Here is a 57,170-nt window from a genome sequence, read left to right as displayed (position 1 = left end):
ATCAATAGAGGAAAAATTGATGTTTTTATAACTCAAAATGTATATTCTAATGATGATATGGAAGTAAAATTCAATGAACAATTGGCAGATAGTTACGTTAATTGTTTAAAAGAAATTAAAGAAAGATATGAAACTAAAGATGATATTTCAGTATCGCTTATTTCTAAATTTCCAGATGTTATATCTGTAGAAAAAAAAGAAGAAGATTCAGATGAAATCTGGAGTTACATGAGAGAACCTCTAAATGAAGCTATAGAATCATTAGTTAGCATGAGAGAAAAAGAGGGTAAGAAATTAAAAGATGATGTTACAAATAAATGTAACATTATACAAGAATTATTAAAGGATATTGAAAAAAGAGCTCCTTTAGTAGTAAAAGATTATAAAGAAAGATTAAACGATAAGATTAATGAACTTTTAGAAAATAGTGATATAGATGAATCTAGAATAGCAATGGAAGTAGCTATATTTGCAGATAAGGCCGCTATAGATGAAGAGGTTGTAAGACTTAACAGTCATATAATTCAATTAAAAGATACATTAGAAAAAAGTGAACCAGTGGGAAGAAAACTTGATTTCATAATTCAAGAAATGAATAGGGAAACCAATACTATTTCTTCAAAAGCTAATGATTTACAAATTGTAAATTTAACTATAAATATGAAGAATTACATAGAAAAAATCAGGGAACAAATACAAAATATAGAATAAATTTTGGGAGGACTAATATGAGTATTAAGTTAATTAACATTGGATTTGGAAACATAGTTTCTGCTAATAGACTTGTGGCTATTGTAAGCCCTGAATCAGCTCCTATTAAAAGAATTATACAGGAAGCAAGAGACAGAGGTATGCTTATAGATGCTACATATGGTAGAAGAACTAGAGCTGTTATAATAACAGATAGTGATCATGTAATATTATCAGCTGTTCAGCCGGAAACAGTTGCACACAGACTATCTTCTAAAGATGAAGTTAATATTGATGAGGTAGATGAATAATGAATCAATCGGAAAAAGACAATCAGGGGCTTTTACTAGTAATATCAGGACCATCAGGGGCAGGTAAAGGTACCATTTGTAAAGAACTAATGAAGAATGGAGATTTTTGGTTATCAGTTTCAGCAACAACTAGATCTCCAAGAAAAGGTGAAGTAGATGGTCAAAATTACTATTTTTTAACTAAAGAAAATTTTGTAGATAGAATAGAACAAAAAGATTTTCTTGAATATGCAGAAGTATACGGAAACTATTATGGTACTCCAAAATCAAATGTATTAGAAAAACTTAAAAATGGGAAAGATGTTATATTAGAGATAGATATTCAAGGTGCTTTAAAAGTAAAAGAAAACTATCCTAAAGGAATTTTTATTTTTATATTACCTCCTTCTATGGAAGAACTAAAAAATAGAATAATAAAAAGAGGTAGTGAAACAGAGGAATCATTAATGACTAGATTCAAATCTGCCTATAAGGAAATTAATTATGTTTCAAAGTATAATTATGCTGTTATTAATGATGAAGTAGATAAAGCGGTTGAAAAAATAAAAAGCATAATAATAGCCGAAAAGTGTAGTGTAGATAGAATAGAACAAAATATTTTTTCTAAGGAGGGTTTAATCCATGAACAATTATATGATTAATCCATCAATTGTAGATTTATTAACTAAAGTTGACAACAGATACTCACTAGTTACTGTAACATCTAGAAGAGCAAGACAAATAATAGATGGAGATGAAGCTTTAGTAAATGTAGAAGATGCATATAAACCACTTACAACAGCAATACATGAAGTAAATGCTGGAAAAGTTTCTTATGAGTCTTTAGTGGAGGGAATAAAATAGAATGGATAAAAAGAAAACTGTAGTAGTTGGGGTAACTGGCGGCATTGCAGTTTACAAAGCTTTAGACGTAATCAGTAGATTAAGAAAAGCTGATGTAAATGTACATGTTATAATGACAGAGCATGCTACAAAATTCGTAAATCCACTATCATTTCAATCCTTAAGTCAAAATATGGTTACTGTAGATATGTTTGCAGAACCTAAAGCATGGGAAATACAACATATATCATTAGCTAAAAAAGCAGATTTAATGTTAATAGTACCTGCTACAGTAAATATACTAGGAAAAGTTGCAAATGGTATAGCAGATGATATGTTATCAACTACTATTATGGCAACAAAAGCTCCTGTTGTATTTGCTCCAGCAGCTAATACAAATATGTTTTTAAACCCTATAGTACAAGGAAACATAAGAAAATTAAAAGAATATGGATATAAATTTATAGAACCTGCATCAGGTAGACTTGCTTGCGGAGATGTAGGCGCAGGAAAACTTGAGGATACAGAAATAATAAGTGAAATAACACTAAGTATGCTTTATGATAAAAAAGATTTAGAAGGCAAAAAAGTATTAGTAACAGCAGGACCTACTATAGCTCCTATAGATCCAGTTAGATATATAACAAATAGATCTAGTGGTAAAATGGGATATGCTATAGCAGAAGAAGCAAGAGATAGGGGTGCTGAGGTTATTTTAGTTTCAGGACCTACAAGTATAAAGAAGCCTTTTGGAATTAAAGTTATAGATGTAAAAACTAATGCTGAAATGTTAAAAGCTGTAGAGAATAACTTTGAAAATTCTGATATAGTTATTAAATCAGCAGCAGTAGCTGATTACAAACCTAAGACTTATTCTGAAAAGAAAATAAAAAAAGGTGACGAAGAATTGTCACTTGAGTTACAAAAGGATACTGATATATTAAAGAAATTAGGATCTATAAAGAAAAATCAAGTATTAGTAGGCTTTGCAGCTGAAAGTAATGATTTAATTGAAAATGCTACATCAAAGCTACATAAGAAAAATTTAGATTATATAGTAGCAAATAATATAGTTTCTAATGATACTGGATTTGCATCAGAAGATAACAAAGTAACTATATTATGTTCAGATGGTAGAAAAATACCTCTACCTAAAATGAGCAAAAAACAAGTTGCTAGAGAATTGTTTGATTTAATTAATGAAAAGCGCTAATGCGCTTTTTTCTTGTAATTATAGAATTTAATTGTAGGTAAGGGTGAATTAAGTGTATCAATATGCTGGAATAGTAGTAAACAATGAATCGGTTCAAGTTGATAAAATTTTTACTTATAAAATACCAGAAGAGTTAATAGGAAAACTAAAGGTTGGTCATAGAGTTAAAGTGCCTTTTGGAAAGGGAAATAAAAATATAGATGGATTTGTTATAGAATTATATGAAGAATTTCATAATAAATATAAAATAAAGTCCATTACAAATATCTGTGATGAATTCACTGTTTTAAGAGAAAAAGATATAGAACTTATTAAGAAAATGAAAGAAAAGTACCTCTGTACATATTTAGAGTGTATAAAAGTAATAATTCCTACAGGAATAATAAAAGGAGTTAGAAATAAAATAAAAGAGGTAATATATATAGGAAATAATCTTTCGGAAAAATTTAATAAAGAACCTTATACTAGTATATATAATGTAGTAAAATCAAATAATGGAGTATATTCTAAAACAGAAATAAGTAAAAATTTCAAATTATCCTTATCATCTATTAATACTATGATTAAACATGGATTTTTAACTAAAAATGAAACTATAGTAAATAGGTTTAATAATAATGTCTATAGTAACTATGAAGAAAAGACTTTGAATGAGGAACAAAAGGTAGTTACAGATTTTATATTAAATTCAAATAATAAATTATTTTTAATTCATGGCATAACAGGTAGTGGAAAAACCGAGATCTATATGAACATGGTAAAAAACATGATAAGTCAAAATAAAGAATGTGTAATACTAGTTCCTGAAATATCTCTAACACCTCAGATGGTAGAAAGATTTAAAGGTCGATTTGGAAAAGACATTGCTGTATTTCATAGTAAACTTTCTGATGGAGAAAGATATGATGAATGGCTTAGAATAAAAAACAAACAAGTTAAAGTAGCTATAGGTGCAAGATCAGCTATATTTTTGCCCTTTGATAATTTAGGTATGATAATTATAGATGAGGAGCATGAAGGAAGTTATAAGTCTGATAGTAATCCTAAATACAATGCTAGGGAAATTGGAGAACTAAAGTGCAATATTGAAAATTGTAAACTTGTACTAGGTTCTGCTACACCCTCTGTTGACACTTACTATAGATGTATGAAAGGCGAAATAGAATTACTTACTCTAAAAAATAGAGCTGATGGAGCCACTTTGCCAGATGTATACACAGTAGACATGAGGGAAGAACTTAGAAGTGGAAATAGGTCTATTTTTAGTAATGCTTTATATGATGGAATAGAAAAAGCACTAAACAATAAGGAACAAATAATTTTATTTTTAAATAGAAGAGGATTTTCTACCTTTGTATCATGTAGAGAGTGTGGATATGTGTTTAAATGTAAACATTGCGATATATCTCTTACTTATCATAGCAAAGGAGATTATTTAAGTTGTCATTATTGTGGAGAAAAATATAAAGTTCCTAAAATATGTCCTAAATGTGGAAGTAAATATGTAAAATATTTTGGTGTTGGAACTGAAAGAATTGAAAGAGAAGTTAAAAAGTATTTTCCGGATGCTAGAACACTGAGAATGGATTTTGATACCACAAGAAAAAAGAATTCTTATGATTACATATATAATACTTTTAAAAATGGAGAAGCGGATATATTAATAGGTACTCAAATGGTAACAAAGGGACTAGACTTTAAAAACGTTACATTGGTTGGGGTAATAGCAGCAGATGTGTCCTTAAATCTTCCGGATTTTAGATCAGGAGAGAGAACTTTTCAACTTATAACTCAAGTTGGAGGAAGAGCTGGAAGAGGTTCAAAAAAAGGAAGTGTTGTAGTACAGACATATAGCCCTGAAAATTATAGTATAAGATATTCTGCAACTAGTGATTACGAGAATTTTTATAAAGAAGAAATAGGACTTAGATATGATATGGATTATCCACCTTTTTCTAAAATACTAGCTATAAACATTAGCAGTAAAAATGAAAATTTATTAATAAAAAATATACAAAAAATTGGTGTAATATTAAAAAATTCACTTGAAAAAAATAATAAAATAGATATGTTAGGACCATGTCCTTGTTCAATTTCAAAAGTAAAGGAATTTTACAGGTGGCAGATATTAATAAAAGGCCAATTTGATAACAAATTAGCATTAAATATCAAAAAAATTATTTATAAAAACTTACAAGATGTTTATAATGATGTAAGGATAAGTATTGATATTAATCCAAGTACACTATTATAAGCATAAAAATTAAATTACTAGGAGGAATTAAAATGGCATTAAGAAATATAAGAGTAGAAGAAGATTCTATATTAAGAAAGAAGTGTAGAGAAGTAGAAGAAATAAATGATAGAATATTAACACTTATAGAAGATATGAAAGAAACAATGTATGAAGCAGATGGAGTAGGACTTGCAGCACCACAAGTTGGAATATTAAAAAGATTAGTAGTTATAGATGTTGGAGAAGGTCCAATAACTTTAATTAATCCTGAAATTATAGAAAGTGAAGGAAGTCAAACAGATTATGAAGGATGCCTAAGCTTACCAGGAAAACAAGGAAAAGTTACAAGACCATACAAAGTTACAGCTAAAGCTTTAAATGAAAAAGGAGAACCAGTAGAAATAAAGGGAGAAGGACTTCTTGCAAGAGCTATTTGTCATGAACTTGATCATTTAGATGGAACATTATTTATTGATAAAGTAATAGAAGAAAGAGGAGAATAGTAATATGAAGATAGTTTTTATGGGAACTCCCGAATTTGCAGTACCATCACTTAAAGCTATGGTGGAAAACTTTAATGTAGAAGGTGTATTTACTCAACCAGATAGACCAAAGGGTAGAGGAAAAAAATTAGCTATGTCACCTGTTAAAGAAGTGGCACTTGAAAACAATATAGATGTTTATCAACCAGTTAGTTTAAGAAAAGAACCTGAATTTATTGAAAAATTAAAGAATATACAACCGGATTTCATTATTGTTGTGGCGTATGGACAAATATTGCCTAAGGAAGTTTTAGAGATACCAAAATATGCTTGTATAAATTTACATGCTTCATTATTACCTAAATATAGAGGAGCAGCTCCACTAAATTGGGCAATTATAAATGGAGAAAAGAAAAGTGGAAATACCACTATGCTTATGGATGTAGGACTTGATACCGGTGATATGTTAATGACTCAAGAAGTTGATATAAATGATTCCATGACAGCAGGAGAACTACATGATATTTTAATGATACAGGGAGGAGATTTACTAGTAGATACTATAAATAAAATGGTATCAGGTGAAATTACTCCTATAAAACAAGATGATAGTAAAACTTGTTATGCATCTATGCTTGATAAAAAAATGGCTTGTATTGATTGGAGTAAATCAGCAAGTGAAATACACAACCTTATAAGAGGATTAAATCCATGGCCAGTAGCATATACACATTATGATGATAAAGTTATGAAAATATACAAATCTCATGTTTTAAATGAAAATAGTAAAAAGGAACCTGGAACAGTAATTAATGTTTCAAATAAAGGTATAAAAGTTGCTTGTGGTGAGGGAATACTAGTAGTAGAAGAAATTCAATTCCCAGGTAAAAAACCTCTTAAAGTTGAACAATACATAAGAGGAAATTCTATTGAAATTGAAAGTGTTTTAAAATAAACTTATTATATAATTTAGGAGGGATATGAATGTTTTGGTTTTATGATAAGACAATGCTAATTCTTATTCCGGCATTATTAATTTCAGCGTGGGCACAGATGAAAGTGAGTTCTGCTTTTAATAAATATTCAAAAGTTAGAAGTATAAATGGATATACAGGGGCTCAAGTTGCTAGAATGTTACTAGATGCAGAGGGTCTTTATGATGTTCCTGTTGAAGAAATAGCAGGAAGACTTACAGACCATTATGATCCAAGAAACAGAGTAATGCGATTATCTACAGATGTTTATTATGGAAGTTCTGTAGCTTCAATAGGAGTTGCTGCTCATGAAACAGGTCATGCAATTCAACATAAAAAGCATTATGCACCACTAGAAATAAGAAATTCTATAGTTCCAGTGGTTAACTTTAGTTCTAATGCATCATGGATAATATTTTTAATTGGACTTTTTATGGGAAGCCGTGGTTTAACTCAGTTAGGAGTAATACTATTTAGTGCTGTAGTTATATTTCAGCTAATTACATTGCCTGTAGAATTTAATGCATCTAATAGAGCGCTAATGATATTAGAAGATAAGGCTATATTATATGGTGATGAAGTTAAAGGTGCTAGAGCAGTTTTATCAGCTGCTGCAATGACTTATGTTGCCGCTGCATTAACTGCTATATTACAACTTGTAAGACTTATCGCATTAAGTAGAGATGAATAGATTTTAAATAAAGGAATGGAGCTAATTAATGGAAAAAGCTAGAAAGATATGTGTAGATATACTTGAGGTAGTTTTTAATAAAAATGCCTATTCAAATATAGTTTTAAGACAAACACTTAATAAAAATAAAATAGATGATAAAGACAAGGGATTAATAACAGAGATAGTATACGGTACAATAAAATATAAATACACAATTGATACTATTCTAAATAACTTTTTAAAAAAAGGAATAAAAAGTTTAGATTCTTATGTACTTAATATACTTAGAATTACAGTTTATCAAATAAAATTCTTAGACAAAATTCCTAATTTTGCTGCAGTGAATGAGGCTGTAGAAATAGCTAAAAAGGAAAAATCAGTTGGAGCATCAAAACTTGTAAATGGTGTACTTAGAAACTATCTAAGAAATTTAGATAAAAAGTATTATAATGATAAGAATTTAGTAGAAACACTGTGTTTTAAGTATTCTTACGATAAGTGGTTAGTTAACATGCTTATTAAACAGTATGGAAATGAAATTGCAGAAGATATACTTAAGGGATTAAATGAAAGACCTGCAGTTACAGTTAGAGTTAATAATCTAAAGACAGATCATGATGAGGCCTTTAGTAATCTTGAGGAATATGGATATGATGTAGAAGAAGGATACATATGTCCAGAAGCTATTGTAATAAATAAAGGAAAGAGTATAGAAAAAAATCCTTTATTTAAAGAAGGAAAAATAACTGTTCAAGATGAAAGTGCTATGCTTGTAGCACCTTCTATAGATGCTAAAGAAGGAGCTACAGTTCTTGATTTATGTAGTGCCCCAGGAGGTAAAACAACTCATATATCAGAAATTATGAACAATACTGGAATTGTAAAAGCCTTTGATATACATGAGAATAAGCTAAGTTTAGTAAAAGAAAATGCTAAAAGACTTGGAATAGACAATATATCGTGTGCTGAAATGGATGCATCTAAATTCAATAAAGAACTTGAAAATTCAGCAGATATGGTATTAATAGATGTTCCATGTTCTGGTCTTGGAATAATAAGAAAAAAACCAGAAATAAAATATACAAAAGACATAAAGTCAACAAAAGATATAGTAGCTATACAGAAAAAAATAATGGAAAACGCTGCAAAGTATGTGAAAAAAGAAGGAACTTTATTGTATTCAACTTGTACAATAAACAAAGAAGAAAACGAAAAAAATATTAATTGGTTTATAAAAAAGTTTCCGGAATATAAAGTTGAACCATTATTTTATGGTAACATGAGTAATATCATATATAATGAAAATGGTACAGTTACAATTTTACCTAATAAGTATATGGATGGATTTTTTATTGCTAAACTTAAGAAAACTAGGTAGGTGTATAAATGAAAAATATTTTGAATTTTACTTTAGATGAATTAAAAGACTGGATGGACAAAAATAGTGAAAGTAAATTTAGAGCAAAACAAATTTTCCAGTGGATATATAAAAAAGCTGTTTTTAACTTTGATGATATGAGCAATATATCTAAAAGTACTAAGGAAAAGTTAAAAGAAAATTTTTATATACAAATACCGAATGTTGTAAAAAAATATGTATCTAATATTGATGGTACAGAAAAATTTCTTTTTGAATATGAAGATGGAAATATAATAGAATCTGTTGTTATGAAATATAAGCATGGAAATTCAATATGTGTATCTACTCAAATTGGATGTAGAATGGGTTGTAAATTTTGTGCATCTACTGTAGATGGTGTTGTTAGAAATTTAACTTCAGGTGAAATAATAGCACAAGTTCTAAAGGCTCAAAAGGAGATATGTGATAGAATATCTAATGTAGTTCTTATGGGAAGTGGAGAGCCACTAGATAACTATGATAATGTAATAAAATTTTTAAAACTTATAAATGATGAAGATGCTTTAAATATAGGTCAAAGACATATTACCTTATCAACTTGTGGTATAGTACCTAAGATAAAAGAACTTGCAGATCAAAAAATGCAAATAACTTTAGCGATTTCACTTCATGCACCAAATAACGAAATAAGAAAGAGTATGATGCCTATAGCAAATAAATATACTTTAGAAGAATTATTAGATGCTTGTAGGTATTATTATAGAACTACAAATAGAAGAATAACTTTTGAATATGCCTTAGTAAAAGGAGTTAATGACAGCAGAGAAAATGCAGAAGAACTAATAAAAATATCAAAAGGTATGTTGTGTCATATAAATTTAATTCCTGTTAATGAGATTAAAGAAAATAATTATGAAAGATCAAAATCAAAAGATATAGAAGAATTTAAAGAGACTTTAATAAAACATGGAATTGAAACCACAATACGAAGAGAAATGGGATCAGATATAAATGGAGCTTGTGGGCAGTTAAGAAGAAATTATATTAGAAATAACTAAATTATTCGTGTGTGATGGAGGATATATTTATATGAATAGTAGTAGGATTTTTACCGAAAAGCTATGCGTAGGACTTTTGTCAGATATAGGAAACGTCAGAGAGATAAATGAAGATTCTATAGGAAAATACGAAAATGATGAATTTGCTGTGTATATAGTAGCTGATGGCATGGGAGGACATAATGCAGGAGATGTAGCAAGTAAAATTGCCGTAGAATCTTGCATAGAATATATAAAAAGAAACAGATATCTTGATGATATGGAAAGATTGTTAAAAGAATCAATTAAATATGCTAACAATAATATATATATAAAAGCAGAAAATAGTGAAATGTTATATGGTATGGGGACAACTATTACAGCGTGTATTGTAAAACAAGGAAAAGTTGTTATTGCAAACGTAGGGGATAGTAGTTGCTATATTGTAACAGAAGAAAATATAGAAAAAATTACAAAAGATCATTCATTAGTACAAGAGTTAGTTGATGATGGAAGTATAACAGAAGAAGAGGCTATAAATCATCCTAATAAAAATATAATAACTAGAGCATTAGGAACTAAAAAAACTGTAAAGATAGATACATTTAGTGTAGATATAAGTTATAATGAAAAATTTGTATTGTGCACAGATGGTTTATCAAACGAAGTTTCCAAAGAAGAAATGTATAGTATAATATCACAAAATACAAATCAAGAGGCCTGTAGATTACTAGTAGACTTGTGCAAAAATAAGAGTGGAAGAGATAATATTTCAGTGATTATATTTGGAGGAATGCAAAAATGACTGGGACTATTCTAGGAAATAGATATGAATTATTGCAAAAAATTGGTGAAGGAGGTATGGCTGAAGTATATAAGGCTAAATGTCATTTATTAAATAGATTTGTAGCTGTAAAAGTTTTAAAAAGTCAGTATTCAGATGATATTGAGTTTGTCAACAAGTTTAAACAAGAAGCATCTTCCGCAGCTAGTTTATCGCATAATAATATAGTTGGAATTTATGATATTGGATCAGAAAATAATATAAATTATATTGTAATGGAGTACATAGATGGTAAAACATTAAAACAAATCATAAATGAAAATGGAAGTTTAGGATTTAATGCATCAATTGATATTGCAATTCAAATTGCTAAAGCTTTAGAATGTGCTCATAATAACAATATTATTCACAGAGATGTTAAGCCTCATAATATTTTAGTAACAAGAGATAGAAATATAAAAGTAACTGATTTTGGAATAGCTAAAGCAACATCATCTGTTACTATAACAAATTCAGATAAAATTATAGGATCAGCACATTACATTTCTCCTGAACAAGCAAAAGGAAGATTTGTTGATTGTAAAACGGATATTTATTCTTTAGGAATAATTTTATATGAAATGGTTACAGGAAAAGTACCTTATGATGGAGAAAGTCCTGTATCAGTAGCTTTAAAACATGTTCAAGAGGAACTTATACCTCCTATAAAGGTGAATCCTAATATACCGGAAAGCTTAAATAAACTCATATTAAAAGCTGTAGAAAAGGAACCATATAAAAGATATCAAAGTGCCCATGATATGATTATAGATTTAAATAAGGTAAAACAAAATCCAAATGTTAATATAGCTGCTAATGTTGACGAAAATGAATATACAAAAATAATGAAGCCTATAGCAGATGTTGATGAAAAAGAGCCTGATTTATATGATGATATTGAAGATGAAGATAATGAAGAAGTAGAAGAATTAAAAGGTAGAGAATTTGAAGATAAAAGAGAGAAAAAAGAGAAAAAGCCTAAAGGTTCTAGTAAAAGTAAGAAAAAAATACTAGGTGGAATTATAGGGCTTGCTGTTTTAATAATATGTGTTGTAGGAATATTTATGGTTGCAGGTGGTAGCAAAAAAACTGGAAAAGTTAATGTTCCTAATATAATAGGATTAACATCAGATAAAGCTGAAAAACTTGTAAAAGATGCTGGACTTAAATTTGTAGTAAAGGAAGAACCAAGTGATAAGCCAAAAGGAGTTGTAATAAAGTGTTACCCATCTCCAGGTACTACTATGGACTTAAGTGAAAATAATGAAGTAAGAGTTATAATAAGTTCTGGAAGTGAAAACACAGGAGTACCCAATTTGGTAGATATTGATTTTGAAACAGCTAAAGAATATTTAAATATGTATAACTTAAAACTTGGGGAAGTTACTTATAAATATAGTAATAGTGTAGAAAAAGGAAAAGTATGTGATCAATCTCCAAAGGCTGGATCAGAAATAAAACCAGATACAACAGTAGATTTAGTTATAAGTAAGGGATCACAATTAAAAATGACAACAGTACCGAATTTAATTAATAAGAAATTAGATGAAGTTGAAGGAATAGTATCAAGTGCTGGATTAAGATTAGGTACAGTAAATAAAATACCTACTACAGATAAAGAAAAAGATGGATTAGTTACAGTTCAAAGCATAGAATCAGGTACAAGAGTAAAACAACAGACAATTATTAACATAAGTTGCTATTCTTTTGGAAATAAGGATATAGTAAAGGTACCAAACTTCGTAAATAAAACAGTAAAAGAGGCTAGAATACTTGCTGAACAAAATGATTTATCCATAAGTTTTAGAGGAAGAGATGATTTTATAATAGTATCTCAAGATAAAGCACCTGGTTCACAAGTTGCAGAGGGGACATCTATTAGTTTAAAAACTGAACCAAATCCATAAATTATTACTTAGGAGGAAATATGGAAGGCATAATTTTAAAAGGAATAGGCGGATTTTACTATGTTAAAACAGAAGAAAGAGTATATGAGTGTAAAGCTAGAGGAAAATTTAGAAATAAAAAATTAACGCCTATGGTAGGTGATAGAGTAATCATCACTCCAAATGATAATAACTATGGTGCAATAGAAGAAATATGCACTAGAGATAATTACTTAATACGTCCTCAAGTAGCTAATATTTCTCAAGCTTTTATAGTATTTGCTTTAAAAAATCCAGATGTAAATTTAGATCTTTTAAATAAATTTTTAATACAATGTGAACTTAAAAATATAAAATCTATAGTGTGCTTTAACAAAATAGATTTATATGGTGATTATGAGAATCATGAAGCTGTTAAAATGGTTTCTGATGCAGGATATGATTATATATTTTTAAAGGCTAAAGAAGAAACAAATTTAGATGAACTTAAATCAAAATTAAAAGGAAATATAAATGTTTTCTGTGGTCCATCAGGAGTTGGAAAATCTACTATACTTAATAAGTTAGTAGGAAAAGAAGTAATGGAAACAGGAATAATAAGTGAGAGATTAAAAAGAGGAAAACACACTACAAGACATAGTGAACTTGTGGAGGTCAACAATGGTTTCGTTGTTGACACTCCAGGTTTTTCTACTCTTGATTTAAAGTTTGATTCAAAAGAAGAACTAAAAGATTATTTTAGAGAATTTTATGAGTATAAAGATCAATGTAAATTTAATGGATGTTTACATCATAAAGAACCAAAATGTGGTGTAAAGGATGCAGTAAACAATGAAGAAATAAATAAAGATAGATATGAATTTTATGTAAAAACTTTAGAAGAAATAATTCAGGGAGGTAGAAACAAATGGTAAAATTAGCACCGTCTATATTATCAGCAGATTTTTCAAACTTAGGAGAAGACATTAAAAAAATAGATAAGTATGGGGCAGATGTTATACATATAGATGTAATGGATGGTATGTTTGTTCCTAATATATCTTTTGGAATGCCTATAATGAAAAGTATAAGAAACATTACAAAGCTTCCATTTGATGTACATTTAATGATAGAAGATCCAGCAAGATATGTTGAAGATTTTGCGAAAAATGGAGCAGATATAATAACTGTACACTATGAAGCTGATAAGCACTTGGATAGAACAATTAACTACATAAAAAGTTTTGGAGTTAAAGCGGGAATAGCTCTTAATCCAGCAACTCCAGTAGAAAGTATAAAACACTTAATTGGTATTGTAGACATGGTTTTAATTATGTCTGTAAATCCAGGCTTTGGTGGTCAAAAATATATAGAATATTGTTCAGATAAAATAAGAGAAGTTAAAAAACTTGCTGAAGAATTCAACAAAGACCTTCTAATTGAAGTTGATGGTGGAGTTGGAGCAAATAATATTAAAAAAGTAGTTGAATGTGGAGCAAATGTAATAGTAGCAGGTTCAGCAGTATTTAAAAATGGAGAGATAGAAAAAAATATAAAAGAATTAAAAGAAGGTTTCTAGTATGAAAGTAGTTATTATATCAGGGGGAAACTCTCCTAGTTATACTTTAATAAAAAAAGAATTAAGGGAAAGTGAATACTTAATAGCTGCAGATAGTGGAGCAAATACTTTATTTAAGTATGATGTATTTCCTGATTATATCATTGGAGATTTAGATTCAATTAAAACTGTTGCATTAAATTATTATAAAAATAGAAAGGTTAGTATACTACAGTATCCACCGGAAAAAGATTATACTGACACTGAAATAGCAGTAAATAAGGCTATAGACCTTGGAGCTACTGAAATAGTTTTACTTGGATGTACAGGGAGCAGAATAGATCATCTATTTGGAAATATAGGTATGCTTTTAAAGTGTTTAAAATTAGGAGTATCCTGTGTTATAAAAGATGATAATAATACTATTTTTTTAACAGAAACATCAATAAAAATAAGGGGTAGTTTAGGAAAAACTTTTTCTATTATACCGTATTCAGAAGAAATAAGTGATTTAACTATAATTGGCGCAAAGTATCCTTTAAATAATTATAAAATGAAAATAGGAAGTGCTATTGGAATTTCTAATGTATTTGAAGAAGAAGAAGTTAAAGTTCAATTTAATAGTGGAAAAATACTAATAGTTTACCCTACAGATTAAAAGGCATGCATTGCATGTCTTTTATATTTATATTTTTGTAGCAAAAGCTAACTATATACATATAATAAACATGGGATAACATATTCAAAATTAATATGTTTATAAATACTTAAGGAGGTTATTATGAAAATAATAGCTATCAAGGTGCCTAAATTTATATCTAAAATTATTCGTTTATTTAAAAAAGATAAATAAATAAAAAAATGCAATTGATAAATCAATTGCATTTTTTATGTATTTTTTTCTATATAGCACGTTGAACTTTACCAGAACGAAGACATCTAGTACAAACGCTAACTTTCTTAGGTACTCCGTTAACTACAGCTCTAACACTTTTTATGTTTGGAGCCCATCTTCTTTTTGATTGACGATGGGAGTGACTGTATTGTACACCAGATACAACGCCTTTTCCACATACTTCACATCTTTTTGCCATCTAAAAACACCTCCCAAAATTGAAGATAATAATTCCATACAATAGAACGATTTATATTGTAGCATAAAAAACATAATCATTGCAAGTAAAATATGAAGATATAAGTAAGAAATAGTATTAATATCATTTATTTTCTTGATTATATCATTTATATATTATAAAATAAATATTATGTATAGCTATTAAGGAGGAATAAATATGTTAGTGCTTGCCAATGAAAATGGTAATATAAATTACTCTGAGGAGGCTTTAGCCAACATAGTTGGGGTTTCAACTATGGAGTGTTATGGTGTGGTAGGTATGGCTTCTAAAAGTGGTAAAGATGGTTTATGGGAACTTATAAGAGGCGAAAGTTTAAGTAAAGGTGTTAAAATTCAAAGCAAAGATAATAAACTAACTATTGAATTATATATAATAGTTCAATACGGAACTAAAATTTCTGTTATAGCTAATAATGTAGTACAAAAAATAAAATATAATGTGGAAAACTATACAGGCTTGAAAGTATCAAGTATAACTGTAAATGTTCAGGGTATAAGAATTTAAGGAGGTACGTGAGTTGGAACGTTTTAAAATAGATGGGCTTAATCTACGTAATATGGTAATTAATGCATCAAATAACCTTCAGGAAAAGAAAGAATTTGTAAACTCTTTAAATGTATTTCCTGTTCCAGATGGTGATACAGGAACTAATATGTCAATGACATTTAAAAGTGCTGTATCAGAAGTAGAAAATTTAAAAACTAAATCTATTTCTGAGGTAGCAAAGCAAGTGTCAAGAGGAGCACTTATGGGTGCAAGAGGTAACTCAGGTGTTATATTATCACAAATATTTAGAGGAATAGCAAAGGGATTAGAAGGAAAAGATGAAGTAGATGCAGTAGGTTTTGCAAAAAGTCTTGAAGAAGGAGCTAAAGCTGCATATAAGGCAGTAATGCGTCCTACAGAAGGAACAATTCTTACAATAATAAGAGCGGCAGGAGAAAGCGCAACTGGTGCAAATGAAAGTGACATAGTAAAACTTCTTAATGTAGTATGCAAGCATACTGAAGATGTACTTAATAAAACACCAGATATGTTACCAGCTTTAAAAGAAGCAAAAGTAGTCGATGCTGGTGGTATGGGATTATTTATAATATTAAAAGGTATGTATAATGCCCTAAAAGATAATATTGAAGCAAATGTACAAGAAGATGTAGCTAGTAGTGCTAAAAAATCTTCTGCTACTAAATCAGCTCAATCTACAATTAATCCTGAAGATATAAAATATGGATACTGTACGGAATTTTTTGTAAATACAAATGATGCTTCTACTAAAGCTGAAGATTTAAAGAAAACATTAACTCCAGTTGGAGATTCTATGATAGTTGTGGGTGTTGAAGATATTATAAAAGTTCATATCCATACAAATGATCCAGGTTGGGTTTTATCAAATGCTTTAAAGCTAGGAGAATTATCTAAAATAAAAATAGATAATATGAGAGAAGAACATAGACAGATTTTAGAGCTTGAATATGCAACTACAGAAGAGGAAGAAGAATCTTCAAAAGAAACTGTAGAAGATATGAAAGAATATGGTTTTGTATCTGTTACTATGGGAAATGGATTAAAACGTATATTTGAAGATCTTGGAGTGGATTCAGTAATAGAAGGCGGTCAAACTATGAATCCTAGTACACAAGATATAATAGAGAGAATAAATAAGATAAATGCAAAAAATATATTTATACTACCTAATAACAAAAATATAATTATGGCAGCTGAACAAGCAGCAGAATTATCAGATAAAAATGTTATAGTTATAAAAACAAAAACAATTCCTCAAGGAATAACAGCTGTTACTGTATTTGATAGTAGTGAGAGTGCTGAGCATAATACTGAAGTTATGAATGAGGCAATAGAAAATGTAAGCACAGCTTCTGTAACTTATGCTGTTAGAGATACAGAAATTGATGGTAAACCTATAAAAGAGGGAAACATACTAGGATTAGTTGAAAATAAAATAAATGAAGTTGGAGAAGATGTTTACGATGTTTGTGAAACTTTAATATCAAACATGGTAGATGAAGATAGTGAGCTTATAACAGTATTTTATGGAAAAGACTGCGAAGAAGAAAAAGTACAAGAATTTGCAGAAAAAATAGAAGAAAAATATGATGATATAGATGTTCAATTTTATAGTGGAGAACAACCATTATATTATTTCATTGTATCAGTTGAATAAAATTGAAAAACATTTAAATTAAAAGCTAGATAACTTTTAAAAGTTATTTAGTATTAAAAAGCCATTTAGTCTTAAAAAAAGCCATTTAGGCTTTTTTTTTACCCAGAAGTTTACAAGGAGGGATTGAAGTGAATGTTTATGATGATATAGTTTCTTTGAAGGGGATTGGACCTAAAACTAAGGAGCTATTAAATCAGTGCAATATATATAACATATTGGATCTTTTGTTGTATTTTCCAAGGGATTATGAAAAGACTTATTATTGTGATGATATAAGCAAAATAACTAATGAAGATAAGGTTCTTATAAAAGCTAAAGTTAAGAGCATAAAAAAGGATGCTTATGTAAAAAGAAATATGGTAATATCAACTGTAGAATTTATTAAGGATAATGTTACCTTTAAGGGAAAGTGGTTTAATCAAAAGTACATTAAAAATAAGTTTATGGTTAATAAAGAGTATTTTATTTTTGGAAAGGTACAGTTAGAAAGAAATAATATTACTTTTACAAATCCTACTATAGTAGAAGATCCTGAAAGTTTTTTGAATGTAATACCTAAGTATTCTTTAAAGGGAAGTTTAACTAATAAATTTTTTGAAAAAACTATTAAACATGTATTAGATAATATAGAGATAGTAGAAAATTTGCCATCACAGATATTAAATAAGTACAATTTAATATCTTTAGATGAAGCTATTAGAAACATACATAAGCCTACGGGATTTAAGAGTTTAGAAGAGGCTCAAAATAGATTAAAGTTTCAAGAGCTTTTTACATATTCTTTAAAGCTTCTAATGTTAAAACAATATAAAAAATCAGAGGGAGTAGCTTTTAAAATATCTGATGAATTAAAAATATTAAAGGATAGTATACCAGTTACTCTTACTAATTCTCAAAATAAAGTTATAAGAGAAATATTAATTGATGAAAAAAGAGATGTACCAATGAACAGATTGGTTCAAGGTGATGTGGGAAGTGGAAAGACTATAGTTGCTTTAATTTCTATTTTTAATGTAATAAAGAATGGATATCAAGGATGTTTAATGGCACCTACAGAAATTTTAGCAAATCAACATTACACTCAGGCCATAGAGCTATTTAAAGATTTTAATATATCTATAGAACTTTTAACTGGAAGCACAAAACATAAGGATGAAGTTAAAAATAGATTGAAAAATGGAAGTATAGATTTAATTATAGGAACCCATGCATTATTAGAAGATGATGTGGAGTTTAGTAAATTGGGCATTGTAGTTACAGATGAACAGCATAGATTTGGAGTTAAGCAAAGAAGCAAACTCTATAACAAGAATAATAATATAGATATACTTGTTATGACTGCAACGCCAATTCCAAGAACACTTGCCCTATCAATATATGGGGATTTAGATGTATCTTCAATAGATGAACTTCCACCTGGTAGAAAGAAAATAGATACTTATGCTGTTAATGATAAATTTAGGAAGAGAGTTTATAATTTTGCCTTAAAGGAAATTCACAGTGGAGCACAGGTGTATATAGTGTGTCCATTAGTTGAAGAAAATGAAGATTTAAATATAAAGTCAGTAGAAAAATTGTATTTAGAGTTAAAAGAAAATTATTTTAAGGATACAGAAATTGAAATTTTACATGGCAAAATGCCTTCTAAAGAAAAAGATCATATAATGAATAAATTTAAAAATGGCCATATAAAAGTTCTTATTTCTACTACAGTTATAGAAGTTGGAGTTAATGTACCTAATGCAACTTTAATGATAATTGAAAATGCAGAAAGGTTTGGACTTTCGCAATTACATCAATTAAGAGGAAGAGTTGGAAGAGGAGATAAAAAATCTTATTGTATACTAATAACTAATTCAAACAGTGAAATAACTAAAAAGAGAATGAATGTTATAACTAAAAGTAATGATGGATTTTTCATTGCAGAGGAAGATTTAAAATTAAGGGGTAGTGGAGAGATATTTGGTTTTAATCAACACGGAGAAGATGGATTTATAATATCAAATATTGTAGATGATTATAAAATACTTAAAAGTGCAAATAAAGAAGCTAGAAGTTTAATTAATAGCAATAATAAAGAAGATATTAGACTGAAAAAGGATATAATAAAAGAAATTGATAGAACTTCAAAATACATTTGTTTCAATTAATAAATACAGTATATTAAAAATGGTTTTGTATAATTAGTATATGTATGTTAAAATATGAGATAAGATAATGCATTTTTGGACAGTTAAAAAGGAGGAAGACTATGAGAATTATTGCAGGAAGAGCAAAAGGAAAAAAGATTTTGCCGCCTGAAGATATGGTTACAAGACCTACTTTAGATAGAGTTAAGGAAAATATATTCAACATAATTCAAAATAGAGTTGTAGATGCGGTAGTTATAGATGTTTTTGCGGGAACAGGTAGTCTTGGATTGGAATCTGTAAGTAGAGGAGCTAAAGAATGTTATTTAGTTGACAGATATCCAGTTACTTTTAAAAGATTACAACAAAATGTAAAGAGTTTAAGATTTGAAAATGAATGTGTGTGTTTAAACATGGATTCATATAATGCTTTAAAGAATTTTGCAAAAAAGAAAAAAATTTTTGACTTAATTTTTATTGATCCACCTTATGCAAAGGAAATGATTCCACCAGCTATAGATATAGTAGGTAAAGAAAGATTATTAGAGGAAGATGGATTAATTGTGACTAAAATTGATTCAAGTGAAGAAATATTTGAAGGAAATGATGACATAGTATTGATTAATCATAGAAAATATGGAAACACAACAGTTTGTTTCTATGCATATAAGGAGGACTAAAATGAGAGTAGCAATATATCCTGGAAGCTTTGATCCAATTACTGAGGGACATTTAGATATAATAAAAAGAGCTTCTAAAGTGTTTGATGAAGTAATTGTTTCAGTTCTAGTAAACCCAGATAAAAAGGGGCTCTTTTCTATAGAAGAAAGAGTTAAACTAATAGAAAAGGTTACAGAGGATATAGATAATGTAAAGGCTGAAAGCTTTGAAGGACTTCTTGTTGACTATATGAAAGAGAAAGATGCTAAAGTAATAATAAAGGGATTAAGAGTTGTTTCAGACTTTGAATATGAACTGCAGATGGCACACATGAATAAAAAGTTAGATTCATCTATAGAAACGGTATTTATGATGACAAATGCTAAGTATTCATATTTAAGTTCTTCTTCAATAAAACAAGTAGTTATGTTTGGAGGATGTATAGAGGGTTTGGTTCCAAATAAAATTATAAAAGATATTATAAACAAAATTGGTAAAGTAAGGTGATGATATGAATGGAGATTATGAAATTATTAGAGTATCTTCAAGAGATAATAGAAACATCACATAATCTTCCAGTTGTTGGGAAAATTGTAGTTCAGAAAAAAGAAATATTAGATATAATTGAACAAATAATAGAATATCTTCCTGATGAATTAAAAAAAGCTCAATGGATATGTGAAGAAAAAGAAAGAATTCTAGGTAATGCACATATAGAAGCTGATAATATCAAAAGAGAAAGTTATGAAATACTAAAAAAAGAAATAGAGCGTCATAGTTTAACTAAAGAAGCTAAGGTAAAGGCTGAAACTATAATAGCCTCAGCCAAAAGAGATGCTAAAACAATTAAAATGGGTTCAAGAGAATATGCTGATGAAATTTTATGTCAATTAGAAAAAGAAATAAGCATAAAAAGCGAACAACTTATTTATAGTATTAAACAACAAACAGAAGAATATGTTAAAAATCTTCAATGTAATACATCAAATACTACTAAAATAATAAGAGAAAATATTAAGGAATTAAGAGACACAGGAAAATAGTTTTTTTAATTTGTATATTATTATAGGAGTTATAAGTAGGATCATTTCAAAAAGCAATAATATAATGAATGAGTTTTTATTATAAAATAATACTTGTTGTGAAAATGTTTCTTTCGCAATATTAAAAATATTTATTTTATATAAAATAACAGTTATTATACTACAAATAATTCCTTGAACAAATTTTAGTTTAATATATTTATTTAATGATAGCTTAGAGTTATGAATAATAGAATAAGTTTGTGAGATAATGGACAAACCACTAAAAGCTAAAAGAAAGCTTATTATCACTAATTTATACATAATATTCATATTAATAGGTGCTATTAAACTGCAACCATTAGTCATTTCTAATAGTCCGAAGAAGAAACCTTCTAAAGCGGATTTTTCTATATTAAAAATTAGGGATAGATTTTTTAAAACAATATCTGATAGGATATTGTTTTTTATTATTGAAGTCAAAACTGAAAATAATACTATAAAGCCACCAATAGAGAAAGCTGTTTTAAAAGCATTATCAGTACTGGACTTTAGTATTTCACCTAAAGTTTTATTTTCTTTTGGGGTATTTATTTTGTCCACTTTTTCTTTAAAATACATATTTTTCTTTCTAGGTAAAATTAATGCCATAATTACGCAAGATAAATAGGTAGAAAGAAGAAGAAGAACTCCAAGTGAAGAATTTTTAAGCATTGATGCACCTACTACTCCAAGAATAAAAATTGGACTAGGATTTGATGCTATATTAATAAGACGATGACAAGTATGTATATCTATAGCATTTTTTTTATACAAATCATAAGCGTATTTAGCTCCTAGTGGATAACCACAGAGCATACTTACAATTAAGACGACAGAACAATTTTTAGGTAATCTTAAAGGACGACATATAATATTACCTAAAATTTTTGAATATATGTTTATGCCATCAAAGCTTATCATTATGTTAATTAAAATTAAAAATGGGAAAATCGAAGGAAAAACTGATGTTATAAAGAGTTTGCCACCATATAAAGCTGATTTTAAAGACCTTTCAGGTGACAAAACAATATTTACTATGAATAATGTGCAAATTAAAGTCATAATTAAGTTTACATTTAACTTAAAGTTTTTAGACTTAAACAGTATAAATATAAAAATTGCTATTACTATGAATATTAATAGCAATGAAATAAGTATAACCATATAAAATATCTCCTTAAATTAATTTATTATCTATATAATTATACTTTTTAATCTAGTAACAATATTACTGTTATTTCAAATAAATAGGTGAAGTTTTAAAATCTGAGTCATAAGATACGGATTTATTTATCATGCTATATGCATAGGTGCTTTGTATATCTAATTTTAGCGTATCATTAAGTGTTTTAGGTAATTTCATATAAATAGGTATAGAACTTTTCTTTTTCATTTCTTTTAATATTTTTCTACCAGTATCATTAAATCCAAGTACTCTTCCGTAAGGAGATTTCTTAGTTCTTAAATATTCTAAATTAAAATTCTCCATTCCAATAAAATACTGACATAGTATTCTACTTATTCTAGTGTAGGCATATCTTTTACTTTTTATATTAGATACAAGTTCATAAAAAGAGTTAGAGTTTTTTAATTCACTATATATTTTATTATGAAGGCCCTCTTTAACATCTGGTAAATTTTCTAATTTATTTTTTAAAGTTAAGGATTTATACTTTATAAATGAAAACATGGAGTCTTCAAAAACTAAATTATTATTGTTAAATTTGTCATAAAGATAATTAAAAGTTTTACTAGGAAGTATGTCCTTTAAAATATTTATGTTTTTTGAATTTTTAACATGGGATCTTATGGCTGTTGCACTAGAAAATTTACTTTCTAATTTATCATCATTATAATTAGAACCCTTTCTTTGTATAGTATAAGGGATGATAGTGCTTTTTAATTTAAGTAGACTTTTGCAGTACTCTATTCCTAGTATGTTGTTAGAACTTTTTAAAATTTCTTGAGTTTCTAAGTTATCATTAAAATATTCTACTAAGGCTTTGCTTCTAGCAACGGGATAAGAAACACCTTTATCTAAATAATCTTTTAAATGATTTTTAAATTCAGAGGGCTCATTATTTAAAATTTTTGCAATTGATTTTATATCATCAATATTTCCGCTTTCACTTCCAAAACATATATTATTTATAATCCCAATAGAATTTAATAAGCTAATTGAACCATATGCGAAAAATTCAGCTGATGATAGACTGTATACACTTGGTAATTCTATAACTAAGTCTACTCCAGAATTTAAGGCAAGTTCACATCGTGTCCATTTATCCATAATAGCTGGAATACCTCTTTGAACAAAGTTTCCACTCATTATGCATACAATTCCATCACAACTTGTTAATTCTTTTGTTTTGTTTATATGATATATATGACCCTTATGTAGAGGGTTATACTCTGTTATAATTCCGGTTATGTTCATATGTTTTTCTCCTTTGTGCTATTATATTTATATAAAACACACATATTTATGTCATATAAAACTATAAAAGATATATTAATTCATTTAAACAAATAAGTGTAAATTTTGTTAAAATAATCACATTTGTCATGTAAAAAATGTTGAAATAATAATAAAAAATATATATTCTTATTGAAAATTATATGAGAATAAGTGTATATTATTATATAGGATATATTATAGCATATTAAACTTATATGTAGACTGAAAGGAGAAAGTTTATATGGGATTTATGGATGAAATGAAACAATTAGCTAAGAAGGATTTAAAAACTATCGTATTGCCAGAGGGAGAAGAAGAAAGAAACCTTATTGCGGCAGGAAAAATAAATGATAGTGCATTAGCAAATTTAGTATTAATAGGTAATGAAGAAAAAATTAGAGCTAAGGCTAAAGAATTAAATTCTAATATTGAAGGATTAAAAATAGTTGATCCTGAAACATATGAAAAAACAGCAGAATATGCTAAAGAGTTATATGAAATAAGAAAGAAAAAGGGTATGACTGAAGAAAAAGCTGCAGTTATTATAAAAGACCCTCTATATTTTGCAACAGTAATGCTTAAATTAGGACACGTAGATGGAATGGTATCAGGGGCTATACATACAACAGGAGACTTATTAAGACCGGGTCTTCAAATAGTAAAGACAAAGCCAGGAATAAAAGCTGTATCTGGAGTTGTTATGCTTGAAGTTCCAAACTGCGAATATGGAAAAAATGGATTAGTATTAGTTGCAGATGCTGCTGTTAATCCAAATCCTAATGCAGAAGAATTAGCATCAATTGCTATTGCAACTGCTGAAACAGCTAGAGATTTATGTGGAATGGATCCAAAGGTTGCTATGCTTTCATTCTCTACAAAGGGAAGTGCTGAACATGAACTTGTAGATAAAGTAAGAAGAGCAACTGAAATTGCACAAGAACAAAGACCAGATCTTGATATAGATGGTGAATTACAATTAGATGCTGCTTTAGTTCAAAGTGTTGCAGATTTAAAAGCACCAGGAAGTAAAGTTGCAGGAAAAGCAAATGTATTAGTATTACCTGACTTACAAAGTGGAAATATAGCATATAAATTAATACAAAGATTTGCAAAAGCAGAAGCTACAGGCCCTATATGTCAAGGTTTTGCAAAACCTATCAATGACTTATCAAGAGGATGTAGTGCAGATGATATTGTAAATGTTGTTACAATTACAGCAATACAAGCTCAAAATAATTAATTTATAAATATTACCATACGGTGAAAATAACATATTAGGAGGACTACACATGAAAATTTTAGTAATAAACTGCGGAAGTTCATCTTTAAAATATCAACTTATAGATATGACTTCTGAACAACCTATAGCTCAAGGATTAGTAGAAAGAATTGGAATCGAAGGATCAGTATTAACTCACAAAGTTAATGGAAAAAAATATAAAATCGAAGAAGAAATGAAAGATCATAAAAAGGCTATTGAATTAGTTTTAAATGCATTAGTTAATGAAGAATATGGTGTTATAAAGAACATGGAAGAAATATCTGCTGTTGGACATAGAGTTGTACATGGTGGAGAAAAATATGCAGAATCTGTATTAATCGATTCAGAAGTTATGGAAGCTTTAGAAGACTTCGTTAAACTTGCACCATTACACAACCCACCAAACATAATAGGAATAAATGCATGTAAAGAATTAATGTCAAGTACGCCTATGGTAGCTGTTTTTGATACAGCATTCCATCAAACATTACCAGATTATGCGTACATGTACTCACTTCCTTATGATTTATATGAAAAACACGGAATTAGAAAATACGGATTCCACGGAACTTCTCATAAGTATGTTTCAGCAATGGCTGCTAAAGTATTAGGCAAAAACATAGAAGATTTAAAATTAATTACTTGTCATTTAGGAAATGGATCTAGTTTAGCTGCAGTTAAAAATGGTAAATGTGTAGATACTAGTATGGGATTTACTCCTCTTGCAGGATTAACTATGGGAACAAGATGCGGAGATATAGATCCTGCTATAGTTACATTCTTAATTAAAGAATTAAACTACTCAGTAGATGAAGTAAATAAAATAATGAACAAAGAATCAGGTGTTCTTGGAATATCAGGAATAAGTAGTGACTTTAGAGATATATTAAAAGCAGCGTCTGAAGGAAATGAAAGAGCAGAACTTGCATTAAATATATTCAAAAATAAAGTTATCCAATATATTGGTGCATACACTGCTGTTATGGGTGGAGTAGATGCTATAATATTTACAGCAGGTGTTGGAGAAAATAGTGAACCAATTAGAAAGAGAATTATAAGTGACCTTGGATTCTTAGGAATTAAATTAGATGAAGAAAAAAATAAGGTTATGGGAGAAACAGAAACTATTAGTACAGAAGATTCAAAAGTAAAAGTTTTAGCTATCCCAACTAATGAAGAATTAATGATTGCAAGAGATACAAAAGAAATAGTTGAAAAAAACAACATAAAATAGTAGTGCTATAAGAAAATGCTTGACTTTTTATGAGCATATTTATATAATAGGTTTTGGCTAATAAGTTCTAGTTTTCTAGGGCTTTATTAGCCCATTTATGATAATAGAGGTGTATTTATGCATATTGATATTTCAGATTTGCTAGGAAAGAGAGTAACTGAAAAGAAAGTTGATGTATCTTTTGAAGGCAAGGATATCATATTTGAAGGAGAGGAAATTTCCTTTGCAGAGCCTGTTAATATTAAAGGAACATTTAAGTTAACAGATCGCATAGTAGATTTCCAAGGGACATTAAGCACTACTCTTAGTCTTACATGTTCAAGATGTCTTGAAAAGTTTAATTATCCTCTAGAAATCGAAGTTAATGAGGAATTTTCAAAACAAGGAAATGATAAAGATAATGATATTATCATTATAAATAGTGATAGGGTAGATTTCGAACCAATCATTGAAACTAATATCATTTTGTCACTACCAATGAAGAGACTTTGCAGCGAAGATTGCAAAGGATTATGCTTAGGTTGTGGCACTAATTTAAATCATTCAAAATGTGATTGCAAGGAAAATGATATTGATCCTAGACTTGCACAGTTAAGAGATTTTTTCTCAAATAACTAAGGAGGTGAAAATAAATGGCACATCCAAAAAGAAAAATGTCAAAATCTAAAAGAGATTCAAGAAGAGCTCAAACTTTTAAATTAAGCTTACCAGGAATAGTTGAATGTCCACAATGCCACGAAATGAAGCTTGCTCATAGAGTGTGCAAAGATTGCGGATACTATGATGGTAAAGAAATAGTTTCAAAAGAAAATTAAGAAAAAGAAAGTCATATGACTTTCTTTTTTTGAATTTAAATACATTTAAAAAGATTAAAAGGGAGAGAATACTATGAAGATAGTTGTAGATGGGATGGGCGGAGATTATTCACCACATATAGTTGTAAAAGGATGTATAGAAGCAATTAAAGAATACAATAATATAGATATAATAATAACAGGTCCAGAAAAGTTAATAAATGATGAACTTCAAAAGTATGAATATAATAAAGAAAAAATAACAGTACTTGATGCTAAAGATGTAATAACTAATAATGAACATCCTGTAATGGCAATAAGACGAAAAAAGGAATCTAGTATCTATAAAGCGCTACAAATGATGAAAAACAAAGAAGCTGATGCTGTAATATCGGCAGGAAGTACAGGAGCATTTTTAGCAGGTGCTACTCTTGTGGTAGGTAGAATTAAAGGTGTAAGTAGACCAGCTCTTGCCCCTATAATGCCAGGAAAAAATGGACCATTTATGATAATAGATTGTGGTGCTAATGCGGAATGTAAGCCTAGTAATTTAGTGCAATTTGCAAAAATGGGAGAAATATATTTTGAAAATATATTAAATGTAAAAAATCCTACTGTAGGATTAATCAATATAGGTTCAGAAGAAGAAAAAGGTAATGAACTTACAAAAGAAGCTCATAAACTTTTAAAAGATATGGATTTTAATTTTGTAGGAAATGTAGAGCCACGTGATATTCCAACAGGAAACACAAATGTGTTAGTGTGTGATGGTTTTGTTGGAAATACTGTACTAAAAATGTATGAGGGAGTTGCATCCACAATATTTGAAACATTAAAAGATGAAATCATGTCTTCTTTTAGAACAAAAATAGGAGGACTCCTTTTAAAACCTGTATTTAAAAAATTTAAAAAGGATTATGATTATAAAGAATATGGTGGAGCAGCGTTTCTTGGAGTAGATGGTATATGTATAAAAGCACATGGAAGTTCTGACGATAAAGCTTTTAAAAATGCTATAAAGCAAGCTATAAACTTCTATGAGAATGGTATAATAGATAAGATAAAAAGTCATATAGAACAAAAAATGATTTAATAACGAATATTTGTTATTGACGATGTATAAGTTATGTAATATTATCATATTGTAGAATTTTTATAGGAGGTGAAACAAATGGTTTTTGAAAAAGTTAAAAAGATAATAGCTGACCAACTTGGTCTTGATGAGAATATAATAGATATGGATTCATTATTTGTTGACGATTTAGGAGCGGATTCACTAGATGTAGTTGAACTTATAATGGCTTTAGAAGAAGAATTTGATATTGAGATACCAGATGAAGATGCTGAAAAGGTAACTAAAGTTGGAGATGTTGTAGAATATATAAATTCTCACGTTGAAGAATAGGAACCGTTAGAAGTCCCGTATGTTACGGGACTTTAATTTTATATAAAATATATAGGAGAGGTTTTAATGAAAAAGAATAGGAATATTATTCTGAATGAAGTTGAAAACAAACTTAAAGTTAAGTTTAATGATATAAATATTTTAGACACTGCACTTACACATAGTTCTTTTATAAATGAAAATAAAAATATAAATTCTAATGAAAGATTAGAATTTCTAGGAGACTCAATTCTTCAACTATGTATATCTGAATTGTTATATAACAAATATAACGATGAACCAGAAGGATTTTTAACTAAAAAAAGAGCTCTTATTGTTTGTGGAAATTCATTACATGAAGTAGCTAAAAAGTGGAATATAGGTAAGTATATAAATATGAGTAAAGGTGAAGAAATGACAGGAGGAAGAACAAGAATTTCTATTTTATCTGACTGTGTTGAAGCTATAATTGCCTCTATTTATTTAGATCAAGGGTATGAAGTTGCTAAAAACTTTATAATCGAAAACTTTAATGAAATAATACAAAAGGCTCATAGTAATGAGATAATATTAGATTATAAAACTAAACTTCAAGAAACTATACAAAAGTTTGGCGAATACAATATAGAATACACTCTTGTAAGTTTTGAAGGTCCTCCTCATAGAAGAAAATTTGTTACAGAAGTTTCAATAGATTCTTTAGTAAAAGGCGTAGGAGAAGGATACAGTAAAAAAGAATCAGAACAAAACGCAGCTAAAGAAGCTTTAAAGGGATTAGAAAATAAAGATGAAGAAAAATAGACATTATATTATCCCTATATTTGTTCCACATGAAGGATGTCCACATGATTGTGTTTTTTGCAATCAAAATACTATAACAGGAACTTCAAACAAAGTTAATGGCAAGTTTGTAGAGGAAACCATAGAACAATATTTAAAAACTATAAAAAGAGAGAATTCAATTGTAGAAGTTTCTTTTTTTGGAGGAACATTTACTGCCATAGATATAGAAAAGCAAAATGAATTATTAACAGTTGCAAAAAGATACAAAGATATGGGTAAAATAGATTATATCCATTTATCTACAAGACCAGATTATATAGATGATTTTATACTAGAGAATTTAAAAAAGTACTCAGCAGATGTAATAGAATTAGGAGTTCAATCACTAGATGATGAAGTTCTTATAAAATCCGGAAGAGGGCATACTGTAGAGGATGTTATAAAAGCATCAAAACTTATAAAAAAATATAATTTCGTACTAGGGCTTCAAATGATGCTAGGACTTCCAGGTGATACCTTTGAAAAAGATATAGAAACTGCTAAAAAAATAATAAAGATTAAACCAGAAATAGCTAGAATTTATCCTACATTAGTTGTAAAAAATACTCCCATGGAAAAAATGTACATAAATAATATTTATAAACCCTACACTTTAGATGAAGCTGTTAAAATTGGAAAAGTGGTTTATTCAATGTTAATAGCTAATGATATAAATGTTATTAGAGTTGGACTTCAACCTACAGAAGAAATAAATTATGGAAAAGAATTAGTTATTGGACCTTTTCATCCAGCCTTTAGAGAATTAATAGAAGGTAGCATATACAATGATATAATACACGAAGAAATAAATTGTGGACATAGTGATAAAGTCACAATAAAAATAAATAATAGAGATATTTCAAAGTTATATGCATATAAAAAGAAATTTTTTAATGACATGCTTTCTGAGAATAAGACAAAAAATATCAACGTATTGCAAGATTTATCTGTCGAAAAAGGAGTTTTAATAATAGAAAGCGACGAAAAAGATACAAAAATAACAATCACACAATTTCTACAAAAAAGGTATAAAGAAGGATATTGAGAAAATTTATAGAATATATTCTCTGTAAAGGTTGCAATAATATTCAATAATAAATTTTGTAGGGAGGATTTAAAATGGAAGTATTAAAGGTATCAGCTAAATCTCAACCAAAATCAGTAGCAGGTGCACTTGCAGCTGTACTTAGAGAGTCTGGAAGTGTAGAAGTTCAAGCGGTAGGAGCAGGAGCAGTCAATCAAGCAGTTAAGGCATTAGCAATTACAAGAGGCTTTGTAGCACCTAATGGAATAGACTTAGTAGTAATTCCAGCGTTTTCTCAAATATCAATAGATGGAGAAGAAAGAACAGCTATAAAATTTATCGTAGAGCCTAGATAAATAGGGAAAGCCGTGTAATCATACGGTTTTCTTATATTAAAGATATTTATTATTTGGGATTCACTTTTAATTGATATTTATATGGATATGATTTAAAATTAAAAAGTAACATTAATAATTCATAAAGGTTGTATATACAACCTTTATTTTTCTTAGCAAAAAAATAAGTACATTTAAATAATAGGAGAGATAAGTATGTTTTTGAAGTCACTTGAGATAAGAGGCTTTAAATCCTTTGCAGATAAAACGGAACTAGTTTTTAAAAAAGGAATTACAGCTATAGTGGGTCCCAATGGAAGCGGTAAAAGTAATATTTTAGATGCGGTAAAATGGGTTTTAGGAGAACAAAGTGTTAAAAATTTAAGAGGCGGTAAGATGCAGGATGTAATATTTTCAGGAACTGAATATAGAAAACCTGTTGGACTTTCGCAAGTAACTTTAGTTTTAGATAATAGTGATGAAGAATTACCTATAGATTATAGTGAAGTTACTATAATGAGAAGATTATTTAGATCTGGAGAAAGTGAATATTACATAAATGGTACAAAGTGTAGACTTAAAGATATACAAGAATTATTTATGGATACGGGAATAGGTAAAGAAGGATATTCTATAATTGGACAAGGTAAAATAGAAGCATTACTAAGCGGAAAACCAGAGGAAAGAAGAAGTCTTCTTGAGGAAGCTGCTGGTATTGTCAAGTTCAAAACAAGAAAGCAAGAAGCGGAAAAGAGATTAGAAAACACAGAAAATAATCTTCAAAGAATAGAAGATATATTTAGTACATATGAAGAGAGAATAGAACCTCTTAAATTAGAAAGTGATAAGGCAAAAGCTTTTTTAGAAATTTCTAAAAAGTTAAAGGAAAGAGAAGTAACTTTAATTTTAGACAATATTGATAAATGTAAAGAAAAGATAAATTCTGTAAAAGAAAAAATTGAGGAAACTAATATTAAATTAAAGGATGCTTTTAATAAAAAAAATATACATAAAGAAAACTTAGATAATCTTAATAAAAAATTAGAAGAGTTTGAACTTGAGAATAATGAAAAAACAAAAAAATACTATGAAAGTAAAACTAAAAAGCAAGATATAATAAATGAAAATAATCTTTTAGAAGAAAGAATAACCAATTTAAAGAAATCCATAGATAAGTACAATGAAAATTTATATTCACTTCAGGAAAAATTAAAAAAATTAACCCATAATAAATTAGAAGAAGAAAAAAGATTAAATGATTTTATAAAAAGACAACAATTACTAGAAAGTAATATAATAGAATTTGAAAAATCAATTGGAGAAAAAAATGATAGTATAAAACAGCAATTAAATTTTATAAATGAAACTAAAGCATATCAAGTAGAACTTTTAAGTAATATTTCAAAGCAGAAAAATGAAATTACTATACTTAAAAATGATATTAATAATCTAGAATTAAAAAAGGAAGATGCTAAAAGTTCTGTAGAGGCATATTCCAATTCTATTAAGATAAATAATTCTACTAAAGAAGTACTTAAAAAAGAAGTTGCAAAAATAGACAATAAAATTCAATCGTATAAAGATCAAATAAAACAATGCGCAAAAGAGATGTCACTAAAAAGAAGAGAACTTTCAATTGCAGAAAATAAATTCAAAGAAAATTCAACTATATATAGCAGAATGGAGGCTCATTGTAATGCATTAATAAATTTAGAAAATAAGCATGAAGGATTTAATAAATCAGTTAAGAATTTAATGAAGCATGTTGAAGAGGAAAAGATACAAAACGCTAAAGGTAATGTTCATATATTAGGAGAAATAATTGAAGTAGATAAAATATATGAAATTGCTATAGAAATAGCATTAGGTTCATCTATATCTAATGTAATAACCGAAAATGAGTTTATAGCTAAAAATCTTATAGGATATTTAAAAAATAATAATATGGGTAGAGCTACATTTCTTCCTCTTAATATAATTAAAGGTAAGACAATAAGTGTACCTAATAAAGTCAAAAGTATAGAAGGGTATATAGGAATTGCAAGTGAACTAATAAAATATGATGAAAAGTATTTAAATGCAATGAACTATACTTTAGGAAGAACTGTTATAGCAAAGGATATGGATTCTGCACTTAATATAGCTAAAGAATGGGGATACTCATATAAGATAGTTACATTAAATGGGGATGTTGTAAATCCAGGGGGAGCTTTAACGGGAGGAAGTTTATATAATAAAGGTTCCAATATTATAGGTAGAAAAAGAGAAATTGAAGAGTTAAAAGAAAAAATAAATAAATATAGTAAAGATATAAGTGTAATAAATGATAATATTAATAATTTAAAATCTAAAATAAAGATATTAGATGAAAATTCTATTAATTTAAAGGATGAAATACACTACGAAAATCTTGAAAAGACTAAAATCGCTGGAAAGATTAATGCCATTGATGGAGAGACAGAAAAGTTAAAGAGAGACTTAAAAATAGAAAGCAATGAACTTATTTTAATTGAAGAAAATTTAGAAAATAGTTTTAAGAATTTAAAATTAAAGAATAGTAAAATAGAAGAATTAAACAATCTACAAGAAGAAAATTCCTTAAAAATTATAAATTTTGAAAATCAATTAAAAACTAAGGAAAAAGAAATAGCTGATAAAAATCAAGGCATAGTAACTTTAAAAATAGATAAAGCAAAAGTTGATGAAAGCATAATAAATTTAAATAGAGAATTACAAAGATTACAGGAAGATATTAAAGCTATAGAAGAAGAAGTTAAAAATCTAAAAAATGATATTAATGAAGCAGATAAAGAAATAGGGGATTCATTACGAAAGATTAGTTGTAATAAAAATCAAATTTTAAATATAGAAGAAACTATTTTAAAATTTGAAGAAAAATTTAAGGATATTGAAATAAGAAGAATAAAAATCAAAGAAGAAATAAAAATTAATAACAGTGATTTAGAAACTATATCTATAATGTATAATAATATAGATAAAAATAAAAATTCTCTTGAAATAAATTTGGCAAGATACGAAACAGAAGAAAAATCTATATATACTAAATTAAATGATGAAATGGAATTAACATATGCAGAAGCTTTAGAGTTTAAGATACAGAATCAAAATATAGATGAATGTAGAGCTGATATACAAAAGTACAAAAATGAAATATCAAAACTAGGAGTAGTTAATCTAGGTGCTATAGAAGAGTATAGAGAAGTTATGGAAAAGTATACATTTATGAAAGAACAAAAGGAAGATTTAATAAAGGCAAAAGATGAGCTACTTTCTGTAGTTTCTGAAATGACTCATAAGATGAAAACAGTATTTCATGAAAACTTTAATAAACTTAGAGTAAACTTTAATGAAACCTTCAAAGAATTATTTAAAGGGGGAAAAGCAGATTTAATATTAGAATCAGATGATGAACTTACTTCTAATATAGAAATAAATGTTCAGCCACCAGGAAAAAAACTTCAAAATATAAATCTTATGTCTGGTGGAGAAAAAGGACTTTCAGCAATTGCACTATTATTTGCTATTTTAAAAATGAAGCCAACACCATTTTGTATATTAGATGAAATTGAAGCAGCCCTAGATGATTCTAATGTCCTAAGATATTCTGAGTTTTTAAAGAAGTTTTCTGATAATACCCAATTTATAATAATAACTCATAGAAAAGGAAGTATGGGAGCTTCTGATGTTCTTTATGGAGTTACTATGGAGGAAAAAGGAATATCTAAAGTTGTTTCAGTTGATTTAAGTGAATAGAATTATTTAACTATAAAAGGAGTAGATGATTATGCTAGGAAATTTATTTAATAAACTTAAAGATGGATTATCAAAAACCAAAAATAATTTTACAGAAAAGGTTTCAGAGGTTTTAAATCTAGCCGTAAAAATAGATGAGGATCTATTTGAGGAGTTAGAAGAAATATTAATTACTGCAGATATTGGAGTTGACACATCTTTAGATGTTATAGAAAGAGTTAGGGTAAAAGTTAAAGAAAGAAGGATAACAGATCCTAAAGAAGTATATACTTGTCTTAAAGAAGTATTAATGGAGATTTTAAATGAAGATAATAAAGAAGAAGAAAACATTACTCCAAAAACAGTGCTTGTAATAGGGGTAAATGGTGCAGGTAAAACTACATCAATAGGAAAGATGTCACATAGATTAAAGGAAGACGGTTATAAGGTTTTAATGGCAGCAGCAGATACATTTAGAGCAGCAGCTATTGATCAATTAGAAGTTTGGAGCAATAGAGCAGGAGTAGATATTATAAGACATCAAGAAGGATCAGACCCAGCTTCAGTTGTTTTTGATGCAATACAAGCAGCAAAAGCTAGAAAGACGGATGTATTAATATGTGATACTGCGGGAAGATTACATAACAAAAAGAATTTAATGAATGAGCTTGAAAAAATAAATAGAATAATAGATAGAGAATATGGAGAATCAAAAAAAGAAACTCTATTAGTACTTGATGGTACAACTGGTCAAAATGCTCTTCAACAAGCCAAGCAATTTGCAGAAGTATGTCCTATAGATGGAATAGTAATAACAAAACTTGATGGTACAGCAAAGGGGGGAGTTATAATAGCAATTAAACATCAATTAAATATTCCAGTTAAATTTATAGGAGTTGGAGAAGGAATAGATGATCTTCAAGAGTTTGATGCAGAAAGTTTTGTAGAGGCATTATTTTAATTTTTAAGGTGTTAAGTAAAAGTACTTGACAGGGGTTAATTTTTTTGATATTATCTCTTTTGTGAGTTGGTGATTAATTATGGAGGATAGAATAAAGATATCTATTTTGATGGATTATTATAGAGAGCTTTTAACAGAAAAACAAAAATACGTTATGGAACTTTATTTTAATCAAGATTTATCGTTAGCAGAAATATCCGAACTTACTAATACTAGCAGGCAAGCAATATATGACATAATTAAAAGATGTAATAAATTATTAGTAGATTATGAAAAAAAATTAAATCTTGCTAGGAAAAATAAAGAATTAATAAAAGCAAAACAGATAATAATAGAAAAAATTAATGATTTAGAATATAGTAATAATAAAAATGATTTTAAAAATTCTTTGGAAGATATAAAAAATACTATAGTTCAGTATATTTAGGAGGAGTAATATGGCATTTGAAGGATTAGCAGAAAAACTTCAAGATACTCTAAAAAAGTTAAGAGGAAAAGGAAAGCTATCCGAAAAAGACATAAAACAGGCTATGAGAGAAGTAAAATTAGCCTTACTTGAAGCCGATGTTAATTATAAGATTGTAAGACAATTTGTAAAAACTACAGGTGAAAAGTGTCTTGGTGAAGAAGTTATGAAAAGCCTGACTCCAGGACAACAAGTTGTCAAGATAGTTAATGATGAATTAAAAGAACTAATGGGTAGCACAGAAAGTAAAATAGAATTTTCAAATAAAGGGCTAACCGTTATAATGTTAGTTGGACTTCAAGGTGCTGGTAAAACAACTATGGCTGGAAAGCTTGCTCTTCAGCTTAGAAAGAACAATAAGAAACCATTACTAGTTGCCTGTGATATATATAGACCTGCAGCAATAAAACAACTTCAAGTTGTAGGAAAGCAAATAGATGTTCCTGTATTTTCTATGGGGGATAAAGTAAGTCCTGTGGACATTGCTAAAGCATCTATAGAACATGCTAAAAATAACAATAATAATGTTGTTATTATAGATACTGCAGGAAGACTTCATATAGATGAAGCTCTTATGGAAGAATTAGAAAATATTAAAGGTTCTGTAGAACCAAATGAGATTTTACTTGTTGTTGATTCTATGACAGGTCAAGATGCAGTTAATGTTTCTGAAACATTCAATAATAAATTAGATATAACTGGAGTTATTCTTACAAAACTAGATGGTGATACAAGAGGAGGAGCTGCATTATCTATAAAAGCAGTTACTGGAAAACCTATAAAATATGTAGGCTTAGGAGAAAAAATGAATGACCTTGAAGTATTCCACCCAGACAGAATGGCTTCTAGAATACTTGGCATGGGAGACGTACTATCTTTAATTGAAAAAGCTCAAGAAGCTATAGATGAAGAAAAAGCTAAAGAGCTTGGAGATAAGATGTTAAATTTAGAATTTAACCTAGAAGATTTTAAAGATTCCATGGCTCAAATGAAGAAGATGGGACCTCTAACTAAGATTATTGAAATGATACCAGGAGTTAATTCAAAACAACTTCAAGGATTAGATTTAAGTAGAGGGGAAAAAGAAATTAAGAAAATAGAAGCAATGATTGATTCTATGACTTTAAAAGAAAGAAGAGATCCAAATCTTGTTGCAAGTTCCCCATCAAGAAAAAGAAGAATTGCAAATGGATCAGGCTGTAATGTTCAGCAAGTTAATAAGTTATTAAAAGATTTTCAAATGATGAAAAAGATGATGAAACAAATGAAAAATCAGCAGAAATCTTTTAAAAAAGGTATGTTTGGAAATTTTCCATTCATGAAATAGATACAATATTAAAAGGAGGTGAAATACATGGCAGTTAAAATTAGATTAAGAAGAATGGGTGCTAAAAAAGCTCCGTTTTATAGAGTAGTTGTTGCTGATTCAAGATCTCCAAGAGATGGAAGATTCGTTGAAGAAATAGGATATTACAATCCAATATCTGAACCAAAAGCAATTAAAATAGATGAAGAAAAAGCTATAAAATGGGTAAAAAATGGTGCACAACCAACAGATGTTGTTAAGAGACTTTTCAAAGAAGCAGGAATAGATGAAAAGCTTTCTAAGTAGTAACCAGGGGGTGTAGTAGATGAAAAATTTACTAGAAATAATTGCTAAAGCATTAGTTGATGACCCAGATATGGTTAGTGTTAATGAGATTATTGGTGAACAATCAATAATTCTTGAGTTGAAAGTTGCCCAAGAAGATATGGGAAAGGTGATTGGAAAGCAGGGAAGAATAGCTAAAGCTATTAGAACTGTTATAAAGGCAGCAGCTGTAAAAGAAGATAAAAGAGTTGTTGTTGAAATTATCTAATTACATATACATTTACAAAAAAGAGTTAGGGGAATATCCTAACTCTTTTTTAGAATACTAAAAAAAGGGGTATAGATATATTATGGAACAGTTTTTAGCTGTAGGCAAAATAATAAATACTCATGGTATTAAAGGTGAAATAAAAGTAATGCCATCAACTGATAATGTTGAAAGATTTAAAGAACTAAATGAAGCTTATATAGATGGTAATATTGTAGAAATAGAAGGCTGTAAGTTTCAACCGGGTAAAGTTATTTTAAAAATAAAAGGTATAGACTCTATAGAAGATGCTCAAAGATTAAAAAATAAGTATATAAAAGTAAGTAGAGAAAATGCTGCAACGCTAGATGAAGATTGTTACTATGAAGCTGATATTGTAGGATGTACAGTATATGATGAAAATGAAAAACAATTAGGTAATATAGATGAAATAATACACACAGGAAGTAATGATGTTTACTGGATTAAGGGACCAAATGAACTTTTAATACCAGCAATAAAAAGTGTTATAGTAGATATAGATGTAAACAATAAAAAAATCATAATAAAACCATTGGAAGTATGGCAATGAAGATAGACATCTTAACATTATTTCCTGAAATGTTTGATATTTTTAATCATAGTATTATAGGTAGAGCCATTGATAAGGGAATCCTAAAAATACAGTCTCATAATATAAGAGACTATTCAATGAACAAACATAAAAAAGTAGATGATTATCCATATGGCGGAGGAGCGGGCATGGTCATGACTCCACAACCTATAGTAGACTCAATAAAAGATTTGAAAATAAATAATAAAGGAAAGGTTATATTTTTAGGTCCTAGAGGGAAGACTTTTAATCAAGAGATTGCAAAAACACTTTCAAAAGAAAAAGAACTAATCTTTATATGCGGTCATTATGAGGGAATAGATGAAAGAGTCTACAAGTATATAGATGAAGAAATTTCATTAGGAGATTTTGTATTAACTGGAGGAGAAATGGCATGTATTCCTGTAGTAGATAGTATTTGCAGGCTTGTACCAGGAGTGTTATCATCAAGTGAAAGTTATATGGAAGAGTCATTTTATAATGGACTTTTAGAATATCCTCAGTATACTAGACCTGAATGTTTTGAAGGAGAAAATGTGCCTAAAGTTTTACTATCTGGACATCATGATAATATAAGAAAATGGCGTAGATATAAATCACTTACTATTACTAAAACTAGAAGGCCTGATTTGTTTAAACAAATAACTTTATCTAAAGAAGATAAGAAATTATTAGAAATTTATAGTAAAGAGTAGAGATTAATATATTATTTTATTATAAAATAATATATTGAACAAATTATATATTTATGGTAGAATAAAGTCTGTGCTAGTACGGGCGGTCCTCTGTCTATAGTACACAATATACATAGAGTACGAACGTCAAAGAAAATATAAGGAGGGAAAGCACATGTTAGATATAATAAAAGCTATCGAAGCTGAACAAGTAAAAACAGATATAACTGAATTCAACGTAGGAGATACTGTTAGAGTTAATGTAAGAATTAAAGAAGGAAACAAAGAAAGACTTCAAGCTTTCGAAGGAACAGTAATAAAGAGACAAAATGGTGGAATTAGAGAAACTTTCACTGTTAGAAGAGTAGCATACGGTACTGGTGTTGAAAGAACATTCCCAGTAAACTCTCCAATGCTTGAAAGCATCAAAGTAGTAAGAAGAGGTAAAGTAAGAAGATCTAAACTTTACTACTTAAGAAATAGAGTAGGTAAGGCTGCAAAAGTTAAAGAAGCTCTTAACAGATAGTAAAATTGGGACTTTATAGTCCCTTTTTTTTATACAATATAAATTGTTTAATTCAATTTATTAGGAGGAGTTTAGTATATGGCGATAAATTGGTTCCCAGGACATATGGCAAAAACCAGAAGAGAAATAAAAGAAAATTTAAAATTCGTAGATGTAGTAATAGAAATTAGAGATGCTAGAATAGTAAAATCTAGTGCTAATCCAGATATAGATAGTATATGTAACAATAAATCTAGAATTATATTATTAAATAAAAGCGATCTTGCAGAAGAAAAAATAACTAGACAGTGGATTGAAAAGCTATCTAATGATTCTGTAAAGGTTCTTAGTGTTAATTGTGTTACAGGAAAAGGATTAAATAATATAAAGCCTACTATAAATGAACTACTTAAAGAAAAACATGATAGGCTAAAATCAAAGGGCATGGTTAACATAACAACAAGAGCTATGGTTGTAGGTATACCCAATGTAGGAAAATCTTCATTTATAAATAAAATGGCTAAAAATAATACTGCTAAAGTTGGAGATAGACCAGGTGTTACTAAAAATAAACAATGGATTAAAACAAAGATGGGTATTGAGCTTTTAGATACTCCTGGAGTTTTATGGCCTAAATTTGAGGATGAAAGTGTTGGATTAGATTTAGCATTTACTGGTGCCATTAAAGATGAAATAATGGATATAGAAACTTTAGCTTTTAAATTAATAGGTAAGCTTCAAGAAGAATATCCAGAAAAATTAATGGAAAGATACAAATTAAATTCACTAAGTGAAGATACATTAGAGAATATGGACAGTATAGGAAGAAAAAGAGGGGCTGTAATCTCTGGAGGAAATATAGACTATAATAGAGTATCTGTTATGATTTTAGATGAATTTAGAGGTGGAAAATTAGGTCCTATATCGTTAGAAAGGCCGTGATATATATGAATATAGGTAACATGAAAGCTACAGATGTAAAAGCTTATATTTCTAATATATTAAAATCTGAAGATAAAAGTATAGATTATGAAGCCTTAATAAGAACATTAGAAGACGATAATAGAGTAACTGTAAAAAATTTAGGAAAAAATGTTATTAAGTTTCTTGAAAATAGAAAGAAAGAAAGAATTCGTGTAAGAAATATGTATGAGTTTGATAAAAAATATATTAAAAGTGGTACATATTTAGCTGGGGCGGATGAGGTAGGAAGAGGACCTCTTGCAGGGCCTATAGTAGCAGCTGCTGTAGTATTAGATTTAGATATTATAAATGATGAGAATTTAATACTTAGAATAAATGATTCTAAAAAAATAAGTTTTGAAGTGAGAGAAGAACTTTCAAAAATTATAAAGGAAAGAGCGGTTAGTTACTCTATACAAGAGATAAGCAGTGAAGAAATAGACGAAAAAGGAATTGCTTGGTGTAATAATGAAGTCTTAAAAAGATCAGTATGTAATTTAAAAGTAGATCCTGATTTAGTATTATCTGATGGATATAAAATAAAAAATTGTACTATAAATAATGAGTTTGTTGTAAAAGGAGATGCGAAAAGTGCATCTATAGCATGTGCATCTATCATTGCTAAAGTATATAGAGATAATTTAATGATAGAGTACTCTAAAAAGTATCCAGAGTATATGTTTAATAAAAATATGGGATATGGTACAAAAGAGCATATAGAAGCTATAAAAAAATTTGGATGTACAAAAATCCACAGAAAAAGTTTTTTAAAGAATATTTTAAATACATTTTAATAAAAATAATAAACTACTACTTGAAAATTAAGTAGTAGTTTATTATTTTTATTAAAATATCAAAAGGCATTTTCTATAAAATTTATAGAATAATCATTGCTATATTTATTTAATATAATTTCTATTACATTAAACTTAAAGTTATTTTTAAATAATTTATTTATGTATATATAAAATTTAGCTGTATTTCTTATCTTTTTTATTTTGGTAATGGTAACAGATTCACAAGGAATGCCAAAAGAATAGTTATAACGGGTTTTTACTTCTGTAAAGCATATATAATTATTGTGACTACTGATTATATCTATTTCGCCACTTCTGCATCTAAAGTTTTTAGTTAAAATTTTATGACCTTTAGATACTAAAAAGTTTTCAGAAATATGTTCTCCATAAGATCCTATAGGTTTGTTAAAGTTATACATAAAAGTCCTCCTTTATATTATGATTTTTGACATAGTTTATAGTAATTAAACACAAGTAAAAGATATTATGTATTTAAATATAGTTTACATAATCAAAATTATGTATTTAGAAATAAAAATGTAAACCATAAAAAATTTTAAAAACATTATATTAATAAATTATTTGTCAATAATCTAAAAAGAAGAGGTGATTGTATGGTTACAAAAATAAAATCAGCTACTTTTACAGGAATAAATGGAACTATTATAAATGTAGAAATAGATATTTCAAATGGACTACCGGCATTTAATATAGTAGGAATTCCTGATATTGCTGTTAAAGAATCAAAGGAAAGAGTAAGAGCTGCAATAATAAATTCTGGATTTGAATTTCCAATGAGAAGAATAACAATTAATTTAGCACCAGCTGATTTAAAAAAAGAGGGTTCACTATTAGATCTACCTATAGCTATAGCTATATTATTAGCTAGCAATCAGATAAAATGTGACAATGTTGAAGAATTTTTATTTATAGGAGAACTATCTCTTTTAGGTGAATTAAAAAAAATAAGAGGATCTCTACCTATTATAATAGATGCAATAGAAAATGGATTATCAAACTTTATAGTGCCTATGGATAATGCAAATGAATGTGCTTTCGTAAATGATGCAAAAGTTTTCCCATTTGAAACATTAAGTCAAGTTATTGAATTTCTTAAATATAGAGATCTTATTCCATATAAATTTGAAGAAAATAAAAAAATATTAAAAGATAATTTGGATTTTTCAGATGTACTAGGCCAAGAAAGCTGTAAAAGAGCTATAGAGGTAGCAGCTGCTGGAGGACACAATATACTTATGTTTGGTCCCCCAGGATGTGGAAAGACAATGATAGCTAAAAGAATTCCAACTATACTTCCAGAGTTAAGTTATGAAGAAGCATTAGAAGTTACTAAGATTTATAGTATATCTAATAAATTAAAAGATAATAATGGATTGATATATGAAAGACCTTTTAGAAGTCCACATCATACTGCATCTCAGGTTTCATTAGTTGGAGGTGGAAATAAGCTAATGCCTGGTGAAATTTCATTAGCTCATAATGGAGTATTATTTTTAGATGAAATACTAGAATTTAATAGAAAAACCCTAGAAGTTTTAAGGCAACCCCTTGAAGACAGAGTTATAAAAATAAGTAGAGCCAGTGGTGCTGTGGAATATCCTAGCAATTTTATGCTTGTTTCCAGTATGAATCCTTGAACGTGTGGTTTTCTACTTTGATAAAAGAGTACTTAATATCTAAACTTGCACTCTTAGTATTATTTTCTTCAATAGTATTAACAGTAATTTTATCTAATAGTGTTTTTACTATTTGTCTTTTATCTTCAAAAGAGATATTATCTTGATTAATAATTAGTTTCATGCTTTTTAACATCTCATCAACTTTAGTGTAATCGGGAATATCGTACATTTCATTTAATTTATGATTAATAGCATTTAAATTATCTTGTATAGCATTAAATTCTTTTTGTATTTTAGATAATTGGATTTCAACATCATTCGCAGTTATTATTCCTTTTCTAAATAAATCTAATATAGATTGTTTTTCAGTTTCTTTAGCTCTTAAATTTGTTTCTAGAAGTTCTTTTTGATTAATTAAATCTTGCTTATTAGAGTCCTTAGTTTTTAAGTTTTCCTTTAAAATATTTATAGTTTCACCTGGATTATTTATAAATTCAGTTATGTCATTCCATATCATATTTTCTATATATTCTCCATTCAAATTCTTAGATGTACATTTACCAAATGGACCATTGTATTTAATTTTACCGCCACATACATAGTAGTAATTACTGTGTTTATATTTAGCTCCTACATAATTGCAACCGCATTTACCACACTTAATTAATCCTTTCAATAAATAATTTCTTTTGCGATTCCGAGTAGCTTCTATTATATTATCTTTTATTACTCCTTGTGCTTTGTTCCAAATATCTTCTGTAATTATAGCTGGAACTTCTCTAGTTATAATTTCTCTTTTCTTTTGGGATCGCTTACCGTATTCATGCACACCTTTATATGTTGTATTATGCAACATTCGCAATATACTAGAAGGACTCCAAATGCCAGAAACACTTACTTTTCTTTTACCTTTTAATATTTTTCTATTATCTTTTTTATAGCTTGGAGGAATGTTTAAGGAATTTAGGTAGTCGGCAATTTTTATACAACTCATATTATTTTCAGTTGCAAGACTAAAAATTAATTTTACAACATCAGCTTCACTCAGATTTATTTCAGATATTATATTATTATTTACCTCTAAATATTTATCTTCATTAACAAAATAGCCATAAGGAACAATTCCTCCAAGCCATTTGCCTTCCTTTGCTGCTCTATTAGCACCGAGCCACATACGTTCTAAAATTGTGGACCTTTCTAAGTCAGCTACGCCTGCAAGCATAGTTATCATAAATCTGCCAGAGGGGGATGAGGTATCAAATGGTTCGGTCATAGATTTAATTTGCACATTTAATTCTTCTAATAAATGTATAGAGTTTAATGTTATCCTAGCAGACCTACCAAGCCTATCTAATTTGTATAAAAGTAATGTATCAAATTTATTATTTTTAGCATCTTTTATAAGTTGCTTTCCTTGTGGTCTATCTTCTAAGGGTATAGTACCAGAAACACCATCTTCTTTATATATCTTAAACAACTTAAGTTCATGTAAATCACAATATTTCTCAGCAAAAGAAATTTGATTTTCAATTGTTTTTCTTTCTTGTTGGTCTTCTGTAGATACTCTACAGTATACAGCTATCATTTTTACTACTCCTTTCTTAAACTTATGTTCGATTAATGATTATAAATTTGCTAGTTGCTTTAAAACTCTTACAGGAACTTCTACAGAATTAGCAATTTTTTTAATAGTCATTTCTTATAAATATAACTATAGTTGCAGCAAAGATAATAAGATATTGTTTATCTTATTATCTTTATTAAATTAGAATGGTATATTATTATCATCAATATCAGATGCAACTTGTTCCACAGCATCTCTATTTAGTTCTTCTAATGTCTTATTGGTTTTCCAATCTCTTAATAATCCTTGAGTATAAAAAGTAGTAGGCTCACCACATTTTTCACAAAATCTAGCATTACCAGGAGAAATCATTCCACATTCATCTTTAATTTTAATAGTATAACCATACTCGTTTTGCTCCCAAATTCCATGATCATTAGTGCATTTATTTATTAAATAAGTGCCGCATATTCTGCAATAGACTCCATCAGTTAAGAATTGCTCATTTTCACAGTTAGGACATTTTAAAGCTTTACCATTACTATTTAATTTAAAACCATCATTATAAATCATTTTTCCATCTCCTCTTATTAATTTTTCTCCACATATAGGACAATATTTTGCAGTTTCGGAAATAAATCCATAACCACAATTTAAACAATTTTTTTTATAAATAAAATCATGAAATTGGTAAATAATTTTTATATCAGAACAATTCATGTATTTACGTTTTTTCCATTTTAAATATTCTTTATATCTATAAATAGATGCTTCTTCTGATAATTTGCAAATATTCATTATATCAATATTATTTTTTATATTTAATTTATGTAAAATTACTGGGTTGGCTAATAACAAAGATGCAAATCTATTTGCTTCAACTTCCATCCATCTATATTCATCATCAGTTAATGTATTCCTAAATATTTTGGTTTTATTACTTATGATATGATGACACAAAAAAATATGACCAAGTTCATGAGCTAATGTCCATCTTCTTCTTGCAGGTTTTTTATAATAGATATTTAAATCATTATAAAAAACCAAATATCTATTTTTTTTAAAATTATATATAGTGCAGCCTTCAGCAGAGCCAAAATGTTGTATTACTTCAGTCTCTGTTAAATTGTATTTTTTCATATGATTGCTATAAGAAACAACTCTACAGTTCTTAATTTTTGAAAAAATATTAATAAGATTAATTGGATATGAATTTATACCTAATTGTATAAATAGGTTATTTACTGTGTTTTTTATAAATTTATATCTAGTCCTCCTCATCATCAAAATAATCCTCAAAAGAAGCTTCTAAAATTTTCATCATTTTTTCTTTATCTTTTAAAGGCATTTTATTTCTAGCTCTTTCAATTCTGCGAATATCTTCATCAAAGCTCTCACTAGTTGAATCTTTAAAGGAGCTGTCAAAAAACTCATTTACTGATATATTAAGTGCATCTGCAAGTTTTTGCAAAGATTCAGCTTCGATTTTTCTTTTACCATTCTCCATTTTACTTATTGTTGATTGTGGAATTCCAGTTAATTCAGATAATTCATAAGTAGTTATATTTCTACTAATTCTTAATTGTTTTAATTTTTCATAAGGTTTCATTTTTATCTCCTTTCTAAAATGGAATCTAAAATATTTGTTAATTCTATTTTAGAATAATTCAATTTTAGAATTATGTCAAGGATTTTAAAGAAAAACAGAGTAAAGAAGAGTTATTTTTAAATAATAATTCTAAATTAGAATTGAAATATAAGTAAATTAATTCTATAATGTAATTAATTCGAAAATGGAATTGGGGTGAGAAAATGAAAGTCGGATACAGAATTAAAGAAATTAGAGAGAACTTAGGGGTATCTCAATATGAATTAGCCAAATCTATCAAAATACTAAATCAATCTCAAATTTCTAAGATTGAAAATGAAAAAAGAGGATTAAAAGCTGATGAATTAATGGCAATTTCTAAAGCATTAAAAATTTCAATAATTAAACTGATTGAGGAAAATAAGGAGGACAAGCAATGAATAATTTACAGATTTTTAAGAATGAGCAACTTATACCATTACAAGAAAATGATAATGGTGAGATTTTAGTAAGTGGTAGAGAATTACATGAGTTTTTAGAAGTTAAGACAAGATATGATATTTGGTTTTCAAGAATGAAAGAATATGGATTTATTGAAAATCAAGACTTTATAGCTATTGTACAAAAAAGAACAACAGCTCAAGGTAATGAAACTACGTATACAGATCATGCTATAAAGTTAGACATGGCAAAAGAGTTAGCAATGATACAACGTAATGAAAAAGGTAAACAAGCAAGACAATATTTTATAGCAGTAGAAAAAGCCTGGAATAGTCCAGAAATGATTATGAAAAGAGCTTTAGAAATTGCTAATAGAAATGTTGAAAGTTTAAAACTAGAAAATGCTCAAAAAGAAAAACAACTTAAGGAGCAAAAACCCAAAGTATTATTTGCAGATGCAGTAAGTACAAGCCATACGTCAATATTAGTTGGAGAACTAGCAAAGATTTTAAAACAAAATGGAGTTGATATGGGACAGAATAGACTATTCAAATGGCTTAGAGATAATGGCTACTTAATTAAGAGAAAAGGAACTGATTACAATATGCCAACTCAATACAGTATGGATTTAGGATTATTTGAAGTTAAAGAAACCTCAATAACTCATAGTGATGGACATATAAGTATCAGTAAGACACCAAAGGTTACTGGAAAAGGTCAGATGTATTTCATAAATAAGTTTATTGAGAATGAAGTACTACAAGAAGTGGCTTGCAGTAGATAGGAGTGTTAGTAATGGCATATAGGACAGATTGTTATGTAGTTAATAAAAGTTACAAATTAGATAAAGAAAAGGTTAAAAAAGCATTTCAAATAATCTTAAATGCAAAAATAAAAGAAGAATTAGAAAAAGATAAAAGCACATCTAAATAATATAGAGTTTAAGCATTTCAACAGTGCCGCAACGGCAAGTAGTACAAGCTCCAACTTAAATCCTGTTGGTTCTAAAGGTAAATAAAAAAGATAAGGAGTTGAATTTCAATGAACAAATTAGTAAATGTAAAAAACAAAGATGGACAACTTGTAGTAACTAGCAGACAAATAGCAGGAGACTTTCAGAAAAGACATTCTCATGTAGTTGAAGCTATTGAAAATAAAATTAAAAGTTTAACTACCGAAAATTCGGAGGTCGAAATTTCAAAGTTATTTATACCAACATCATTTAATCATAATGGAAATGAATATAAAGAGTATTTATTAACTAGAGATGGATTTACTTTTATAGTTATGGGGTTTACAGGAGCAAAGGCTGATGCATGGAAATTAAAATACATTGAAGCATTCAACAAAATGGAGAAAGTATTAAAGACTAAGCAGTTAAGTCCAATGGAACAGTTAAAACTTCAATATGAAGTTATAGAAGAACATGAGGAAAAGTTAAGCAGTATAGAAACTAAAGTTAATAAATTAGAAAACAGTATGACTATAGACTATGCACAACAAGAAGAATTGAGCTCGTTGGCTAGAAAAATTGTAGTACAAGCTTTAGGTGGTAAAAATACTCCAGCTTATAAAGAATTAAATAAAAAAGCTTTTAGCACATTATGGAGAGATTTCAAAAGAATAATGCAAGTCAATAGTTACAAGAATACATCTGTAAAACAGTTTTATAGAGCAAAGGATTTGATAAATAATTGGAAGCCTAACAGGGAACTTGAACTTATGATTAAGGGTGCTAACTCACAAATGAGTTTTTAAAAGGAGAAATAGAAAATGAAGCATTTAAAAAGATTGTCTAGAAATCAGAAGAAAGCATTAAGTAGCTTAGGACTAGAATCAAAGCATTATTTAAGACTTACACAAGATGGGCAATATTTTGTTCCTGTAGATATAAGAACAATGAAAGTTTTACCACCAGTTAGATACTAAGGAGGGGATTACATGCTAAAGGCAATACTAGAAAGGAGATTTAATAGACGTTTAACTAAAGAAGAATTTGAATCAATTGCAAAAATGGTTACAGATGATATTAAGTTTAACAGAATTAATTTTAAAAAGTGTACAAGCTTACATGAAGTATTAAATATTGCAGAAATAAGTTTATTCATTTTAAAAAAGTATAAATGTGCATGAAGGGAGGTGAAAGAATGTATCTAGAAAATTTAGTTGCATTGCATATAGCAATAGAAAAACATTACACACCGGAGATGGCATTTAGATATTTAGATAAAGTTTTGGAGGGAGAAGCTAATCCAAGAATACATCAAGTATGGACTAATAAGGACCTTGAAGATATAAAGAAGTTTAGAGCACAAGGATTAAGCTTTAGTAAAATAGGTGAGCTGTATGGTACAACAGCACAAGCAATTTTTAAAGTTCTTGATTATAAAAAAAAGAGCTGCGCCAACAGCTCAATAAAAAGTATTTAAAAAATTCAAACAACTACAGTATAAAGAAAATAGGAGGATTTGTAAAGATGATGAATGCATTATTAAAGAATGAGATAAAAGAAATGAATGAGGTTATACAAGAGCAGGTTACTACTTTTAAAGTAGATAGTTTAGAAAGTGCGAACTGGTGCTTTAGAAATATAAGGGCACTTAAAGAGCAAATAGAAACCAATAAAGCATTAGCAGATGCTGAAAGATTTAGAATAGATTCATGGGAAAAGAAAGAAAATGAAGGTGCTTTAAATAGTATAAGTTATTTTGAAAGTTTAGTAACAGAATATTTTAAGGAAGAAAGGACTAAAGATAATAAGTTTAAACTTAGTACACCTTACGGAAAAGTAAGCAGTAGAAAAATTGAAAAATATAATTGGGATGATAAAGAAGCATTGCTTAATTATTTAAAAGAAAACAAACAAGATAAACTTATAAGAGTTACGGAAGAAATAAATAAAACAGAGTTTAAAAAAGTTTATAAACATGGAATAAATAAAGAAACGGGTGAAATACTTCCAGGAGTAATTGTTGAAGAAAAGGAAAGCATTTCTGTAAAAGTTGAGTAGGAGGAAAAGGTATGGGAGTATATGAAAAATTACTTAGAGTACAAAGTGAGCTCAAAGCTCCTAAAAGTCAGTTTAATAAGTTTGGCAACTATGCTTATAGAAACTGTGAAGATATATTGGAATCAGTTAAACCTTTATTGCTAGAGAATAAGCTATCTTTAACAATAGCGGATGAAATATTACTAGTAGGTGACAGATACTATATAAAAGCTACAGCAACTGTTGTAGATATTGAAACAGGAGATAAAGAAAGTGTTAGTGCATTTGCAAGGGAAGAAGAGAATAAAAAGGGAATGGATGCAAGTCAGCTTACAGGTAGTACAAGCTCATATGCTAGGAAATATGCACTTAATGGATTATTTTGTATAGATGATACTAAGGATTCTGATACAACTAATACAGGCTCAAAGACAAGTAATAAAACTAGTGGTAAAAAGTTAACTCAAGCACAACTAAAAAGACTTTATGCAATAGCAGGTGCGGCTGGATATGATGCTAATGTAATAAAGAATCAAGCATTAAAGAAATATAATGTTCAACATTTAGAGGACTTGACAAAATCTCAATATGATGAATTATGCGAAGGATATGAGAAGTTGAAGAAATAGGAGGGATAAAATGTTATCAGAAAAGCTAAGTATAGCATTAAGTGATTTTATAGAAGCAGCAGAAAAGCAGGAAGATTTGATAAGAGAGAAAGACAAAGATATACAAGCTATAGTTTCAGAATGTGAAAGAGCATTAAGAGAACCTAATATATACAAAGATATACTTAGTAACATTGTAGAGGAATATAAACAAGCATTGTAGGAGGAAGTCATGGCAGAAGGATGGATTAAGATTTATAGAAACATACAAGAACATTGGATATGGCAGGATCCACAAAAGTTAAAATGGTGGCTAGATATCCTCCTTCTAGCCAATCATAAGGATAATAAATTTTTATTAGGCAATGAATTAATAACTATTGAAAGAGGAGAACACCATACATCAGAGCTAAAATTGGCTGAAAGATGGGGTGTATCAAAAACAACTGTTAGAAAGTTTTTAAAATTACTTGAAAGTGATAACATGATTGAATTAAAAAAGTCAAAAAAGGGTACCACCTTGAAAGTCACTAATTACAATGATTATCAAGACTTTTCAGAAGGAGAAAAAACCATAAAAAAACCACAAAAAAACCATAGCATAGACCATAAAGAAACCATAAAAGAACCATACGCTATACCACAAAAGAACCATGAGGTATACACAAACAATAATGAAAAGAATGATAATAATGAAAAGAATGATAAGAATGAAAAGAATGATAATAAGAATAAATATATGTCTGATTCAAATGAATACAGACTAGCCGAATATTTGTACAAACATATTAAAGTTAATAATCCAAATGCTAAAGAGCCTAATTTTCAAAACTGGGCAAAAACATTTGACTATATATTAAGAATAGATAAAAGAGATTTAGAAGAAGTGAAGCAACTTATAGTATTTTGTCAAAAGCATAGTTTTTGGTATAAGAACATATTAAGTGCAGATAAGTTCAGGAAGCAATATGAAAGACTACTACTAGAAAAGAATGATAGTAAAAAAGTTAAATATGAAAATAAAGTATATGGTAACAAAATGGACGAGTTCAACAATCATCCGCAGCGTAACTATGATTTTGACGAACTGGAAAAGAAGCTGCTAGGTTGGGATCAAGAAGATACTCAAAAATAGTAAATTGTGAAGGAGGGAAATATTTTGGTAGCAAGTGAATATAGAATAGGTAAGCGATTAAGACATAAAACAACTAAAGAAATTCTAGAAATACAAGAAGTTAATGGAATGAAGATGTGGGTAAATCTAAGGGGAGATATTTTCGATTGGGTAGATGAAGATCTCTATATAGATTTAGATTATTATGCTGATTAGATAAGTTCAAAATAATAAAGGAGTACGAAGTATGGACATTAACTTTTGGGTAGAGGAAGTAGCAAGATTATATTTTGATGGATGTTCAGTATTAGAAGCTATTGAGATAGTTAAAAGTATTATGATTAAAATTATATAAAAGGAGAAGTGAATTATGGCTGATAAAAATTCTATCCTAATAAGTCCAGCAGAGGGCATGAGGGTTTTAGGTGTAGGAAGGAATACTATGTATGGTGATTTGTTAAAAAGAAAAGATTTTCCTTGCATGAAGATAGGAAAAAAGCATTTTATAAACCGTGAGCTACTGCAAGAGTGGGCAAATAAACAATGTATTAAAAAAATAAGGAAGTAGGATATATAAGGCTATCAAATGGTATTGCTGTAAGTTTGTATTATTATTTGATAGTCAGTTAAAAACAAAGAAGGTGATGAAGTTGGCTAAGAATGATGGGAAGAAGTTTGAGGAAGATTTTAAAAAGTCAGTTCCAGAATGGTGCTGGTGCAATAGATATAAAGATGGTACTGCAAATTTCAAAGGAGATAAAAATGAAAATGTAAGATTCCAGGCTCATAACATATGTGACTTTGAAGTGTTTGCAAAAGATAAATTGTTTCTATTAGAGCTTAAGAGCTATCAAGGTGTAAGTATTCCGTTAAGTGGAATAAGAAAAAATCAACTTCAAGGGATGATAAAGGCTAGTAGATATAAAAATGTAATACCTTATTTTTTACTTAATTTTAGGGGTGTCCAACGAGTTTATGCAATAAAGGTACAAACACTCTATGAGTTCATTAAAACAACCACAAGGAAGTCAATACCAATTAAATTTTGCATAGAGCATGGTATAGAAATACCTAGTGAACAAAAAAGGACACGATTTAGGTATAACTTAGAGATTTTATTTACTGAACAAATTGAAGAAAGTGAAGTAAAGGAAAGCAAAGGGTGGAAATACAAAGAGCTTAAGTTAGGAGTATAGATATGAACAAATATATTGCTGAAGGTCAAATAAGTATCTTTGATATACAAGTAACGAAAGCTGCTAAGAAAATAACAGAAAAGCCTAAAAATGTTATGGAAACACATGAAAAAGTTACAGAAAGTATAGATTTAAGTACAGTTTTAGAAAAGTATAAGTATATGGATAACTTATCAAGAATCATTAAATATTGTGGTGGAAGTTACGGAATAGAGCTTATTGCTCCAGGAGGATTCAAAACTATATATGTAAATAAGCAAGGTATTGAAGAGTTTAAGTTTGATAAAAGAATCAATGTGTTACCTATGGACCAGGTGCTTTATTATAAACACGAATTAAAAATAAATGAGCTACAAGAAGATAGATTAAAGACTATTAAAGAGAAGTATAGGGACCTAAGAGAAATTAGACGTAAAGGTGATGAAAATATAATAGTAGAGTTGGAAGATAAGGTTATTAGCATAAATCCTCTAGGGTGGATATTAGAGTTTAACAATGTACGAGCTATATATTCACAAAATGAGGTCATACAAGAGCAAAATAAAGAATCAGAAGCAATTGATATAAAGCAGATGCAAAAGAGCGTTAAAGTTGGAGACAGAGTACAAGCATATAGAAGTAAATCAGAAATTATAACAGGAGTTATTACTAGAGAATATGGACTTGCAAATGAGATATTAAATATTTCATTCAAGAGAGGAGAGGTTGGAGTAGCTACGGCTATAGGAAGAAGGCAAATTATTAAAATATTAGAAGTGGGGGCTTAAAGTGAAGGAGTCATTAATTATAGTAGTGGCAATACTTATTGTTGCTGCTGCTGTAACTATATTAAGAATTGAGAAATAGGAAGTAAATTCTTATGAAAATTATAATTATGAATGCTAATAAGAGTGATTGGTATTCAAGTAAATTAGGTAAGATTTATGAAGTTAAGAAAATAAATAAATTCAGTTACACTACTAAAGCTGGTGAAGTAAGCAAACGTGATGCCCAGGTAATTGAGAGGTGAAAGGAAAGTTATAGCTAAGTACTAAAAAAGAACTGAAAATAGACATAAGCTATATCTAAAAAGATTGAAAATAGGAGAAAAATTATAATAAGTGTTGTTTGTTCTTTGAAAATTGAATAATACGGTAGAAAATAGAATTAAAAATTTTTTTATACATGATATAATTGATAATATATAGTTTAAATTGAAAAATATAACACAGTAAATTATATAACTAGGATTTAAATTTAAAAAGTTTAATGATTATATATTAAATTTATTAAAGGTTAAATAATTTAAAATATAGTACACTAAGGAGGCAAAAATGTTATATAAGGATCATAAAAATATAAAGGTAGATGTTAATGATAATGAAATAACTTTTAAAGATATTTATAATAAAGATTATTTTCCAATAGAATATGAATCACAAATAAAAAGGGCAAATGTTTTATTGATACCTATAGAAAAATTTAAGGATTATAACTCTCCAGTATTTCCAGAGGGAACGCAAGAGTTTTTTGAATATATAAAAGAAAAATCAGTAGGTACAAAATTAGTTCCGGATATATGTATATCAGACAATAATTACAAAGAATTAGAACTTCATTCTAGTGTTATAAATTTGTGTGAAATTATAGTTAAGCAAGCTGTTTTGTCAATTATTACAAGTATGATTGGTTCATATTTTTATGAAAAATTAAAACAAACAAAAGATACAATACGTGGAACAGTAAAAATAACTGTTGAATGTGATGGTGAATCTAAAAAAATACAATTTGAAGGAAACATTGAGGATTTTGAACGAACAGTAGACTCAATTTCTAATAAATTTTTTGATAAATAAGGTGAGTTTCATGAATTTAGAAAATATTATACTAAATTTAAATAACAAAAAAGGTTTAATAGATAAAGATATTATTAATAATTTACAAGAGTTAAAACAAATTTATGTTAGACAAAATGATCAAAATAAAGCAAAAGAAATATGGTGTATACAGCAAGTTATTAAAATTAAAAATCATTATATAAATGCATTCAATAATCTTAAAAAGAAAAAATATTTTGAAGCATGGAAAGATTATGAAAGGGTAGAAGTTGAATTTACATTTTTAAGAAGACATTTTAACTATTCTAATAATCTTTATAATTTAGAATTTATAGAATGTTATTCAAGAAAATTTCAAAAACTGTTTCCTTATGTTCTTTTCATGAGTCGTGAATCAATAATAAAAAAGTCAAAATGTTCAATTTGTGGTAAAGAAATATCTTTGCGGAAATCATGTGGACATAAAATCGGTGAAATTTACAATGGAGAAATGTGTTTTAGAAATGTAGTTGATATGGAGTTTTTAGCCATGGCTATTGTTAAAAATCCAGCAGATAAGTTTGCAGTATTGTTTCTAAAAGACAAAGAATATGATTATTCTATGCTACAGAACTTAATAAATTATTTAGATAATCCTTATGACAAATGGGACTTGAAAATATTAAAAGAACTAAATCCTAAATATAAAAACGTGGGACGAAATGAAAAATGTCCTTGTGGATCACAAAAAAAATATAAAAAATGTTGTTTAAAAAATGATAATGATAAGATAGAACATTATAAAATTGTACTTTATGATAAAGCTAAAAAACAAAGCATTCCTAAAACTTTGAAAGAATAAAATTAATTTTAAATACCGTATTATTCAGAAAAGAATAATCGGTATTTTTTTATCCAAAATTAAGAGGTGATATAAATTATGGCAAAAGACTATAGAAGACTACAAGCCAGAGAAATGCTTAATTCCTATTTAGTGTGGAAAGGTGATATAGAAAATATACAACTTGAAATAGAAGCTACAGAAAATGATTATGATATACAAGCTATGACTTTTAGTGAAAGGACTTGTGAAACTTTTAAAATAAATAGAGAGTTAGAAAATAGAATTATTAGTAAAGCAGATAAGATTAAACAATTAAAAAAATTAAAAAAAATGTATGAAATTAATTGTAACAAGATAGAAAATGCTTTTAATTCATTGAAATCTGAATTTGAGAGAAGTGTAATAGAACTACGATACATGAAAGCACCAGTTGGAACATGGTATATAATTAGTAAACAGCTTGGATTTAGTATGGTAGCCTGTCAGAAAGCAGAAGAAAGAGCAATAATAAACATGATGCCACTTTTAATTAAATAATTGTTGTATATAAAATATATACTTTATATATATCCTATATATAGATTAAAAATGATATAGTATTAATATAGAAAAAGATAACACAGCAGGGACACTGTAAATCTTAGCTTAGGCACTCGGAAACGGGTGTCTTTTTTGTGTGAATTTAATATAATAATATAGAGAATATTAAAAATAAAAGCTTGATGAAAAACATCAAGCTTTTATTTTGAGATATAGGATCTTTACGTTGGAATAAAAGTTCCTAGTTTAATCTAGTGTTTATGCAAATAATAATAAGTGAACAATATCATTGCTGATAAGATTAAAAAATATACGTCGGTAGATTTAATAATTCTATCCGTTGAAAACACTAACTTAGTTATAAAAGTACTTATCAGACTAGTTACTATAGGATTAATATACCCTTTTATATTAGTCCTAATTTTTTTGCTTATTATTTTGCCTTTATAATTATTTTTACGGTAGCTTCTTTTTTTAGTGTTTTTCATAGAATTAGCTTTCTTAAACATATTAGCATATTTATGAAAAATAAAAGAAACTAACACGTTAAGACCTCCTTTCAAAGATAATTCCAACGCAATTTCATTATAACATTTTTTGGAAAATATTTAAATTAATATATTCTGAATTAAACTAGGTTAGTTTTAATTTATTACTAATTTTTAAAATATGATTAAATGGAGGTGGCATTGTGAAGCTAACACCAAAACAGAAGGCATTTGCTGACTATTATATACAGTTAGGCAATGCCACAGAAGCAGCAATAAAAGCTGGATATAATAAGAAGACAGCAAGGCAAATAGGAAGTATGAACTTAACAAAAGTTGACATTAAAAACTATATACAAGAAAGAATGACGCAATTAGAAGACAAACGCATAGCAAAAGCAGAAGAAGTGCTTCAATATCTTACTAGAGTTGTTAGAGGTGAAGAAAATGAACCTTTAGCAGTTCAAGAGCAAGAGCCAGTAATAGGAGAAGATGGTAAGAAAAAAGGCTATAGAACTGTAACTAAAGTCATTAATATAGGACCTAACATAAAAGATAGAAATAAAGCCGCAGAACTCTTAGGAAAGAGATATAGATTATTTACAGAAAAAGTTGAAGTTGAAGGGAATGTAGGGATAGAGATAGTAGATGATATAGATGAATAAGCAAATAGTAAAATTAAAATCAATAATAGCACCCAGTTTTCATCAAGTTCATAGAGATATTAAAAAAGGACTTTATACTCATCATTGGCTAAAGGGCGGTCGTGGTAGCACAAAGTCCTCTTTTATTTCTATTGAAATTATATTTAATATGATGAAGGATTCAAAGCAAGGCAAAGTTACTAATGCAGTAATTTTTAGAAGGGTAAAAGATACTTTAAGAGGGTCTGTATTTGAACAGATGTTATGGGCAATAGAGAAACTTAAATGTGAGAGTGAATGGGAAGTTAATTATTCACCGTTAAAGTTAACATATAAACCTTTAGGAACTGTAATATTATTTAAAGGTGCTGACAATCCTCTTAAAATGAAATCTATTAAAGTTGCCAAAGGATATATTAAATATATTTGGTATGAAGAAGTAGATGAATTTGAAGGTTACGATAAGATAAGAAATATTAATCAATCTCTTATGAGGGGTGGCCCAAAGTTTTGTGTATTTTATTCTTTCAACCCACCAGAAAGTCAAAGAAATTGGGCGAATATGGAGGTGTTAGAAACAAGAAAAGATAAGTTGGTTCATCATAGCAATTATTTAGGTGT

At 28.2% G+C, this 57,170-nt stretch carries 70 protein-coding genes and 1 pseudogene (2 of these 71 running past the window's edge); 64 read left to right on the top strand and 7 right to left on the bottom strand.

The annotated features are described in order from the left end of the window. The 16 genes in view from NT01CX_RS06780 to NT01CX_RS06705 are tightly spaced (at most 52 nt apart) and all read left to right on the top strand, a layout consistent with a single transcriptional unit that may run on beyond the window. Positions 1-711, top strand: partial view of a YicC/YloC family endoribonuclease gene (locus NT01CX_RS06780; protein ID WP_011722320.1) — the 3' portion only. 171 nt of this gene lie to the left of the window's left edge; only the last 711 of its 882 coding nucleotides appear in the window; the start codon falls outside the window, past its left edge; it ends in the stop codon at positions 709-711. Positions 712-728: 17 nt separating this feature from the next. Then, positions 729-1,001 (top strand): extracellular matrix/biofilm regulator RemA, encoded by a 273-nt coding sequence (gene remA, locus NT01CX_RS06775; RefSeq protein ID WP_003366139.1) that lies wholly within the window; start codon positions 729-731, stop codon positions 999-1,001. Beyond that, positions 1,001-1,642 (top strand): guanylate kinase, encoded by a 642-nt coding sequence (gmk, locus tag NT01CX_RS06770; RefSeq protein WP_011722319.1) that lies wholly within the window; start codon positions 1,001-1,003, stop codon positions 1,640-1,642. Before remA ends, gmk begins: the two co-directional genes overlap by 1 nt. Continuing rightward, positions 1,623-1,844, top strand: coding sequence for a DNA-directed RNA polymerase subunit omega (gene rpoZ, locus NT01CX_RS06765; RefSeq protein ID WP_011722318.1), 222 nt, complete (start codon positions 1,623-1,625; stop codon positions 1,842-1,844). Before gmk ends, rpoZ begins: the two co-directional genes overlap by 20 nt. Before the next feature lies 1 nt (position 1,845). Continuing rightward, on the top strand, positions 1,846-3,036 hold the full coding sequence (gene coaBC, locus NT01CX_RS06760) for a bifunctional phosphopantothenoylcysteine decarboxylase/phosphopantothenate--cysteine ligase CoaBC (RefSeq protein ID WP_011722317.1): 1,191 nt from the start codon (positions 1,846-1,848) through the stop codon (positions 3,034-3,036). A 52-nt stretch (positions 3,037-3,088) separates the two neighbouring features. Further along, the gene (gene priA, locus NT01CX_RS06755) at positions 3,089-5,290 is read left to right on the top strand and encodes a primosomal protein N' (RefSeq protein WP_011722316.1); all 2,202 of its coding nucleotides are present in this window, start codon (positions 3,089-3,091) and stop codon (positions 5,288-5,290) included. 32 nt (positions 5,291-5,322) lie between these two features. After that, positions 5,323-5,775 (top strand): peptide deformylase, encoded by a 453-nt coding sequence (def, locus tag NT01CX_RS06750; protein ID WP_011722315.1) that lies wholly within the window; start codon positions 5,323-5,325, stop codon positions 5,773-5,775. A 4-nt stretch (positions 5,776-5,779) separates the two neighbouring features. After that, entirely contained in the window at positions 5,780-6,709 is a 930-nt protein-coding gene (gene fmt / locus NT01CX_RS06745; protein ID WP_011722314.1) for a methionyl-tRNA formyltransferase, read from the top strand. 29 nt (positions 6,710-6,738) lie between these two features. Further along, positions 6,739-7,419, top strand: a complete 681-nt coding sequence (locus NT01CX_RS06740; RefSeq protein ID WP_011722313.1) for a zinc metallopeptidase — start codon at positions 6,739-6,741, stop codon at positions 7,417-7,419. 28 nt (positions 7,420-7,447) lie between these two features. Further along, on the top strand, positions 7,448-8,779 hold the full coding sequence (gene rsmB, locus NT01CX_RS06735; RefSeq protein ID WP_011722312.1) for a 16S rRNA (cytosine(967)-C(5))-methyltransferase RsmB: 1,332 nt from the start codon (positions 7,448-7,450) through the stop codon (positions 8,777-8,779). Between the two features lie 8 nt (positions 8,780-8,787). After that, complete coding sequence (gene rlmN, locus NT01CX_RS06730; protein WP_011722311.1) at positions 8,788-9,819, top strand: 23S rRNA (adenine(2503)-C(2))-methyltransferase RlmN; 1,032 nt, start codon at positions 8,788-8,790, stop codon at positions 9,817-9,819. A 31-nt stretch (positions 9,820-9,850) separates the two neighbouring features. Beyond that, positions 9,851-10,603, top strand: a complete 753-nt coding sequence (locus NT01CX_RS06725; RefSeq protein ID WP_011722310.1) for a Stp1/IreP family PP2C-type Ser/Thr phosphatase — start codon at positions 9,851-9,853, stop codon at positions 10,601-10,603. After that, positions 10,600-12,528 carry a Stk1 family PASTA domain-containing Ser/Thr kinase gene (gene pknB / locus NT01CX_RS06720; RefSeq protein ID WP_011722309.1) on the top strand — a complete coding sequence of 643 codons (1,929 nt, stop codon included), beginning with the start codon at positions 10,600-10,602 and terminating at the stop codon, positions 12,526-12,528. Before NT01CX_RS06725 ends, pknB begins: the two co-directional genes overlap by 4 nt. A 20-nt stretch (positions 12,529-12,548) precedes the next feature. Beyond that, complete coding sequence (gene rsgA, locus NT01CX_RS06715) at positions 12,549-13,421, top strand: ribosome small subunit-dependent GTPase A (protein ID WP_011722308.1); 873 nt, start codon at positions 12,549-12,551, stop codon at positions 13,419-13,421. Then, positions 13,415-14,065: a ribulose-phosphate 3-epimerase gene (rpe, locus tag NT01CX_RS06710; RefSeq protein ID WP_011722307.1), complete on the top strand. Its 651-nt coding sequence runs from the start codon at positions 13,415-13,417 to the stop codon at positions 14,063-14,065. The genes rsgA and rpe overlap by 7 nt, the downstream gene beginning before the upstream one ends. A gap of 1 nt (position 14,066) precedes the next feature. After that, positions 14,067-14,702, top strand: a complete 636-nt coding sequence (locus tag NT01CX_RS06705; RefSeq protein WP_011722306.1) for a thiamine diphosphokinase — start codon at positions 14,067-14,069, stop codon at positions 14,700-14,702. A gap of 244 nt (positions 14,703-14,946) precedes the next feature. Here the strand turns inward: NT01CX_RS06705 and rpmB are convergent, their stop codons facing one another. Further along, the gene (rpmB, locus tag NT01CX_RS06700) at positions 14,947-15,138 is read right to left on the bottom strand and encodes a 50S ribosomal protein L28 (protein WP_011722305.1); all 192 of its coding nucleotides are present in this window, start codon (positions 15,136-15,138) and stop codon (positions 14,947-14,949) included. 198 nt (positions 15,139-15,336) lie between these two features. Here rpmB and NT01CX_RS06695 point away from each other — a divergent pair, with 198 nt between their 5' ends. The 6 genes from NT01CX_RS06695 (at position 15,337) to NT01CX_RS06670 (ending at position 21,194) form a co-directional block, all read left to right on the top strand. Continuing rightward, positions 15,337-15,684 carry an Asp23/Gls24 family envelope stress response protein gene (locus NT01CX_RS06695; protein WP_011722304.1) on the top strand — a complete coding sequence of 116 codons (348 nt, stop codon included), beginning with the start codon at positions 15,337-15,339 and terminating at the stop codon, positions 15,682-15,684. A gap of 13 nt (positions 15,685-15,697) precedes the next feature. Continuing rightward, positions 15,698-17,362: a DAK2 domain-containing protein gene (locus NT01CX_RS06690; protein WP_011722303.1), complete on the top strand. Its 1,665-nt coding sequence runs from the start codon at positions 15,698-15,700 to the stop codon at positions 17,360-17,362. Positions 17,363-17,490: 128 nt separating this feature from the next. Then, positions 17,491-19,512: an ATP-dependent DNA helicase RecG gene (recG, locus tag NT01CX_RS06685; RefSeq protein WP_011722302.1), complete on the top strand. Its 2,022-nt coding sequence runs from the start codon at positions 17,491-17,493 to the stop codon at positions 19,510-19,512. Between the two features lie 101 nt (positions 19,513-19,613). Next, positions 19,614-20,171 (top strand): 16S rRNA (guanine(966)-N(2))-methyltransferase RsmD, encoded by a 558-nt coding sequence (rsmD, locus tag NT01CX_RS06680; protein WP_011722301.1) that lies wholly within the window; start codon positions 19,614-19,616, stop codon positions 20,169-20,171. Position 20,172: 1 nt separating this feature from the next. Then, on the top strand, positions 20,173-20,658 hold the full coding sequence (coaD, locus tag NT01CX_RS06675; protein ID WP_011722300.1) for a pantetheine-phosphate adenylyltransferase: 486 nt from the start codon (positions 20,173-20,175) through the stop codon (positions 20,656-20,658). Between the two features lie 8 nt (positions 20,659-20,666). Further along, positions 20,667-21,194 (top strand): hypothetical protein, encoded by a 528-nt coding sequence (locus NT01CX_RS06670; RefSeq protein WP_011722299.1) that lies wholly within the window; start codon positions 20,667-20,669, stop codon positions 21,192-21,194. Here the strand turns inward: NT01CX_RS06670 and ylbJ are convergent. Then, entirely contained in the window at positions 21,174-22,379 is a 1,206-nt protein-coding gene (gene ylbJ, locus NT01CX_RS06665; protein ID WP_011722298.1) for a sporulation integral membrane protein YlbJ, read from the bottom strand. The genes NT01CX_RS06670 and ylbJ overlap by 21 nt on opposite strands. Before the next feature lie 70 nt (positions 22,380-22,449). Beyond that, the gene (locus NT01CX_RS06660; RefSeq protein ID WP_011722296.1) at positions 22,450-23,652 is read right to left on the bottom strand and encodes a nucleotidyltransferase; all 1,203 of its coding nucleotides are present in this window, start codon (positions 23,650-23,652) and stop codon (positions 22,450-22,452) included. A gap of 262 nt (positions 23,653-23,914) precedes the next feature. Here NT01CX_RS06660 and pta point away from each other — a divergent pair, with 262 nt between their 5' ends. The 20 genes from pta to NT01CX_RS06560 all read left to right on the top strand — a co-directional run bounded on the left by pta (position 23,915) and on the right by NT01CX_RS06560 (position 41,094). Continuing rightward, positions 23,915-24,913 carry a phosphate acetyltransferase gene (pta, locus tag NT01CX_RS06655; protein ID WP_011722295.1) on the top strand — a complete coding sequence of 333 codons (999 nt, stop codon included), beginning with the start codon at positions 23,915-23,917 and terminating at the stop codon, positions 24,911-24,913. A gap of 49 nt (positions 24,914-24,962) precedes the next feature. Continuing rightward, entirely contained in the window at positions 24,963-26,168 is a 1,206-nt protein-coding gene (locus tag NT01CX_RS06650) for an acetate/propionate family kinase (RefSeq protein WP_011722294.1), read from the top strand. Positions 26,169-26,285: 117 nt separating this feature from the next. After that, positions 26,286-26,786 (top strand): YceD family protein, encoded by a 501-nt coding sequence (locus NT01CX_RS06645; protein WP_011722293.1) that lies wholly within the window; start codon positions 26,286-26,288, stop codon positions 26,784-26,786. Positions 26,787-26,800: 14 nt separating this feature from the next. Beyond that, positions 26,801-26,983 (top strand): 50S ribosomal protein L32, encoded by a 183-nt coding sequence (rpmF, locus tag NT01CX_RS06640; RefSeq protein ID WP_003368664.1) that lies wholly within the window; start codon positions 26,801-26,803, stop codon positions 26,981-26,983. A 73-nt stretch (positions 26,984-27,056) separates the two neighbouring features. Then, positions 27,057-28,055, top strand: a complete 999-nt coding sequence (gene plsX / locus NT01CX_RS06635) for a phosphate acyltransferase PlsX (RefSeq protein WP_011722292.1) — start codon at positions 27,057-27,059, stop codon at positions 28,053-28,055. Positions 28,056-28,133: 78 nt separating this feature from the next. Further along, on the top strand, positions 28,134-28,367 hold the full coding sequence (gene acpP / locus NT01CX_RS06630) for an acyl carrier protein (RefSeq protein WP_011722291.1): 234 nt from the start codon (positions 28,134-28,136) through the stop codon (positions 28,365-28,367). Positions 28,368-28,433: 66 nt separating this feature from the next. Then, the gene (gene rnc / locus NT01CX_RS06625; RefSeq protein WP_011722290.1) at positions 28,434-29,147 is read left to right on the top strand and encodes a ribonuclease III; all 714 of its coding nucleotides are present in this window, start codon (positions 28,434-28,436) and stop codon (positions 29,145-29,147) included. After that, positions 29,134-30,213, top strand: a complete 1,080-nt coding sequence (locus NT01CX_RS06620; protein WP_011722289.1) for an elongator complex protein 3 — start codon at positions 29,134-29,136, stop codon at positions 30,211-30,213. The genes rnc and NT01CX_RS06620 overlap by 14 nt, the downstream gene beginning before the upstream one ends. Before the next feature lie 74 nt (positions 30,214-30,287). Then, positions 30,288-30,548 (top strand): stage V sporulation protein S, encoded by a 261-nt coding sequence (locus NT01CX_RS06615; protein WP_003368307.1) that lies wholly within the window; start codon positions 30,288-30,290, stop codon positions 30,546-30,548. A 195-nt stretch (positions 30,549-30,743) separates the two neighbouring features. After that, positions 30,744-34,301: a chromosome segregation protein SMC gene (smc, locus tag NT01CX_RS06610; RefSeq protein ID WP_011722288.1), complete on the top strand. Its 3,558-nt coding sequence runs from the start codon at positions 30,744-30,746 to the stop codon at positions 34,299-34,301. Between the two features lie 31 nt (positions 34,302-34,332). Next, the gene (ftsY, locus tag NT01CX_RS06605; RefSeq protein ID WP_011722287.1) at positions 34,333-35,241 is read left to right on the top strand and encodes a signal recognition particle-docking protein FtsY; all 909 of its coding nucleotides are present in this window, start codon (positions 34,333-34,335) and stop codon (positions 35,239-35,241) included. Between the two features lie 79 nt (positions 35,242-35,320). Then, on the top strand, positions 35,321-35,668 hold the full coding sequence (locus NT01CX_RS06600) for a putative DNA-binding protein (RefSeq protein WP_011722286.1): 348 nt from the start codon (positions 35,321-35,323) through the stop codon (positions 35,666-35,668). Between the two features lie 10 nt (positions 35,669-35,678). Beyond that, complete coding sequence (gene ffh, locus NT01CX_RS06595; RefSeq protein WP_011722285.1) at positions 35,679-37,034, top strand: signal recognition particle protein; 1,356 nt, start codon at positions 35,679-35,681, stop codon at positions 37,032-37,034. Between the two features lie 27 nt (positions 37,035-37,061). Next, positions 37,062-37,319 carry a 30S ribosomal protein S16 gene (gene rpsP / locus NT01CX_RS06590; RefSeq protein WP_011722284.1) on the top strand — a complete coding sequence of 86 codons (258 nt, stop codon included), beginning with the start codon at positions 37,062-37,064 and terminating at the stop codon, positions 37,317-37,319. A gap of 19 nt (positions 37,320-37,338) precedes the next feature. Then, complete coding sequence (locus tag NT01CX_RS06585; protein WP_003368285.1) at positions 37,339-37,566, top strand: KH domain-containing protein; 228 nt, start codon at positions 37,339-37,341, stop codon at positions 37,564-37,566. Positions 37,567-37,648: 82 nt separating this feature from the next. Then, entirely contained in the window at positions 37,649-38,137 is a 489-nt protein-coding gene (rimM, locus tag NT01CX_RS06580) for a ribosome maturation factor RimM (RefSeq protein WP_011722283.1), read from the top strand. Beyond that, a complete protein-coding gene (gene trmD, locus NT01CX_RS06575) occupies positions 38,134-38,853 on the top strand; it encodes a tRNA (guanosine(37)-N1)-methyltransferase TrmD (RefSeq protein WP_039238446.1) in 720 nt (239 codons plus the stop codon). The genes rimM and trmD overlap by 4 nt, the downstream gene beginning before the upstream one ends. Before the next feature lie 154 nt (positions 38,854-39,007). Continuing rightward, positions 39,008-39,358: a 50S ribosomal protein L19 gene (gene rplS, locus NT01CX_RS06570; RefSeq protein WP_011722281.1), complete on the top strand. Its 351-nt coding sequence runs from the start codon at positions 39,008-39,010 to the stop codon at positions 39,356-39,358. 78 nt (positions 39,359-39,436) lie between these two features. After that, the gene (gene ylqF / locus NT01CX_RS06565) at positions 39,437-40,279 is read left to right on the top strand and encodes a ribosome biogenesis GTPase YlqF (RefSeq protein ID WP_011722280.1); all 843 of its coding nucleotides are present in this window, start codon (positions 39,437-39,439) and stop codon (positions 40,277-40,279) included. 20 nt (positions 40,280-40,299) lie between these two features. Next, positions 40,300-41,094, top strand: a complete 795-nt coding sequence (locus NT01CX_RS06560) for a ribonuclease HII (protein ID WP_039238449.1) — start codon at positions 40,300-40,302, stop codon at positions 41,092-41,094. A 59-nt stretch (positions 41,095-41,153) separates the two neighbouring features. Here NT01CX_RS06560 and NT01CX_RS06555 read toward each other — a convergent pair whose 3' ends face one another. Continuing rightward, positions 41,154-41,516: a YraN family protein gene (locus NT01CX_RS06555; RefSeq protein WP_011722278.1), complete on the bottom strand. Its 363-nt coding sequence runs from the start codon at positions 41,514-41,516 to the stop codon at positions 41,154-41,156. Between the two features lie 195 nt (positions 41,517-41,711). Here NT01CX_RS06555 and NT01CX_RS06550 point away from each other — a divergent pair. Beyond that, positions 41,712-42,752, top strand: a pseudogene (locus tag NT01CX_RS06550) (YifB family Mg chelatase-like AAA ATPase); the annotation flags it as partial. Here the strand turns inward: NT01CX_RS06550 and NT01CX_RS06545 are convergent. The 3 genes from NT01CX_RS06545 to NT01CX_RS12080 all read right to left on the bottom strand — a co-directional run bounded on the left by NT01CX_RS06545 (position 42,727) and on the right by NT01CX_RS12080 (position 45,910). Next, the gene (locus NT01CX_RS06545; protein WP_011722276.1) at positions 42,727-44,322 is read right to left on the bottom strand and encodes a recombinase family protein; all 1,596 of its coding nucleotides are present in this window, start codon (positions 44,320-44,322) and stop codon (positions 42,727-42,729) included. The pseudogene NT01CX_RS06550 and the gene NT01CX_RS06545 overlap by 26 nt on opposite strands. 180 nt (positions 44,323-44,502) lie before the next feature. Beyond that, entirely contained in the window at positions 44,503-45,441 is a 939-nt protein-coding gene (locus NT01CX_RS11965; protein WP_187146691.1) for an ImmA/IrrE family metallo-endopeptidase, read from the bottom strand. Between the two features lie 127 nt (positions 45,442-45,568). Then, entirely contained in the window at positions 45,569-45,910 is a 342-nt protein-coding gene (locus tag NT01CX_RS12080; RefSeq protein ID WP_011722274.1) for a helix-turn-helix domain-containing protein, read from the bottom strand. 203 nt (positions 45,911-46,113) lie between these two features. On the opposite strand from NT01CX_RS12080, the gene NT01CX_RS06530 reads away from it, so the two are divergent. The 21 genes from NT01CX_RS06530 to NT01CX_RS06445 all read left to right on the top strand — a co-directional run. Then, a complete protein-coding gene (locus NT01CX_RS06530) occupies positions 46,114-46,329 on the top strand; it encodes a helix-turn-helix domain-containing protein (protein ID WP_011722273.1) in 216 nt (71 codons plus the stop codon). After that, on the top strand, positions 46,326-47,114 hold the full coding sequence (locus NT01CX_RS06525) for a phage antirepressor KilAC domain-containing protein (protein WP_011722272.1): 789 nt from the start codon (positions 46,326-46,328) through the stop codon (positions 47,112-47,114). Before NT01CX_RS06530 ends, NT01CX_RS06525 begins: the two co-directional genes overlap by 4 nt. Positions 47,115-47,125: 11 nt before the next feature. Further along, entirely contained in the window at positions 47,126-47,263 is a 138-nt protein-coding gene (locus tag NT01CX_RS12295; RefSeq protein WP_011722271.1) for a hypothetical protein, read from the top strand. A gap of 108 nt (positions 47,264-47,371) precedes the next feature. After that, on the top strand, positions 47,372-48,088 hold the full coding sequence (locus NT01CX_RS06520; RefSeq protein ID WP_011722270.1) for a phage antirepressor Ant: 717 nt from the start codon (positions 47,372-47,374) through the stop codon (positions 48,086-48,088). 15 nt (positions 48,089-48,103) lie between these two features. Beyond that, on the top strand, positions 48,104-48,259 hold the full coding sequence (locus NT01CX_RS12290) for a DUF6906 family protein (protein WP_011722269.1): 156 nt from the start codon (positions 48,104-48,106) through the stop codon (positions 48,257-48,259). Between the two features lie 12 nt (positions 48,260-48,271). Then, a complete protein-coding gene (locus NT01CX_RS06515) occupies positions 48,272-48,463 on the top strand; it encodes a hypothetical protein (RefSeq protein ID WP_011722268.1) in 192 nt (63 codons plus the stop codon). A 14-nt stretch (positions 48,464-48,477) separates the two neighbouring features. Further along, the gene (locus NT01CX_RS06510) at positions 48,478-48,759 is read left to right on the top strand and encodes a hypothetical protein (RefSeq protein ID WP_011722267.1); all 282 of its coding nucleotides are present in this window, start codon (positions 48,478-48,480) and stop codon (positions 48,757-48,759) included. 47 nt (positions 48,760-48,806) lie between these two features. Then, entirely contained in the window at positions 48,807-49,340 is a 534-nt protein-coding gene (locus tag NT01CX_RS06505) for a host-nuclease inhibitor Gam family protein (RefSeq protein ID WP_011722266.1), read from the top strand. 11 nt (positions 49,341-49,351) lie between these two features. Beyond that, positions 49,352-49,948: an ERF family protein gene (locus tag NT01CX_RS06500; RefSeq protein WP_011722265.1), complete on the top strand. Its 597-nt coding sequence runs from the start codon at positions 49,352-49,354 to the stop codon at positions 49,946-49,948. A gap of 10 nt (positions 49,949-49,958) precedes the next feature. Then, complete coding sequence (locus tag NT01CX_RS06495) at positions 49,959-50,150, top strand: hypothetical protein (RefSeq protein ID WP_011722264.1); 192 nt, start codon at positions 49,959-49,961, stop codon at positions 50,148-50,150. Positions 50,151-50,159: 9 nt separating this feature from the next. Further along, positions 50,160-51,062, top strand: a complete 903-nt coding sequence (locus tag NT01CX_RS06490; protein WP_011722263.1) for a GntR family transcriptional regulator — start codon at positions 50,160-50,162, stop codon at positions 51,060-51,062. A gap of 24 nt (positions 51,063-51,086) precedes the next feature. Continuing rightward, on the top strand, positions 51,087-51,257 hold the full coding sequence (locus tag NT01CX_RS12285) for a hypothetical protein (RefSeq protein WP_187146690.1): 171 nt from the start codon (positions 51,087-51,089) through the stop codon (positions 51,255-51,257). A gap of 154 nt (positions 51,258-51,411) precedes the next feature. After that, a complete protein-coding gene (locus NT01CX_RS06485; RefSeq protein WP_011722260.1) occupies positions 51,412-51,609 on the top strand; it encodes a helix-turn-helix domain-containing protein in 198 nt (65 codons plus the stop codon). 76 nt (positions 51,610-51,685) lie between these two features. Further along, positions 51,686-52,237, top strand: coding sequence for a Holliday junction resolvase RecU (locus NT01CX_RS06480; RefSeq protein ID WP_011722259.1), 552 nt, complete (start codon positions 51,686-51,688; stop codon positions 52,235-52,237). A 2-nt stretch (positions 52,238-52,239) separates the two neighbouring features. Then, a complete protein-coding gene (locus tag NT01CX_RS06475) occupies positions 52,240-53,004 on the top strand; it encodes a hypothetical protein (RefSeq protein ID WP_011722258.1) in 765 nt (254 codons plus the stop codon). 107 nt (positions 53,005-53,111) lie between these two features. After that, entirely contained in the window at positions 53,112-53,246 is a 135-nt protein-coding gene (locus tag NT01CX_RS12530; RefSeq protein ID WP_256995286.1) for a hypothetical protein, read from the top strand. 304 nt (positions 53,247-53,550) lie between these two features. Then, positions 53,551-54,072 (top strand): hypothetical protein, encoded by a 522-nt coding sequence (locus tag NT01CX_RS06470; RefSeq protein ID WP_011722256.1) that lies wholly within the window; start codon positions 53,551-53,553, stop codon positions 54,070-54,072. A gap of 10 nt (positions 54,073-54,082) precedes the next feature. After that, positions 54,083-54,895, top strand: coding sequence for a YecA family protein (locus NT01CX_RS06465; protein ID WP_011722255.1), 813 nt, complete (start codon positions 54,083-54,085; stop codon positions 54,893-54,895). A 78-nt stretch (positions 54,896-54,973) separates the two neighbouring features. Beyond that, positions 54,974-55,414, top strand: coding sequence for a hypothetical protein (locus tag NT01CX_RS06460; protein WP_011722254.1), 441 nt, complete (start codon positions 54,974-54,976; stop codon positions 55,412-55,414). Positions 55,415-56,108: 694 nt separating this feature from the next. Next, complete coding sequence (locus tag NT01CX_RS06450; RefSeq protein ID WP_011722253.1) at positions 56,109-56,570, top strand: terminase small subunit; 462 nt, start codon at positions 56,109-56,111, stop codon at positions 56,568-56,570. Continuing rightward, on the top strand, positions 56,563-57,170 hold the start of the coding sequence (locus NT01CX_RS06445; RefSeq protein ID WP_011722252.1) for a PBSX family phage terminase large subunit. 652 nt of this gene lie beyond the right edge of the window; 608 of the gene's 1,260 nt are visible here — the first part of the coding sequence; the start codon lies at positions 56,563-56,565; its stop codon lies beyond the right edge, outside the window. The genes NT01CX_RS06450 and NT01CX_RS06445 overlap by 8 nt, the downstream gene beginning before the upstream one ends.

Origin of the sequence: Clostridium novyi NT, from assembly GCF_000014125.1 — a bacterium.
GTDB lineage: Bacteria > Bacillota > Clostridia > Clostridiales > Clostridiaceae > Clostridium_H > Clostridium_H novyi.
This window is presented reverse-complemented; position numbering and strand designations above follow the sequence as displayed.

Excerpts from the sequence above, each read along its gene's own strand:
- remA (WP_003366139.1), top strand. The coding sequence starts at position 729 with ATGAGTATTAAGTTAATTAACATTGGATTTGGAAACATAGTTTCTGCT.
- gmk (WP_011722319.1), top strand. The coding sequence starts at position 1,001 with ATGAATCAATCGGAAAAAGACAATCAGGGGCTTTTACTAGTAATATCA.
- rpoZ (WP_011722318.1), top strand. The coding sequence starts at position 1,623 with ATGAACAATTATATGATTAATCCATCAATTGTAGATTTATTAACTAAA.
- coaBC (WP_011722317.1), top strand. The coding sequence starts at position 1,846 with ATGGATAAAAAGAAAACTGTAGTAGTTGGGGTAACTGGCGGCATTGCA.
- def (WP_011722315.1), top strand. The coding sequence starts at position 5,323 with ATGGCATTAAGAAATATAAGAGTAGAAGAAGATTCTATATTAAGAAAG.
- fmt (WP_011722314.1), top strand. The coding sequence starts at position 5,780 with ATGAAGATAGTTTTTATGGGAACTCCCGAATTTGCAGTACCATCACTT.
- NT01CX_RS06740 (WP_011722313.1), top strand. The coding sequence starts at position 6,739 with ATGTTTTGGTTTTATGATAAGACAATGCTAATTCTTATTCCGGCATTA.
- rsmB (WP_011722312.1), top strand. The coding sequence starts at position 7,448 with ATGGAAAAAGCTAGAAAGATATGTGTAGATATACTTGAGGTAGTTTTT.
- rlmN (WP_011722311.1), top strand. The coding sequence starts at position 8,788 with ATGAAAAATATTTTGAATTTTACTTTAGATGAATTAAAAGACTGGATG.
- NT01CX_RS06725 (WP_011722310.1), top strand. The coding sequence starts at position 9,851 with ATGAATAGTAGTAGGATTTTTACCGAAAAGCTATGCGTAGGACTTTTG.
- pknB (WP_011722309.1), top strand. The coding sequence starts at position 10,600 with ATGACTGGGACTATTCTAGGAAATAGATATGAATTATTGCAAAAAATT.
- rsgA (WP_011722308.1), top strand. The coding sequence starts at position 12,549 with ATGGAAGGCATAATTTTAAAAGGAATAGGCGGATTTTACTATGTTAAA.
- rpe (WP_011722307.1), top strand. The coding sequence starts at position 13,415 with ATGGTAAAATTAGCACCGTCTATATTATCAGCAGATTTTTCAAACTTA.
- NT01CX_RS06705 (WP_011722306.1), top strand. The coding sequence starts at position 14,067 with ATGAAAGTAGTTATTATATCAGGGGGAAACTCTCCTAGTTATACTTTA.
- rpmB (WP_011722305.1), bottom strand. The coding sequence starts at position 15,138 with ATGGCAAAAAGATGTGAAGTATGTGGAAAAGGCGTTGTATCTGGTGTA.
- NT01CX_RS06695 (WP_011722304.1), top strand. The coding sequence starts at position 15,337 with ATGTTAGTGCTTGCCAATGAAAATGGTAATATAAATTACTCTGAGGAG.
- rsmD (WP_011722301.1), top strand. The coding sequence starts at position 19,614 with ATGAGAATTATTGCAGGAAGAGCAAAAGGAAAAAAGATTTTGCCGCCT.
- coaD (WP_011722300.1), top strand. The coding sequence starts at position 20,173 with ATGAGAGTAGCAATATATCCTGGAAGCTTTGATCCAATTACTGAGGGA.
- NT01CX_RS06670 (WP_011722299.1), top strand. The coding sequence starts at position 20,667 with ATGGAGATTATGAAATTATTAGAGTATCTTCAAGAGATAATAGAAACA.
- ylbJ (WP_011722298.1), bottom strand. The coding sequence starts at position 22,379 with ATGGTTATACTTATTTCATTGCTATTAATATTCATAGTAATAGCAATT.
- NT01CX_RS06660 (WP_011722296.1), bottom strand. The coding sequence starts at position 23,652 with ATGAACATAACCGGAATTATAACAGAGTATAACCCTCTACATAAGGGT.
- pta (WP_011722295.1), top strand. The coding sequence starts at position 23,915 with ATGGGATTTATGGATGAAATGAAACAATTAGCTAAGAAGGATTTAAAA.
- NT01CX_RS06650 (WP_011722294.1), top strand. The coding sequence starts at position 24,963 with ATGAAAATTTTAGTAATAAACTGCGGAAGTTCATCTTTAAAATATCAA.
- NT01CX_RS06645 (WP_011722293.1), top strand. The coding sequence starts at position 26,286 with ATGCATATTGATATTTCAGATTTGCTAGGAAAGAGAGTAACTGAAAAG.
- rpmF (WP_003368664.1), top strand. The coding sequence starts at position 26,801 with ATGGCACATCCAAAAAGAAAAATGTCAAAATCTAAAAGAGATTCAAGA.
- plsX (WP_011722292.1), top strand. The coding sequence starts at position 27,057 with ATGAAGATAGTTGTAGATGGGATGGGCGGAGATTATTCACCACATATA.
- acpP (WP_011722291.1), top strand. The coding sequence starts at position 28,134 with ATGGTTTTTGAAAAAGTTAAAAAGATAATAGCTGACCAACTTGGTCTT.
- rnc (WP_011722290.1), top strand. The coding sequence starts at position 28,434 with ATGAAAAAGAATAGGAATATTATTCTGAATGAAGTTGAAAACAAACTT.
- NT01CX_RS06620 (WP_011722289.1), top strand. The coding sequence starts at position 29,134 with ATGAAGAAAAATAGACATTATATTATCCCTATATTTGTTCCACATGAA.
- NT01CX_RS06615 (WP_003368307.1), top strand. The coding sequence starts at position 30,288 with ATGGAAGTATTAAAGGTATCAGCTAAATCTCAACCAAAATCAGTAGCA.
- smc (WP_011722288.1), top strand. The coding sequence starts at position 30,744 with ATGTTTTTGAAGTCACTTGAGATAAGAGGCTTTAAATCCTTTGCAGAT.
- ftsY (WP_011722287.1), top strand. The coding sequence starts at position 34,333 with ATGCTAGGAAATTTATTTAATAAACTTAAAGATGGATTATCAAAAACC.
- NT01CX_RS06600 (WP_011722286.1), top strand. The coding sequence starts at position 35,321 with ATGGAGGATAGAATAAAGATATCTATTTTGATGGATTATTATAGAGAG.
- ffh (WP_011722285.1), top strand. The coding sequence starts at position 35,679 with ATGGCATTTGAAGGATTAGCAGAAAAACTTCAAGATACTCTAAAAAAG.
- rpsP (WP_011722284.1), top strand. The coding sequence starts at position 37,062 with ATGGCAGTTAAAATTAGATTAAGAAGAATGGGTGCTAAAAAAGCTCCG.
- NT01CX_RS06585 (WP_003368285.1), top strand. The coding sequence starts at position 37,339 with ATGAAAAATTTACTAGAAATAATTGCTAAAGCATTAGTTGATGACCCA.
- rimM (WP_011722283.1), top strand. The coding sequence starts at position 37,649 with ATGGAACAGTTTTTAGCTGTAGGCAAAATAATAAATACTCATGGTATT.
- trmD (WP_039238446.1), top strand. The coding sequence starts at position 38,134 with ATGAAGATAGACATCTTAACATTATTTCCTGAAATGTTTGATATTTTT.
- rplS (WP_011722281.1), top strand. The coding sequence starts at position 39,008 with ATGTTAGATATAATAAAAGCTATCGAAGCTGAACAAGTAAAAACAGAT.
- ylqF (WP_011722280.1), top strand. The coding sequence starts at position 39,437 with ATGGCGATAAATTGGTTCCCAGGACATATGGCAAAAACCAGAAGAGAA.
- NT01CX_RS06560 (WP_039238449.1), top strand. The coding sequence starts at position 40,300 with ATGAAAGCTACAGATGTAAAAGCTTATATTTCTAATATATTAAAATCT.
- NT01CX_RS06555 (WP_011722278.1), bottom strand. The coding sequence starts at position 41,516 with ATGTATAACTTTAACAAACCTATAGGATCTTATGGAGAACATATTTCT.
- NT01CX_RS06545 (WP_011722276.1), bottom strand. The coding sequence starts at position 44,322 with ATGATAGCTGTATACTGTAGAGTATCTACAGAAGACCAACAAGAAAGA.
- NT01CX_RS11965 (WP_187146691.1), bottom strand. The coding sequence starts at position 45,441 with ATGAAAAAATACAATTTAACAGAGACTGAAGTAATACAACATTTTGGC.
- NT01CX_RS12080 (WP_011722274.1), bottom strand. The coding sequence starts at position 45,910 with ATGAAACCTTATGAAAAATTAAAACAATTAAGAATTAGTAGAAATATA.
- NT01CX_RS06530 (WP_011722273.1), top strand. The coding sequence starts at position 46,114 with ATGAAAGTCGGATACAGAATTAAAGAAATTAGAGAGAACTTAGGGGTA.
- NT01CX_RS06525 (WP_011722272.1), top strand. The coding sequence starts at position 46,326 with ATGAATAATTTACAGATTTTTAAGAATGAGCAACTTATACCATTACAA.
- NT01CX_RS12295 (WP_011722271.1), top strand. The coding sequence starts at position 47,126 with ATGGCATATAGGACAGATTGTTATGTAGTTAATAAAAGTTACAAATTA.
- NT01CX_RS06520 (WP_011722270.1), top strand. The coding sequence starts at position 47,372 with ATGAACAAATTAGTAAATGTAAAAAACAAAGATGGACAACTTGTAGTA.
- NT01CX_RS12290 (WP_011722269.1), top strand. The coding sequence starts at position 48,104 with ATGAAGCATTTAAAAAGATTGTCTAGAAATCAGAAGAAAGCATTAAGT.
- NT01CX_RS06515 (WP_011722268.1), top strand. The coding sequence starts at position 48,272 with ATGCTAAAGGCAATACTAGAAAGGAGATTTAATAGACGTTTAACTAAA.
- NT01CX_RS06510 (WP_011722267.1), top strand. The coding sequence starts at position 48,478 with ATGTATCTAGAAAATTTAGTTGCATTGCATATAGCAATAGAAAAACAT.
- NT01CX_RS06505 (WP_011722266.1), top strand. The coding sequence starts at position 48,807 with ATGATGAATGCATTATTAAAGAATGAGATAAAAGAAATGAATGAGGTT.
- NT01CX_RS06500 (WP_011722265.1), top strand. The coding sequence starts at position 49,352 with ATGGGAGTATATGAAAAATTACTTAGAGTACAAAGTGAGCTCAAAGCT.
- NT01CX_RS06495 (WP_011722264.1), top strand. The coding sequence starts at position 49,959 with ATGTTATCAGAAAAGCTAAGTATAGCATTAAGTGATTTTATAGAAGCA.
- NT01CX_RS06490 (WP_011722263.1), top strand. The coding sequence starts at position 50,160 with ATGGCAGAAGGATGGATTAAGATTTATAGAAACATACAAGAACATTGG.
- NT01CX_RS06485 (WP_011722260.1), top strand. The coding sequence starts at position 51,412 with ATGGCTGATAAAAATTCTATCCTAATAAGTCCAGCAGAGGGCATGAGG.
- NT01CX_RS06480 (WP_011722259.1), top strand. The coding sequence starts at position 51,686 with ATGAAGTTGGCTAAGAATGATGGGAAGAAGTTTGAGGAAGATTTTAAA.
- NT01CX_RS06475 (WP_011722258.1), top strand. The coding sequence starts at position 52,240 with ATGAACAAATATATTGCTGAAGGTCAAATAAGTATCTTTGATATACAA.
- NT01CX_RS12530 (WP_256995286.1), top strand. The coding sequence starts at position 53,112 with ATGAATGCTAATAAGAGTGATTGGTATTCAAGTAAATTAGGTAAGATT.
- NT01CX_RS06470 (WP_011722256.1), top strand. The coding sequence starts at position 53,551 with ATGTTATATAAGGATCATAAAAATATAAAGGTAGATGTTAATGATAAT.
- NT01CX_RS06465 (WP_011722255.1), top strand. The coding sequence starts at position 54,083 with ATGAATTTAGAAAATATTATACTAAATTTAAATAACAAAAAAGGTTTA.
- NT01CX_RS06460 (WP_011722254.1), top strand. The coding sequence starts at position 54,974 with ATGGCAAAAGACTATAGAAGACTACAAGCCAGAGAAATGCTTAATTCC.